This window comes from uncultured Roseobacter sp. (assembly GCF_947499265.1).
Classification (GTDB): Bacteria; Pseudomonadota; Alphaproteobacteria; order Rhodobacterales; family Rhodobacteraceae; genus Roseobacter.
On record NZ_CANMNK010000002.1, the window covers coordinates 1 to 56802 of the forward strand.

Annotated in this window: 56 protein-coding genes (1 of these 56 only partly in view); 31 read left to right on the top strand and 25 right to left on the bottom strand. The window is 59.9% G+C overall.

Going from position 1 to position 56802, the window contains the following annotated elements:
• Positions 1-335: 335 nt before the first annotated feature.
• From Q1A63_RS04655 to Q1A63_RS04695, 9 genes are all read left to right on the top strand, one after another.
• Entirely contained in the window at positions 336-518 is a 183-nt protein-coding gene (locus Q1A63_RS04655) for a hypothetical protein (protein WP_298970448.1), read from the top strand.
• 317 nt (positions 519-835) lie between these two features.
• Positions 836-1756, top strand: a complete 921-nt coding sequence (locus Q1A63_RS04660) for an SMP-30/gluconolactonase/LRE family protein (protein ID WP_298970446.1) — start codon at positions 836-838, stop codon at positions 1754-1756.
• Positions 1757-1778: 22 nt separating this feature from the next.
• Positions 1779-2639 carry a xanthine dehydrogenase family protein subunit M gene (locus tag Q1A63_RS04665; RefSeq protein WP_298970444.1) on the top strand — a complete coding sequence of 287 codons (861 nt, stop codon included), beginning with the start codon at positions 1779-1781 and terminating at the stop codon, positions 2637-2639.
• 32 nt (positions 2640-2671) lie between these two features.
• Complete coding sequence (locus Q1A63_RS04670) at positions 2672-3175, top strand: (2Fe-2S)-binding protein (protein ID WP_298970442.1); 504 nt, start codon at positions 2672-2674, stop codon at positions 3173-3175.
• A gap of 18 nt (positions 3176-3193) precedes the next feature.
• Positions 3194-5674, top strand: coding sequence for a xanthine dehydrogenase family protein molybdopterin-binding subunit (locus tag Q1A63_RS04675; protein WP_298970441.1), 2481 nt, complete (start codon positions 3194-3196; stop codon positions 5672-5674).
• A gap of 8 nt (positions 5675-5682) precedes the next feature.
• Positions 5683-6609, top strand: a complete 927-nt coding sequence (locus tag Q1A63_RS04680) for a 3-keto-5-aminohexanoate cleavage protein (RefSeq protein ID WP_298970439.1) — start codon at positions 5683-5685, stop codon at positions 6607-6609.
• A 2-nt stretch (positions 6610-6611) separates the two neighbouring features.
• A complete protein-coding gene (locus Q1A63_RS04685; protein ID WP_298970437.1) occupies positions 6612-7316 on the top strand; it encodes a TetR/AcrR family transcriptional regulator in 705 nt (234 codons plus the stop codon).
• Between the two features lie 16 nt (positions 7317-7332).
• Complete coding sequence (locus Q1A63_RS04690; protein ID WP_298970435.1) at positions 7333-7734, top strand: hypothetical protein; 402 nt, start codon at positions 7333-7335, stop codon at positions 7732-7734.
• Entirely contained in the window at positions 7731-10124 is a 2394-nt protein-coding gene (locus Q1A63_RS04695) for a transketolase (protein ID WP_299630867.1), read from the top strand. Before Q1A63_RS04690 ends, Q1A63_RS04695 begins: the two co-directional genes overlap by 4 nt.
• A 93-nt stretch (positions 10125-10217) precedes the next feature.
• Here Q1A63_RS04695 and Q1A63_RS04700 read toward each other — a convergent pair whose 3' ends face one another.
• The 4 genes from Q1A63_RS04700 to Q1A63_RS04715 form a co-directional block, all read right to left on the bottom strand.
• Positions 10218-10889, bottom strand: coding sequence for a hypothetical protein (locus Q1A63_RS04700; protein WP_298970431.1), 672 nt, complete (start codon positions 10887-10889; stop codon positions 10218-10220).
• Positions 10890-10908: 19 nt separating this feature from the next.
• A complete protein-coding gene (locus Q1A63_RS04705) occupies positions 10909-12153 on the bottom strand; it encodes a hypothetical protein (RefSeq protein ID WP_298970429.1) in 1245 nt (414 codons plus the stop codon).
• Between the two features lie 11 nt (positions 12154-12164).
• Complete coding sequence (locus tag Q1A63_RS04710; RefSeq protein WP_299630870.1) at positions 12165-14183, bottom strand: hypothetical protein; 2019 nt, start codon at positions 14181-14183, stop codon at positions 12165-12167.
• A 162-nt stretch (positions 14184-14345) separates the two neighbouring features.
• Positions 14346-14678, bottom strand: a complete 333-nt coding sequence (locus tag Q1A63_RS04715; RefSeq protein WP_299630872.1) for a hypothetical protein — start codon at positions 14676-14678, stop codon at positions 14346-14348.
• An 80-nt stretch (positions 14679-14758) separates the two neighbouring features.
• Here Q1A63_RS04715 and Q1A63_RS04720 point away from each other — a divergent pair, with 80 nt between their 5' ends.
• Both Q1A63_RS04720 and Q1A63_RS04725 read left to right on the top strand, forming a co-directional pair.
• Positions 14759-16300, top strand: a complete 1542-nt coding sequence (locus tag Q1A63_RS04720; RefSeq protein ID WP_298970423.1) for an acyl--CoA ligase — start codon at positions 14759-14761, stop codon at positions 16298-16300.
• Entirely contained in the window at positions 16297-17274 is a 978-nt protein-coding gene (locus Q1A63_RS04725; protein WP_299630874.1) for a 2-dehydropantoate 2-reductase, read from the top strand. The genes Q1A63_RS04720 and Q1A63_RS04725 overlap by 4 nt, the downstream gene beginning before the upstream one ends.
• Before the next feature lie 24 nt (positions 17275-17298).
• On the opposite strand, the gene Q1A63_RS04730 is transcribed toward Q1A63_RS04725, so the two are convergent.
• From Q1A63_RS04730 to Q1A63_RS04745, 4 genes are all read right to left on the bottom strand, one after another.
• Positions 17299-18804, bottom strand: a complete 1506-nt coding sequence (locus Q1A63_RS04730) for a tripartite tricarboxylate transporter permease (protein ID WP_299630876.1) — start codon at positions 18802-18804, stop codon at positions 17299-17301.
• Positions 18805-18842: 38 nt separating this feature from the next.
• Positions 18843-19346: a tripartite tricarboxylate transporter TctB family protein gene (locus tag Q1A63_RS04735; RefSeq protein ID WP_299630879.1), complete on the bottom strand. Its 504-nt coding sequence runs from the start codon at positions 19344-19346 to the stop codon at positions 18843-18845.
• A gap of 42 nt (positions 19347-19388) precedes the next feature.
• Positions 19389-20363, bottom strand: a complete 975-nt coding sequence (locus Q1A63_RS04740) for a tripartite tricarboxylate transporter substrate binding protein (protein WP_299403371.1) — start codon at positions 20361-20363, stop codon at positions 19389-19391.
• Positions 20364-20495: 132 nt separating this feature from the next.
• Entirely contained in the window at positions 20496-21350 is an 855-nt protein-coding gene (locus tag Q1A63_RS04745; protein ID WP_299630882.1) for a universal stress protein, read from the bottom strand.
• Positions 21351-21943: 593 nt separating this feature from the next.
• Here Q1A63_RS04745 and Q1A63_RS04750 point away from each other — a divergent pair.
• The 4 genes from Q1A63_RS04750 (at position 21944) to Q1A63_RS04765 (ending at position 27343) form a co-directional block, all read left to right on the top strand.
• Positions 21944-23002 (top strand): CAP domain-containing protein, encoded by a 1059-nt coding sequence (locus Q1A63_RS04750; protein WP_299630884.1) that lies wholly within the window; start codon positions 21944-21946, stop codon positions 23000-23002.
• A 140-nt stretch (positions 23003-23142) separates the two neighbouring features.
• Complete coding sequence (locus tag Q1A63_RS04755) at positions 23143-24810, top strand: type I secretion system permease/ATPase (RefSeq protein ID WP_299630886.1); 1668 nt, start codon at positions 23143-23145, stop codon at positions 24808-24810.
• Positions 24807-26117, top strand: coding sequence for an HlyD family type I secretion periplasmic adaptor subunit (locus tag Q1A63_RS04760; protein ID WP_298970411.1), 1311 nt, complete (start codon positions 24807-24809; stop codon positions 26115-26117). Before Q1A63_RS04755 ends, Q1A63_RS04760 begins: the two co-directional genes overlap by 4 nt.
• A gap of 158 nt (positions 26118-26275) precedes the next feature.
• Entirely contained in the window at positions 26276-27343 is a 1068-nt protein-coding gene (locus Q1A63_RS04765; RefSeq protein ID WP_298970409.1) for a Hint domain-containing protein, read from the top strand.
• A gap of 5 nt (positions 27344-27348) precedes the next feature.
• On the opposite strand, the gene Q1A63_RS04770 is transcribed toward Q1A63_RS04765, so the two are convergent.
• Positions 27349-27918 carry a TlpA disulfide reductase family protein gene (locus Q1A63_RS04770; protein ID WP_298970407.1) on the bottom strand — a complete coding sequence of 190 codons (570 nt, stop codon included), beginning with the start codon at positions 27916-27918 and terminating at the stop codon, positions 27349-27351.
• 24 nt (positions 27919-27942) lie between these two features.
• On the opposite strand from Q1A63_RS04770, the gene argH reads away from it, so the two are divergent.
• The 7 genes from argH to Q1A63_RS04805 all read left to right on the top strand — a co-directional run bounded on the left by argH (position 27943) and on the right by Q1A63_RS04805 (position 34931).
• Positions 27943-29355, top strand: coding sequence for an argininosuccinate lyase (gene argH / locus Q1A63_RS04775; RefSeq protein WP_298970405.1), 1413 nt, complete (start codon positions 27943-27945; stop codon positions 29353-29355).
• Complete coding sequence (locus Q1A63_RS04780) at positions 29352-29525, top strand: hypothetical protein (protein ID WP_298970404.1); 174 nt, start codon at positions 29352-29354, stop codon at positions 29523-29525. Before argH ends, Q1A63_RS04780 begins: the two co-directional genes overlap by 4 nt.
• Positions 29525-29689, top strand: a complete 165-nt coding sequence (locus Q1A63_RS04785; protein WP_298970400.1) for a hypothetical protein — start codon at positions 29525-29527, stop codon at positions 29687-29689. Before Q1A63_RS04780 ends, Q1A63_RS04785 begins: the two co-directional genes overlap by 1 nt.
• Positions 29690-29699: 10 nt before the next feature.
• Positions 29700-30017, top strand: a complete 318-nt coding sequence (locus Q1A63_RS04790) for a DUF2834 domain-containing protein (protein ID WP_299631175.1) — start codon at positions 29700-29702, stop codon at positions 30015-30017.
• A 165-nt stretch (positions 30018-30182) separates the two neighbouring features.
• Positions 30183-30875, top strand: coding sequence for a VPLPA-CTERM sorting domain-containing protein (locus Q1A63_RS04795; protein WP_299630890.1), 693 nt, complete (start codon positions 30183-30185; stop codon positions 30873-30875).
• Between the two features lie 134 nt (positions 30876-31009).
• The gene (gene lysA, locus Q1A63_RS04800) at positions 31010-32275 is read left to right on the top strand and encodes a diaminopimelate decarboxylase (RefSeq protein WP_299630892.1); all 1266 of its coding nucleotides are present in this window, start codon (positions 31010-31012) and stop codon (positions 32273-32275) included.
• 40 nt (positions 32276-32315) lie between these two features.
• A complete protein-coding gene (locus Q1A63_RS04805) occupies positions 32316-34931 on the top strand; it encodes a TIGR02302 family protein (protein WP_299630893.1) in 2616 nt (871 codons plus the stop codon).
• A 5-nt stretch (positions 34932-34936) separates the two neighbouring features.
• Here Q1A63_RS04805 and Q1A63_RS04810 read toward each other — a convergent pair whose 3' ends face one another.
• Positions 34937-35875 (bottom strand): zinc-ribbon domain-containing protein, encoded by a 939-nt coding sequence (locus Q1A63_RS04810; RefSeq protein ID WP_299630895.1) that lies wholly within the window; start codon positions 35873-35875, stop codon positions 34937-34939.
• 166 nt (positions 35876-36041) lie between these two features.
• On the opposite strand from Q1A63_RS04810, the gene Q1A63_RS04815 reads away from it, so the two are divergent.
• Genes Q1A63_RS04815 through Q1A63_RS04830 form a run of 4 tightly spaced genes read left to right on the top strand, consistent with a single transcriptional unit; the run spans position 36042 to position 38953 of the window.
• A complete protein-coding gene (locus Q1A63_RS04815; RefSeq protein ID WP_298970390.1) occupies positions 36042-36719 on the top strand; it encodes an ATP-binding cassette domain-containing protein in 678 nt (225 codons plus the stop codon).
• Positions 36716-37621, top strand: coding sequence for an FtsX-like permease family protein (locus tag Q1A63_RS04820; protein ID WP_298970388.1), 906 nt, complete (start codon positions 36716-36718; stop codon positions 37619-37621). The genes Q1A63_RS04815 and Q1A63_RS04820 overlap by 4 nt, the downstream gene beginning before the upstream one ends.
• Positions 37621-38352: a lysophospholipid acyltransferase family protein gene (locus Q1A63_RS04825; RefSeq protein WP_298970386.1), complete on the top strand. Its 732-nt coding sequence runs from the start codon at positions 37621-37623 to the stop codon at positions 38350-38352. The genes Q1A63_RS04820 and Q1A63_RS04825 overlap by 1 nt, the downstream gene beginning before the upstream one ends.
• Complete coding sequence (locus Q1A63_RS04830) at positions 38345-38953, top strand: pyridoxamine 5'-phosphate oxidase family protein (RefSeq protein WP_298970384.1); 609 nt, start codon at positions 38345-38347, stop codon at positions 38951-38953. The genes Q1A63_RS04825 and Q1A63_RS04830 overlap by 8 nt, the downstream gene beginning before the upstream one ends.
• A gap of 69 nt (positions 38954-39022) precedes the next feature.
• On the opposite strand, the gene lpdA is transcribed toward Q1A63_RS04830, so the two are convergent.
• The 14 genes from lpdA to mdh form a co-directional block, all read right to left on the bottom strand.
• Positions 39023-40411, bottom strand: coding sequence for a dihydrolipoyl dehydrogenase (lpdA, locus tag Q1A63_RS04835; RefSeq protein ID WP_298970382.1), 1389 nt, complete (start codon positions 40409-40411; stop codon positions 39023-39025).
• Positions 40412-40495: 84 nt separating this feature from the next.
• Positions 40496-40906, bottom strand: a complete 411-nt coding sequence (locus Q1A63_RS04840; protein WP_298970381.1) for an MAPEG family protein — start codon at positions 40904-40906, stop codon at positions 40496-40498.
• Complete coding sequence (locus Q1A63_RS04845; protein ID WP_298970378.1) at positions 40903-41286, bottom strand: MAPEG family protein; 384 nt, start codon at positions 41284-41286, stop codon at positions 40903-40905. The genes Q1A63_RS04840 and Q1A63_RS04845 overlap by 4 nt, the downstream gene beginning before the upstream one ends.
• 21 nt (positions 41287-41307) lie before the next feature.
• On the bottom strand, positions 41308-41889 hold the full coding sequence (locus Q1A63_RS04850; protein WP_298970376.1) for a hypothetical protein: 582 nt from the start codon (positions 41887-41889) through the stop codon (positions 41308-41310).
• Entirely contained in the window at positions 41889-43403 is a 1515-nt protein-coding gene (gene odhB, locus Q1A63_RS04855; protein ID WP_298970375.1) for a 2-oxoglutarate dehydrogenase complex dihydrolipoyllysine-residue succinyltransferase, read from the bottom strand. Before odhB ends, Q1A63_RS04850 begins: the two co-directional genes overlap by 1 nt.
• A gap of 33 nt (positions 43404-43436) precedes the next feature.
• Positions 43437-46394, bottom strand: coding sequence for a 2-oxoglutarate dehydrogenase E1 component (locus Q1A63_RS04860; protein ID WP_298970374.1), 2958 nt, complete (start codon positions 46392-46394; stop codon positions 43437-43439).
• On the bottom strand, positions 46391-46858 hold the full coding sequence (locus Q1A63_RS04865; RefSeq protein ID WP_298970372.1) for a DUF805 domain-containing protein: 468 nt from the start codon (positions 46856-46858) through the stop codon (positions 46391-46393). The genes Q1A63_RS04860 and Q1A63_RS04865 overlap by 4 nt, the downstream gene beginning before the upstream one ends.
• Before the next feature lie 196 nt (positions 46859-47054).
• On the bottom strand, positions 47055-47942 hold the full coding sequence (gene sucD / locus Q1A63_RS04870; protein WP_298970370.1) for a succinate--CoA ligase subunit alpha: 888 nt from the start codon (positions 47940-47942) through the stop codon (positions 47055-47057).
• A 54-nt stretch (positions 47943-47996) separates the two neighbouring features.
• Positions 47997-48794 carry a class I SAM-dependent methyltransferase gene (locus tag Q1A63_RS04875; protein ID WP_298970368.1) on the bottom strand — a complete coding sequence of 266 codons (798 nt, stop codon included), beginning with the start codon at positions 48792-48794 and terminating at the stop codon, positions 47997-47999.
• Position 48795: 1 nt separating this feature from the next.
• Entirely contained in the window at positions 48796-49278 is a 483-nt protein-coding gene (locus tag Q1A63_RS04880) for a hypothetical protein (RefSeq protein ID WP_298970366.1), read from the bottom strand.
• Positions 49275-49730: a hypothetical protein gene (locus Q1A63_RS04885; protein ID WP_298970365.1), complete on the bottom strand. Its 456-nt coding sequence runs from the start codon at positions 49728-49730 to the stop codon at positions 49275-49277. Before Q1A63_RS04885 ends, Q1A63_RS04880 begins: the two co-directional genes overlap by 4 nt.
• 73 nt (positions 49731-49803) lie before the next feature.
• Positions 49804-50997 (bottom strand): ADP-forming succinate--CoA ligase subunit beta, encoded by a 1194-nt coding sequence (gene sucC / locus Q1A63_RS04890; RefSeq protein ID WP_298970362.1) that lies wholly within the window; start codon positions 50995-50997, stop codon positions 49804-49806.
• Positions 50998-51196: 199 nt separating this feature from the next.
• Positions 51197-51787 carry a TetR/AcrR family transcriptional regulator gene (locus Q1A63_RS04895; protein ID WP_298970361.1) on the bottom strand — a complete coding sequence of 197 codons (591 nt, stop codon included), beginning with the start codon at positions 51785-51787 and terminating at the stop codon, positions 51197-51199.
• Between the two features lie 102 nt (positions 51788-51889).
• Entirely contained in the window at positions 51890-52852 is a 963-nt protein-coding gene (gene mdh / locus Q1A63_RS04900; RefSeq protein WP_298970359.1) for a malate dehydrogenase, read from the bottom strand.
• Between the two features lie 192 nt (positions 52853-53044).
• Here mdh and Q1A63_RS04905 point away from each other — a divergent pair, with 192 nt between their 5' ends.
• The gene (locus Q1A63_RS04905) at positions 53045-53800 is read left to right on the top strand and encodes a sulfite exporter TauE/SafE family protein (RefSeq protein WP_298970357.1); all 756 of its coding nucleotides are present in this window, start codon (positions 53045-53047) and stop codon (positions 53798-53800) included.
• Between the two features lie 92 nt (positions 53801-53892).
• On the opposite strand, the gene Q1A63_RS04910 is transcribed toward Q1A63_RS04905, so the two are convergent.
• Complete coding sequence (locus tag Q1A63_RS04910; protein ID WP_298970355.1) at positions 53893-54225, bottom strand: hypothetical protein; 333 nt, start codon at positions 54223-54225, stop codon at positions 53893-53895.
• A gap of 328 nt (positions 54226-54553) precedes the next feature.
• Here Q1A63_RS04910 and Q1A63_RS04915 point away from each other — a divergent pair, with 328 nt between their 5' ends.
• The 4 genes in view from Q1A63_RS04915 to Q1A63_RS04930 are tightly spaced (at most 17 nt apart) and all read left to right on the top strand, a layout consistent with a single transcriptional unit that may run on beyond the window.
• Complete coding sequence (locus tag Q1A63_RS04915; RefSeq protein ID WP_298970353.1) at positions 54554-55411, top strand: CoA ester lyase; 858 nt, start codon at positions 54554-54556, stop codon at positions 55409-55411.
• Positions 55412-55415: 4 nt separating this feature from the next.
• Positions 55416-55973 (top strand): NnrU family protein, encoded by a 558-nt coding sequence (locus Q1A63_RS04920; protein ID WP_299630904.1) that lies wholly within the window; start codon positions 55416-55418, stop codon positions 55971-55973.
• 17 nt (positions 55974-55990) lie between these two features.
• Positions 55991-56194 (top strand): DUF1737 domain-containing protein, encoded by a 204-nt coding sequence (locus tag Q1A63_RS04925; protein ID WP_298970351.1) that lies wholly within the window; start codon positions 55991-55993, stop codon positions 56192-56194.
• Positions 56194-56802: the 5' portion of a MaoC family dehydratase gene (locus tag Q1A63_RS04930; RefSeq protein WP_298970350.1), read on the top strand. Its footprint extends 426 nt past the window's final position; only the first 609 of its 1035 coding nucleotides appear in the window; the start codon lies at positions 56194-56196; its stop codon lies off the right edge, out of view. Before Q1A63_RS04925 ends, Q1A63_RS04930 begins: the two co-directional genes overlap by 1 nt.

Consider the following 56802-nt stretch of genomic DNA (forward strand, 5'->3'; position numbering starts at 1 on the left):
AGCTGTGGCAGACCGACTTCACCTATCTGAAGGTCATCGGCTGGGGTTGGTTCTACCTCAGCACCATCCTCGATGATGTAACGGCTGTAGCCTGGGCATTCGTTGAGTACAGTTAGAATAGACTGATCTGGAAGCGATTTCGTGGGAGCAAGCCAAAGGCGTGTGGCAGGCACCAACACAGACGCCTTGGGATTTCCGGAATGATAAGTGGAACCGCGCCCTGGCCGAGCTGCCGGATGGCAAATTTCCGATCAAAGGCAACATCACCCCCGGCCAAGACAAACTGAAGATATACCACACGCCGTGGTCGCCGAATTACACCAGCACCAAAATTGATGTCACGGCCGGCGAGCGTTGGTTTGCTGCCGACCGGCTTTACCAATCTGATGCCCGTGTTCGGCGTTGTTCTGGGTTTGTCGATCCTCGACGAACTAATGGATCGATCCATGCTGATGGGCGGTGGCTTCGTGGTTGTGGGGCTGGTTCTATCAAACATTCAACGTTCGATACGCACATAAGTATCGGACTTAGAAAATACACCCACCGAGAAGCGTAGGTTGAGCGAATATCGTAAAAGCTTGATCGATTCCGGAGACAATCAATTGATCAAGAAGGTCGAGTGCGGCATCAGTGTTCTCTTTTGATGAGGTACCCCCCCAACCGAATTGACTCGAACTTTTATGCTATCTCAACATACTAGCGCGGTCGAAAAGCGGTTTGGTGGGTGAAGCCAAAAGGCCGATCTGACGAATCCAATTAATTAATTGTACGTATGTATAAATTATTGTTAACTTGCCTGACGAGGTGAGTCGCCTCAGACAGCAAGGATTTGGATGTGGTCGCGGAATTCACGATAGAGTGCCTTCTGAAATGCGAAAATCATCTGGGTGAAGGCCCGATTTGGGATGTCGAGTCAGGGCTCCTTTATTGGGTCGACAGCACCGGACCGCGCGTTGGCAAGGATGCGGTCTGGCAGCTGGATCCTCTGACGGGCGCGATGCAATCCTGGCCATTGTCCAGAGATGTCGGCGCCTTGGCGCTGCGAAAGGGTGGCGGTGCGGTGTTGGCGCTGACAGATGGATTTTACACGTTTGACTTCGACACCGGTAAAACGGAGTTGATTGTGTCGGTCGATGATGATCCATCCCGCGCACGCTTGAATGATGGCAAATGCGACCGTCTTGGCCGGTTTTTCGCCGGCGGCATGGACGACAAAGAAGAGTTGGGGATATGCGGGCTATGGCGGCTCGACCCGGACCTGAGCCTGCACAGGATCGAAGACGGGATCATTTGCTCCAATGGCCCCTGTTGGAGCCCGGACGACGCAACATTCTACTTCGCCGACACCTTTAAAAACGAGATTTGGGCCTATGATTACGATCTGGCCACAGGGCTGCCGTCCAATAAGCGTGTATTTGCTTCGACCCATGCTGATGCGGGCTTTGCGGATGGCTCCACCGTGGATGCCGAGGGGTATCTTTGGAATGCTCAGGTCATTTCAGGCGATTTGATCCGTTATGCGCCAGACGGCAGCGTGGAGCGCAAGATCTCTATGCCGGTGCGAAATATCACATCGGTGATGTTTGGCGGGCCCGATCTTGAAGACATCTATGTCACGTCGATGGCACGGGTGTCCCATCCTGCTGCGCATGACGGGTTTGCAAAACAGACCAAACCGCAATTCGCCGCCGGGAGCCTGTTTCGCATTCGCGGGTTGGGCATTCGCGGTGTGCCCGAGCCGCGTTTCGCGGGCTGACGGGAAAGAGGGAGGAAAACACATGAAACCATCTGCATTCAGCTACGAGTGTCCCAACGATTTGCAAGCTGCCCTTGCGCTGCTGGCCTCTGACGGGGACACCCGCATTCTCGCAGGTGGGCAAAGCCTCGTTCCAATGATGAACTACCGATTGGCCCAGCCAGAGCGTTTGATCGACATCAACCGGTTATCAGAGCTGGATTACATTCGCGACGATGGCGGCGTGATCGCAATCGGGGCCCTGGCGCGGCACGCGGCGATCAAGTCTTCGGATCTGATCAAAGAGCATTTTCCCATTGTTGCAGAGGCATACGACTGGATCGCACATGCCGCTGTCCGCAATCGTGGCACGCTGTGCGGCAATCTGTGCCATGCAGATGCCGCGTCTGAAATGCCCGCGATCATGCAAATACTGGAAGCTGAATTAGTGTTGTTAAAGGTTGGAACCAGCCGGGTGATTGCAGCTCAGGACTTTTTCCTCGGAACCTATGAAACTGCCATCGCGGCCGACGAAATATTGACCGAAGTACGCATTCCAAAACCCGCGGCTGGTACTGGATGGGGATTTGAAGAAGTGGCGATGCGTCGTGGTGATTATGCCTGGTGCACGGTCGTTGCGACGCTTCGGATCAGTGACGGCAAAATCGCAGCACCCCGCATCGCCATGGCCGGGGTCAACGACTGCGCTGCACGGCTCCGCGATGCCGAAGCTGCCCTGACCGAACAAACGCCCGGCGCGTCCTTGTTCGATGCGGTGGCAGACACCGTGGCCGACGCAGCGACACCCGCCGAAAGCAGTGCCGGCAGTGCGGCATACAAGCGTGACCTGATCCGTGCTTTGCTGCCGCGAGTGCTCAACGACGCTGTAACCCGCGCCACATGACGGGCAATCAATTCACCGAGGGGGGGACGAACATGACCAAAGTATCATTCAAAGTGACCGTCAACGGACGCGCGCGCGAGGCAACGGTACCGCCGCGCATGTTGTTATCTGACTTCATCCGCCAGGAGTTGTCCCTTCCCGGCACCCACGTCGGCTGCGAACACGGGGTCTGTGGCTCCTGTAACGTGATTGTCGATGGGCAGGCCGTGCGGTCTTGTCTGATGTTTGCCGTGCAGGTCGAAGGCTCCGAGATCACGACCGTTGAGGGGCTGACGCAGGGCGATGCCTTGCATCCGATCCAGCAGGCGTTCTGGGAAGAACATGGGCTGCAATGCGGTTTTTGCACGCCGGGCATGCTGGCCACGGCGCAAGAACTGCTGGCGCAGAATCCCGACCCCACGGACGACGAAATTCGCGAGGCGATCTCCGGCAATCTGTGCCGGTGCACAGGGTATGAATTCATCATCAGCGCCATTCGCTCTGCCGCGGTCAAACTGCGCGAGACAGACACCGAAACCACGCCTCAGCCCGTCTGACGCAGGAGGACCACAGCCATGTCATCGCATCTCAAAAGCAACGTCATTCCCCCAAGCCGTCAACGTGAGGTGCCGCGCACCGGCATGACCTGGATTGGCCAAAGCATGAAGCGCGTCGAAGATCCCCGGATCCTATCGGGAAAGGGCGGCTACATTGACGACGTCGCCGTGCCCGGCATGGCGCACGCGGCGATGGTATCGAGCCCGCATGCGCATGCGCGTATTGTCAGCATCGACACCTCAAAGGCGAAGGCGCTGCCCGGCGTGATTGGGGTCTATACCGGAGAAGACCTGGCAACAGTTGCCGATCCGTGTCCTAGCTTCGCCGCGCCGCCGATTACGCAGCATGCGATTTCCGTGGGCAAGGTGCGCCATGTCGGCGAGGTCGTGGCGGCGGTGGTGGCAGAGGATCGATATATCGCAGAGGATGCCGCCGAATTGGTCGAAGTCGAGTGGGAGATTTTACCCCCTAACGTCGATCTGGAAGTCGCTGCCGCGGCAGCAGGTGATGCGTTGCTGCATCCCGATGACCGTGACAGCAATGTGGCGCTGGATGAGAGTTTCAGCTTTGGCGATGTGGATCAGCACTTTGCCGAAGCCCATACTGTTGTGAAACGGCGGCTGCGTTGGCAGCGATCCTCTGCACAGGCGATTGAGACATGCGGCGTGGTGGCGCAATTTGATCCCTTCAAAGGCGGCTACACGATTCATTCCAATTCGAATTTCTACAATTTCATCCCCTTTGTGATCGGTGGATCGTTGCGCGTGTCTCCGGGCGAGTTGCGGATCATTCCTGTGCTGACGGGCGGCAGTTTTGGCTCGAAAGTATTCAACCACAAAATTATCATCCTGACAGCGGGTCTTGCCCGGCTGGCGGGCGTGCCGGTGAAATATATCGAGGACCGGCTGGAGCATTTCACCAATTCCGACAGCCATGGGTCTGATCGTCTTTACGACGCGGAACTGGCCATGGCTGAGGATGGCACTTTCACCTCGCTGCGGTTCACCGTGATGGACGATTACGGCGCCTATCTGCAATTCGGTGTTGGCACCCATGGCAACGCGATGGCGCAGGTCACCGGCCCCTATCAAATCCAGAGTTTCGGGATGCGGGTCATGGCGGTGCTGACCAACAAGACACAGCAGGGTCCTTATCGCGGTTTCGGCTCTGAGGTGACCAATTGGGTGATGGAGCGGATGGTCGATGCCGCCGCCGAAGAGTTGGGTCGCGATCCGGTGGCGTTGCGTGAGCAGAACATGATCCAGCCGGATCAGTTTCCCTATATGATCCCCACCGGCAATATTTATGACAGCGGCAATTTCCAGAAGGTGCTGGAAGAGGCCAAGACGATGTTTGATTTCGATGGGTGGCGCAGCAAGGCACGCGCGATGCGCGCCAAGGGGCGCTGTGTGGGCGTGGGCCTTGCGACCTGCATGGAACGCAGCGTGTATGGCCCCACAGAATGGTGGTCGCTCAACAACAAGGAGACACCTGGTTTTACGCTGACCTCGACACCCGAGGGCATCACCGTGCGGCTTGATCCGTCGGGCAAGATGTTTGTGACGCTGAATTCGCCGATGGTTGGAAACTCCCCTGAAACGGTGGTGGCGCAAATCCTCGCCGAACGCCTGACCATCGCGCCCGAAGATATCGTGTTCAACTACTCCGACAGCCAGTCGGGTTTTAACGGCGTCGGTCCGCAAGGCAGTCGCTTCACGGCGATGATTGCTGGCGCTTGCGTCAGCGCCTCGATCAAGCTGGAGGAGAAGCTGAAACGGTTCGGCGCGCATATGCTGCAACGCCGTCCCGAGGATGTGGAACTCCGCAACGGGGCGGTCGCAGTGAAGGGCTTGAAAGATCAGGAGAAGGCCTTTGGGGAGATCGCGCTGACCTCCAGCTTCTTCCGGCTCAGCTTTCCCGATGGCGAAGAATTCGACAGTGGGATCGAAACGACGGCAGTCTACGATCACCCCCTGTCGACGGACCCGGCGGAAGACCGCAGCCACCTTGGGATTTTCTATCCGATCGTCGGCCATATCTGCCACATCGTCGCGGTCGAGGTAGATCCCGGCACCGGCAAGGTTGAGATCCTCGACTATACCGCCGTGCATGATAACGGCACCATGGTGAACCCGCGCACCCTGGCCGGTCAGGTCTGGGGGGGAACAGCCAATGGCATCGGCACCACGCTGAGCGAGGTGTTCGAGTATGACGAAGACGGGCAGTTCACCAACCCAAATTTTGCTGAATTCGCCATGCCGACGGCCAATGAAATGCCGCGCAATTTCAAATTGGGTCATGTCGAGACACCGTCGCCCTATACTGAGTACGGTATCAAGGGCGGCGGTGAAGGCGGGCGGCTTGGGGCGCCATCGGCACTGACCAGCGCAATCGAGGATGCATTGTCGGATCGCGGCGTTAAGATAGCATCGCTGCCGGTCACGCCACCAATCCTGCGTGGGTTGATCCGCGATGCGGAGCAGGCAGCGACCGGATAGGAGCCCAGATGTCGAAACGTCGCCCCGTCATTGTCACCTGTGCCATCACCGGTGCGATTCATACGCCCGCCATGTCGCCGCATTTGCCCGCGTCTTCGGATGCAATCGTGGCTTCCGCCGTCGCGGCTGCGGAAGCAGGGGCGGCGATCCTGCACCTGCACGCGCGCAATGACGAGACCGGACAACCGGATCAAAGTGTCGAAGGATTTGGCCGCATTGTGCCGCAAATCGGCGCACAAACCGATGCCGTGCTCAATCTGACCACGGGCGGCAGCCCCTATATGACCGTTGAGGAACGGGTGCGCCCGGCCGCGCAGTTTGCGCCGCAACTGGCGTCCCTCAACATGGGATCAATGAATATGGGGCTGTTCCCGATGCAGCGCCGCTACCCCGACCTTGAGGGTTGGGAAAAGGCGCATCTTGAAGGGTCAAAGGATCTGGTTTTCCGCAACAGCTACAAGGATATCGACTATATCCTTGATGCCTGCCGCGACAATGGCACACGGTTCGAGTTCGAATGCTATGACACCGCGCATCTCTATAACCTTGCGCATTTCGCAGACAAAGGTGCGGTGAAGGCACCGTTTTTCGTGCAAACGGTGTTTGGTTTGCTGGGTGGGATTGGCGCGCATCCCGATGACATCGCGCATATGCGCCGCACCGCGCTGCGGCTGTTTGGTGATGATATGGTCTGGTCGGCGCTTGGGGCGGGTGCACATCAAATGCGGGTTGCCGCCACCGTTGTATCAGGCGGTGGCCACGTCCGTGTCGGGCTGGAGGATTCGCTCTGGTCGGGACCGGGCGAGTTGTCGACCTCCAATGCGGATCAGGTGCGCGCGGCGAAGACCCTGATCGAGACGCTGGGGGGGCGCGTGGCCACGGCGGACGAGGCGCGTCAGATTTTGATGCTGGCACCACAGCGGCAGGCGGCATGACGATGCGCCAGGAGCTTCGCAGTCTGAAACTGGACCAGACGCCTGCAACGGTGCGCAAACCCGGACGTCCCAAGGGCGGTCGGTCGGGTGAAACTCGTGAACGGATTTTGGACGCCGCCGAACAGCTTTTTGCCGACCGTGGGTACGATGGCGCGTCAATCCGGGACGTGGCGTCGGCGGCGGGCCTGCAGATCCACTCCATCGGCTATCATTTCGGTCCGAAAGAGCAGCTGTTTGATGCCGTGGTCGCGCGCCGTGCTGACATTATGACGGGTCAGCGCCGCGAGGCGCTGGCAGAGGCACGGCAGCGCGCGGGCGGGGATGCGATCCCGATTGTGCAATTGGTGCGCGACTATGTCAGCCCGTTCATACAGTCGGCCAGCCATGGCGACGTGGGGTGGCGCAACTATGCGGCATTGATGGGTCGGCTGGCCAACTCGCCTTTGGGAACGGAAATTATCGCGCGCCACTACGATGAAACAGCGCGTGAATACATCGCCGAATTGCAACGCGCACTGGCCGGAGCGAACCCCGAAGATGTCGTTGACGGCTTTTCTGCGATGGTTGCCGCCATGCTGGGTATTTGTGCCGCCACCGGACGTCCCGAACGGTTGTCGGGGCGTAGGGCACAACGCCCACCTGAGGACAGTTTCGAAACGCTTGTGCGCTTTCACACCGCAGGATTTCTCACTTTGACAATCGCTTAGGGAAAAGGACGGCCAAATGGAAACCACGCTTCAGACCGGCGCGACACATCAATTGCATGATAAGGTGGATGAAACGCGCACGGCTTTGGCTTTGGCCGAGGGGGGTGAGGTGCTGCCCGCCGTGTTTGGCACGCCCTTCATGATCGCGGATATGGAGCGGGCCTGCGCGGCACTGCTTGCCCCGCTTCTTGAAGACGGCAAAGTCTCAGTCGGCGCGCGGATCGAAGTGTCGCACATTGCGCCTACAGCTGTTGGCGGCGATGTGAAAACAACGGCGCAGTTCACGCAAAGCGAAGGCCCGCTTTATTGGTTTGATGTCTGGGCGGAGGATGCCGCGGGGCGTATCGGGAAAGGCCGGATGGCACGCGCGATTGTTGATCAAGAGGCGCTGCTGGCCAAAGCGGCTGCACGGGCATGACCGATCTCGAACAGCTGAAGGAAATCGAAAAGAAGGTGCTTTGGCTCGCCTGCTGGACGATCCACAACGCCAATCACCTGCGCGATAGCGACGAGATCAAGGTCGGCGGGCATCAGGCCTCTTCGGCCTCCATGGTGTCGATCATGACGGCGCTCTATTTCGCGGTTCTGCGGCCCGAAGACCGCATCGCCGTGAAGCCGCATGCGGGGCCGGTGTTTCACGCGATCCAGTATCTGATGGGCAATCAATCCCGCGAGAACCTGGAGAATTTCCGTGGTTTTGGTGGCGTGCAAAGCTACCCCAGCCGCACCAAGGACGTGGATGATGTGGATTTCTCGACAGGCTCGGTAGGCCTTGGCGTGGCCATCACTGCATTCGCTTCCATGGTGCAGGATTTCCTGATTGCCAAAGACTGGTCTGGGATCACTGCACCGGGTCGGATGATTTCCCTGATGGGTGACGCCGAACTGGATGAGGGCAATATCTACGAATGCCTGCAAGAAGGCTGGAAGCACGGGTTGCGCAACACCTGGTGGATCATCGACTATAACCGTCAAAGCCTTGATGGGATTGTCCATGAGGGGCTCAAGGACCGGATCGCCGGGATATTTGAGGCTTTCGGCTGGCGGGTCGAGATGTTGAAATATGGCGCGTTGCAGCGCGCTGCCTTTGCGGAGCCCGGCGGCGGCGCCCTGCGCATATGGATCGACAGTTGCCCGAACTCGATTTATTCGGCGCTGACTTATCAGGGCGGGACCGCATGGCGCGCACGGCTGATGGATGAGATCGGCGATCAGGGCGACGTCACAGCCCTGTTGGAGCGTCGTACAGACGCGGCGCTTGCTCGGTTGATGACGAACCTTGGCGGGCATTGCCTTGAAACTTTGAAGGCGGCCTTCGACGGAATTGAGGACGACACACCCACAGCTTTTATCGCCTATACGGTGAAGGGGTGGGGCACACCGCTGGCCGGGCACAAGGACAATCACGCAGGCCTGATGACCAAGGACCAACTGGCCGCGTTCCAAAAGGACATGAGCGTGCGGCAAGGGCACGAGTGGGACCGCTTCGAAGGATTGAACGACGCGGGCGGAGCCTTGAAAGAGGCCCTGGGCCGCGTACCGTTTTTTGCAAAAGGACCGCGCCGTGCCTCCACAACCAACATCGAGGTGCCACAGATCGCACCGCCAGGGGACAAGACAATCTCGACCCAGGCCGCATTCGGCAAGATACTCGATGCGCTGGCGAAGGGGAAAAACGGGCTCGCCGCGCGCATCGTGACGATGTCGCCAGATGTCACGGTATCGACCAATCTTGGCCCTTGGGTAAATCGGCGCGGTTTGTTTGGCCGCGCAGAACTGGCCGACACCTTTCGCGCGGAACAGATCCCCAGCACGCAGAAGTGGCGCTTCTCGCCCGAAGGCCAGCATATCGAGCTTGGCATCGCCGAGATGAACCTGTGTCTGCTGCTCGGCGCTGCCGGGCTCAGCCATTCTATGTTTGGCGAACGGCTTTTGCCGATTGGCACGCTCTACGACCCGTTTGTCAGCCGCGCGCTCGATGCGCTCAATTACGCCTGCTATCAGGATGCGCGGTTTTTGCTGGTGGGCACACCCTCCGGGGTCAGCCTCGCCTCAGAGGGCGGTGCCCACCAATCCATCGCCACGCCGCTGATTGGGATGAGCCAGGACGGGCTGGCGAGTTTTGAACCTGCCTTTGCCGACGAATTGGCGGTGATGATGGCATGGGGCTTTGACTACATGCAACGCGATGGTGACGCGGTGCAGGACGAACGCACCTGGCTGCGCGATGAAACCGGTGGCGCGGTCTATCTGCGCCTGTCCACCCGTCCGCTTGAACAGCCCACTCGCGCGTTGGATGCGACCCTACGGCAGGGTATTGTCGACGGTGCCTATTGGCTGCGCCCGCCCGGACCGAACTGCGATCTGGTGATCGCCTATCAGGGAACCATCGCGACCGAAGCGATTGCCGCTGCAGGCCTGTTGGCCGGCACGCGTCGTGACATCGGGGTGTTGGCCGTAACCTCAGCGGACCGCCTGAATGCCGGATGGCAGGCGGCACAACGCGTCCGGTCCCGCGGAGACGCCGGGGCGCGGGCGCATATCGAACGGCTGCTGCAGGACGTGCCACGTCACGCCATTGTGGTAACCGTCATTGATGGTCATCCTGCGACCTTAAGCTGGCTGGGCGGCGTGGTGGGTCACCGAACGGCGGGTCTCGGCGTTGAGCACTTTGGTCAAACCGGAACCGTGCAGGACCTATATCGACATTTCGGGATCGATGCAGAGGCGATTGCCCTGACGGCAAGTGGCCTATCACCCGGTCGGCCATTTGGATTGCCGGAGCGACGAAAAGGAACTGGTTCGTAAGCGAGCTTACGTCCTGCTGATACTTTCGCCGACAGAGTTCTTTCGCGGTGTTGATCCGCGTGTGGCGCATGTGCCTGCACAGTGTTCCGCACATCAATTTTGCTTGGAGATGACCGTGCGCCCGAGGAAGTAGCTCGTTGCGCCGGCACCGGCGGTCTCTTCCCAAGCGACCCGCAGGCGGTCGAGGTCGCCGAAGCTGGAAGCAAATATCGGGCCGTTCGCCTCAATCGGAGCCTGTATTTGTGGACCGCTTGTGCCCTGCGCCACTTGGGTGATCACGACAAAGCACCGGTTGCCGTCCAGGTCCAGACGCATCACCACATTATGCTGGTCGGCATTGCCGGAATAGGTTCCGATCATGCTGGTGCCCGCGCCGGAAACCAGGCGGAATTCACCCCCGGCGATTTCCAGGCCGCAGGCCAATTGACCACTTGTATCAAGCGCATCAATGGCCAGCACGGGTTCTTCGGTGATCGTCAGTTTCACGCCGCTGAAGGAGATTGTGTAGCTGTCTGTGTTGTGGGGTTTGCCGCCGGTCACGAGGTTCAGCACACCTGAAGACGACCCATCGGCCAGCAGTTGCGTGTTCCCCGAATTATATATCACATTTCCGGAGGACGATGCGCTGTCACCTGCGGGCGGGCCAGCCAGGGGGCCGGGGCCGCTGGGGGCTGCGCCATTTGCCTGACTGTCCAGAACTTCCGTGCAGCCCAGAACCGCGAGTGTGGAGAGGCAGGCGAGTGAAATCTTGAGAGAGTTGTGCATTGTTTTATCCTTGAACTTGTTATGAGGTTGCAGCTTTTTCCTTTGTTGCCTTGATCCGGGACCGGCCAAGCATCAGACACAGCCGCCCTTGGAAAACGTTTTCGGCCTCATCCACGTGGAACAAATGCACAGCCAGATACTCGTCCTCCTTGAGTCTTTGGGTCGGTGCAATTTTCACGTTGAGGGTGCGTTCTTCGAAAGCGCCAAGCGCGATACCTTCAACGACCGTGTGCCGACCGGGGGGCAGGTCACAGGCGCCCGTCGGCGTTGCATTGCGACGGCGCGTGAAATCAGCCGTTGGAAACAGTTTCCGCGCGGTTTCGCCAACGCTGGCCTCAATGGTTACCTGGTCCGCCTGGGGTGTCGATTGCAAGGATGCCTTTGGGGCGCGTTCCGGACGCAGTCCGTTCAAGGTGCGCCGAAATACCTTTCTGTGGCGCAGCTTTAGGTCTGATGCTGTGTCCAGATGTCGGGCGACATCTGCGCGCCCTTCGCCGATTTCCAACAAATCCTGCCCGGCGAAACGGGCTCGGATGGCTGGGGTTGTGGGGGTATCGCCGCGCAGTCTGATCCGGTGGGTCAACACCTCAACGCGTGCCGTGGCGGGGCGGGCCGTCAGGTTGGATAGACCAAGCGAGACATCCGGTGCCTGATCGATAATCGGCCAGGCATTCATCACCGCGACATGCCGATCCTGTACCGGATCGAGCGTATCTGCATGGCGGTCAAACGGCGTGCTGCATCTGACCACGATACCTTGGGCCAAACCGCCGCCAAAGGGGTTGGGAAACGACAGTGGCCGCGTCCGCACAAGCTTGGAGGTATGCGGTGAGATGATCGCATGTTCGGTCGCGACCAACACAGGGGACGGCCCGGGCTGGGTGATGCTGGGCGGCATCAGGAAAAACTCAATCTGAACCGGTGCGGCAGGGCCCAAGCCGATATTAGTGATCCAGCATTGCAAGATGATCGACCCGTCCGGCGTTTGCTCGGGCACAAAGGGGATGTCAGGACTATAGGCAAGGCTGGCGGCGTCTTCGGGCGGTATCGGCCGCACGCCGAGGTCTTCACCCCAGGACCTGATCACCAGATAGGGTGTCGCGGGGGGGGTGCGGCAGGGATCGAACCGCGGACGTCGCCGTTTCGGTTCTTTGGGTTTGGGGTCTTCCGTCGGACCGCCATCAGGGCCGCAATGATCGGTTGGCGGTTTTTTCCGGTCGGGGCGTTTTTTGTCGGGGTTCTGGTGCGTTTTTGAAGCTGTCATCGTTACTCTCCTTAAGACGCGGGGTCGATCTGGAGTGGGAGCTGATAGGTTGCATCGGCAAATTCCCAGGCGTGGAAACCGATGCCGCGGTCGCCTTGCAGGTTGAGGTCCGGCAGGGGAACTTCACCCTCGCGCAGGATCACATCGATCGCGTTATCAACGGCGCTGGCATAGATATTGGGCGCGCCGGGGTCAGGCCAGGACGCCGGGGCCGGAAAACTCCTGTGATCCAGAATGAGGCCGGCGATATCCGGGTCGGACGGTCTGTCGATAAAGAGATCGGGCGTGCCGAACCCCGAAAAGCCCACTGCAGGGGGTGTTTCCATGCCGGTGGAGTGAGTGGCCGCAGGGCAAATCCAGCTTTGCAACAGATTGTCCGCATCCCAGATTTCGTTGGGGAACAAATCCGTGCTGGTCGCGGTAAAGAGGCTTGGGCCTGCGGGAAAACCACAGGGCGGGCTGTCGAGGTTGGGCGCTTCCAGCCGCAGCTCCGCATCGTCGAGCTCCTTGCTGAAAGGATGCGCAAGCCCGCCGAAAACCAGCATTCGGTTCATGCCATCCAGCGCATTGTAGAGATACCATTTCACCACATAAAGGTCGCGCCGCAGCACCGGCCAGTTGATGTCCTTGACCCCTGTGACAATCAAAACGATGCCACCCGCAATGGCGGCCAGAGCAGGCAGCAGCCCCAAAAGGCCCAGTGCAACCACGCCTAAAACAGCCAGGATCGCGCCGCAGACGCTTTTTTTCATGTTCGGCGCGGGTTCGGGTTCAACGTCCAGCGGGTTGGGCGCGTCTTCATCCGCGTCATCGCCTGCATCGTCATCCATCTCGAAGGGATCAGCGGTCGATGGATCGAAAAAGGCGGTGCCGTCTTCGATGCTGAGCGGCGGGGGCGGGTTGCAGCCCAGGGCGTCCGCACTTGTGGTGAACCAAAGCGTCAGCCAGGACCAGACCACCGCATCGTTTACACGGCGTTCCGTGACCAGTGCCAGCGCCCCATCATCACCATAGATGTCACGCACGGCCTCGACGATGAAGCTGCGAAAATCTTCGGGCAGGGCATCGGGCAGGGGCCGGTTGAGCACCGTGGACTGCATGACCTCAATGGGGTTCGCACCTGCGAGATCCCCCAGTTCGATCCGTTTGTGCAGCTCCGCATTACACAGGCTGCGCCAGTTTTGAAAATCCTCGCCGCCGTCTTCCAGCGCATCCGGTTTGCCGGGATCGTAGAAACCCCAGGCCCAGGCATCGACAAAACGTTCGATCCAACGGGTGCGCCACCAATGCAGGCGCGGCACGCTGCCGACGATTGAGCTGATGAACGGGCTGCCGGTGGCCTTGCCGCAATAGGACATCTTGAAGCCATAGGCATATGCGAGGAACCGCCTGTCGCCTGTTGCATCAAAGATTTCCTGGGCGCGGGTGACGAGGCGTTCAGCAAAAGCACCGGTGCGAAAGGCGCTGAGATGATCGCGTACGGCCCAAAGGTCGGGGGCTACAAGGTTTTCTCCCTCGTCTACGGCGGCAAACGGGCGTGAAGCGATGGTGATCAAATCGAAAATCGGTGCAAAGACGGCATCGTTGGTCAGCCGTGGGATGAAATCCTCAATAATCTCCTGATCGTCCTGGAACCGCTCCATGTCATCCTGCAGCGGTACAAACTTCAACAAGTCCTCTTCATCGGCGATGTCGGAAATCTGACGGATCAGCGCGCGCACCCGGCGCAGCACCGACAGGATATTGCGTTCCGGGTCGTCTTGCGCATCGGGATCACTCAGGATCGTAAAGAGTTCGCGCCAGATGGCAGCATGGGCATCATAGCGTCGGCCACTGTCGGTGGGGTCGATCAGACCGGGCGGCGTTGCGGGCACAAAGTCGAAAAGATTGACACCCAAGGCGCCGAGATAGCTGTAGGCGGGTTCGGCGTTGATGTGTTGTAGGGCTGTTTGCAGCTTGTCTTGCGGCTGCTCGCTCAGTCGTTCGGTAACAAGGTCTCTGACGAGAAATAGAGAAGGTGTTCCAACCATAATAGCACCCCTTTCGAGACGGCTTTTAAAAGCGCATGCACATTGGTGAACATGTATCTCTGGGTATGGTCGGCGGTGAAAAATTCCGCAAAAGAGTGGACCGAAATACGAGCCCTGATGTGATGCAATAATTTGTAAAAATAATCGAAATGTGCCGAAGAATTAGCATAATTGTGGGGTTTTTTCAACTCGCGGTCGTGAAACGGGGAGCCGCCGTAAGCGGAATTTGGCCACCGCTACCTGTCGGAAGATGTCCTTTGGCGGTGCAATTGGCGGGACATGAACAGCATTGTTTCTGCGGGTTTTGAACGGGTTAAGTTCCTGCCGACGGTCGGCCTTATGAACGCTTTGGACGATGATCTGGATCGCAAGCGGCCGCGCAAAAATCGCCGATTTTGTGACCGGGGAAAAGGCCCCGCCAAAAGATGTTTGTGCATTGAGCGGGGAATTTCCAAGGCCCATTTCCAGATCAGAAAACCTGACAAGGAAGGGCATATGAGTTTCCTTGGCGGGGCCATTGCGCTTGGTGCAGTTCGGGCTAGATTACAGAGCGCTGACATTAAGGGAGAATTGACGTGGTGGAAACTGTCCAGGGTCTTATTGCAGGCCATCCTGAAGACGCGCCCGCGCTTGGCGCACCGGGACGAGATTGGTTGACATACGGCGGTTTGCGCGCTCTGTCGGACCGCGTCAGCACCACTTTGCATGCCGCGGGTGTGGGCAAGGGGGACCGCGTGGCCATCGTACTGCCGAACGGGCCGGAAATGGCGGCGGCGTTTTTTACCATCGCACAATCGGCCGTCACGGCGCCTTTGAACCCGGCCTACCGGGAGGAAGAGTTCGCCTTTTACCTCGAAGATTTGAAGGCCAAAGCGGTGGTGTTGATGGCGGGGGAGGAGGGCCCTGCCTGTGCTGCCGCGCAAAAGCTCGGGATCGCCATCCTGCGCCTGACGCGCGACGATGCCGCACCGGCAGGCAGCTTTGCGCTGCAAGCCGAAACCTCCGCGGGAACGGTTGATACGGCGCACCCCGGTGCGGATGATGTCGCCTTGATCCTGCATACCTCCGGCACAACATCACGCCCCAAGATCGTGCCGCTGCTGCATTCGAATGTCGCGGCCTCCGCGCAGAACATTTCCGCCTCGCTGGCATTGACGCCTGAGGATCGCTGCCTGAACGTCATGCCGCTCTTTCACATTCACGGGCTTGTCGCGGCAGTTTCCGCAACCTTCGCGGCAGGCGGGCAGGTCTGGTGCGCGCCGGGCTTTGATGCGCTGAAGTTCTTTGGCTGGCTGCGCGATGCGGACCCGACGTGGTATACCGCTGTGCCGACCATGCACCAGACGATCCTGTCGCGTGCGGGGCGCAATGGTGAGATCATCGAGAAGGCGCGCCTGCGCTTCTTGCGCTCCTCCTCGGCGTCACTGCCGGGGCCGGTGATGACAGAATTGGCCAAGACCTTCGGCGCCCCGGTGATCGAGGGCTACGGCATGACCGAAGCCGCCCACCAGATGTGCTCCAACCCCTTGCCGCCCCGCGCGCAGAAGCCCGGTGCCGTTGGCGTTCCCGCGGGCCCAGAGGTTCGCGTTGCGGATGAGGCCGCGCCAAAGCTGCTGGATGGTGGCGTTGGCGAGGTGGTGATTTCCGGCCCGAACGTGACGCCAGGCTATGAAAACAACCCCTCCGCCAACGCCGGTGCCTTTTTCGAGGTGGAGGGCAAGCGCTGGTTCCGCACCGGGGATCAGGGGGCCTTTGATGCGGACGGGTATCTGGCGCTGACCGGGCGGCTCAAGGAGATCATCAACCGGGGCGGCGAAAAGGTCAGTCCGCTGGAGGTGGATGATGTGCTCTCTGCCCACCCCGACGTGGCGCAGGCGCTGACCTTTGCTGTGCCGCATGACAAGCTTGGCGAGGAGGTCGCGGCGGCAATTGTGCTGCGCGACGGCAAGGAGATCAGCGAGCGCGATATCCGCAATTTCGTGGCGGAACGGCTCGCCGATTTCAAGGTGCCGCGCAAGGTGGTGATCCTGGATGAAATCCCCAAAGGAGCCACCGGTAAGCTGCAACGCATTGGATTGGCTGAAAAACTGGGGCTGGTGAAAGAGGCCGCCTCATGAAGATCTGTATCTTCGGCGCCGGTGCCATCGGCGGTTACATGGGCGCGAAACTGGCCCAAGCCGGGGCCGAGGTCAGCCTGGTGGCGCGCGGTCCGCACCTTGCCGCCATGCAGGCAAACGGGCTGACCCTGATCGAGGAAAGCGGGCAGAGCAACGTGCCGGTCACCGTGTCGGAAGATCCTGCCGCCCTTGGCCCGCAGGACTATGTGATCGTCACGCTCAAGGCGCATTCGGTGCCACCCGTCGTGGACAAGATGCAGCCTTTGATCGGGCCGGACACCACCATCGTTTCCGGCGTGAACGGGGTGCCGTGGTGGTATTTTCACAAGATTGGTGGGCCCCTTGAGGGCACCCGTCTGGCCACAGTTGATCCCGGGAATGCGCAATGGGATGGCTTTGGGCCCGACCGGGTGCTGGGCTGCGTGGTCTACCCCGCCGCGGAGGTCAGCGAGCCGGGCGTGGTGCGCCACATCGAAGGCAACCGGTTTTCGCTGGGCGAGCCGGATGGGTCAAAATCAGACCGGGCGCTGGCGCTGTCGAAAGCGCTGAGTGCGGCGGGCCTGAAAGCGCCGGTGCGTCCGAAACTGCGCGATGAGATATGGGTCAAGCTCTGGGGCAACCTGTCGTTCAACCCGATCTCGGCGCTCACCCATGCGACGCTGGATGTGCTCTGCACCGATCCCGGCACACGCGAGGTGGCCCGCAACATGATGCTTGAGGCGCAGGCCGTCGCCGAAAAGCTCGGCGTCAAATTCCCGATCGACGTGGATCGCCGGATCAAGGGCGGCGCGGAAGTTGGCGCGCACCGGACCTCGATGTTGCAGGATCTTGACGCCGGGCGTCCGATGGAAATCGATGCGCTGGTGGGATCTGTTCAGGAACTGGGGCGGGTGACGGAGACGCCGACACCGACCATCGACACGGTACTGGCGCTGATACAGCTGCGCGGTCGCACGGCGGGGCTATACAGCTAGATCGGCTGTCCGAATGCCTCAGCCTCAGGCCGTCGCGCGCTTTCTGCGTATGAGCTTCAGGGCGGGCAGGAAGATCAGGATCAGCGCAATGATCGTGATCGGCCCGGCAATGGGGCGGGTAAAGAAGATCGACGGATCACCGGAGGACAAGAGCAGTGACTGGCGCAACGTCGGCTCGGCAATGGGGCCCAGCACGATGGCCAGCACGGCAGGCGCCAGCGGGTAGTCGAACTTGCGCAGGAAAAACGCGCCGATCCCGAAAATCACCATCAGCCAGATGTCGAACATGTCGCGCGTGGCGGCATAGCCGCCGACGATGGAGAGGACAAAAATCATCGGCGCAAGGATCGTGAAGGGCATGCGCAACATCCAGATGAAAAGCGGGATGAAGGCAAGGTTGATCAGCACAGCGGCCATGTTGGAGACATAGAAGGAGCCGATCAGGCCCCAGACGAACTCTGTCTCATCCACGAAAAGCCGCGGTCCGGGCACCAGACCCCAGATCACCATGCCGCCCAACAGGATGGCCGTGGTAGGCGAGCCCGGAATGCCAAGCGTCAGCATTGGCAGCATCGATCCGGTGGAGGCGGAATTGTTGGCCGCTTCGGGCGCCGCAACACCGTCTGGGTTCCCCTTGCCGAAGGTTTCGGGCTTGCGCGATACCATCTTGGCCACGCCGTAGGACATCAACGATCCGGGCGTGGCCCCTGCGGCGGGCAGCACCCCGACAAAGAACCCCAGGAAGGATCCGATCATCGTGCCCTTCCAGCCGCGTTTGGTGGCTTCTTTGGTGTCGGCGGCCATCCCCTTCATGGTCATCTTGGGGGTTGTGGTTGTCACTTCACCGCGGGTCTGCTCGATCGTCCAGAGCATTTCTCCGATGCCGTAGACGCCAATGGCGAGGATCAGAAACCCGATGCCCTGCAAAAAGCCATTCATCTCGAAGAGGATAAGTCGCGGCGCGCCGGAAATCTGGTCGAACCCGACGGAGCCCAACACAAGCCCAAAGCAGATGGAAAAGACCGTCTTTGGAATATCGTCGCCGCCCAGCCCGACGAAAGTGGCAAAGGCCAGCAGCATCAGGGCAAAAACCTCGGGCGGGCCAAAGGACAGGGCGACGGAGGCAAGGGCAGGCGCAAAGAGCGTAAAGAGCACATTGGCAACCGTGCCGCCGACGAAGGAGGCGAGGGCGGCGGTGACCAGCGCCAGGCTTGCCTTGCCTTGGCGCGCCAACGGACGTCCATCAAATGTTGTCGCAACCGCCGTGGACGCGCCGGGTATGCCCAGCGTGACAGATGAAATGGCTCCGCCATACATCGCCCCATAGTAGATCGCCGCCAGAAAGATGATCGCCGAGCCGGGCGGCACAAGGAAAGTGACCGGCAAGAGGATCGCGACGCCATTGACGGAGCCCAGACCGGGCATGGCCCCGATCAACAGGCCAACGCTGACCCCGATGACGATCATCGTCAGGTTCAGCGGCTGCAGGGCGAGCAGCATGCCGTCAGTGAGAAGAGCGAGAACTTCCATCGTCAGCCGGTTTCCTTAGTGGGTCTGCATCAGCGAGATCAGTAGATGATTTCGTAGAGGATATTGAACACCGGGTCCGTGAACGGCATGCCGGTGGGCATGGTGATCCGCATCGCCCCTTCGAAGAAAAAGAAGAACGCCACCGGGGTGATCAGCGCCAGCGCCAGGCTCACCCCCCACCCGTGGCGTCCAAGGAATTTGGTGTAGTAGAGCAGGAAGACGGCAATCGCGCCGTACATGGAAATCACATTTACCAAAGCGACAAAAACGATGATGCCGCCGCCAACAAGGGCCAGCATGCGCCAGCCGTAGGAATCGAGCAGCGGGGCGTCGGATTGCGATTGCGGGCTGGTCCCGCGCCACCATTTGATGGCCGTCACTGCGCAACAGATCAACATCATGGCGGATAGCCAGAAGGGCCAGGCGCCGCCGCCCGGTCCCTGACCCGCGATATAGCCGATGGGCAGCTCCATGCTCTTCCACATCAGGTACATGGAAAAAAGGGCCAGCACGCCCGCCGTTACAATCTCACCGGTGCGCATCTGGCCCTCGTATCTGGTGCGTCTAAAGAGCTCTCGCCGGGCTTACTCGCCGAGCGATGCAAGCAGTTTCTTGTGGTTCTCGACCTGCAGACCCCAGTAGTCCTGCTGTTCGGAGGCATTCATCCAGAGCGGCGACAGGCTCTCGGATGTCAGATAGCCCTGCCATTCTTCGCTCTCAAAAATCTGGGTGAAAACGTCCTGGTAGTAGGCTGCAGCTTCATCCGACATGCCCGGCGCGCCGACCACGGCACGTTGATTATAGTAGGAGAAATCATGCCCTTTTTCCTTGATGGTGGGCACATCGGGATAGGCCGGCATGCGCTCGTCTGAAAAGGCCAGAAGGGGTACAAAATCACCGGCCTCGTAAAAACCCTTGGCTTCGGCAGGATTGTTGACCGTCGCCATGATCTGCTTGCCCGCGAGGTCCTTTGCGACCGCGCCACCGCCACTATAAGGGATATACTTGATGTCGAGGTCGAAGGCGTCCGACATATAGGCGATGACGATGGAGTCTTCCTGACCCTGACCGGTGCCGCCCATCACGAAGTCACCGTTCATCGATTTCACGTTTTCCACGTAATCTTCAAACGTCGTGATGCCGGAATCCTTGTGCACCCAGAGCACAAAGGGGTCGACACCCATCATCGCAATGGGGGTGAAGGTCTGGATGTCAATCCCAAGGTTCGCCTGCCGCAGCGGTGTGGTAAAGAAGGAATTCAGCGTCACAAGAATTGTATGATCCGGATCGCTTGTCCCGCTCACGTGGATCAGCGCCTCGGCACCTGAGCCACCGCCTTTATTATTCGGAACAAGGGGTCGATTGGTCAGGTCTTTTTTCTCCGCCACGGATTGAATGAAGCGCGCGATTTGGTCGGCGCCGCCGCCCGGTCCGGCCATGATTGTGAAATCAATCGGCTTGCGTGGTTTCCATCCATCTGCCAGAGCCGCCATCGGTGTTGCCGCCACAAGACTGGCAACCGCCATCCCCAACACTCCACGTTTCGTAATCCGCATCATAGTCCTCCTCCATCAGTGCATTAGCCGCGTTTTTTGAAGCCGAAAAACTTCCGTCATCCAACTTGTGATCGAGTAACTAAATTGCGTAAAGTCTTTTTCAAGAATTACTTTATTGCGGGCACGTTTTTTTAGTCAATGGGCCAGCACCACCGGAATCTCCGCATTGTCGACAACCGCCTGGGTGTTTCCACCAAAAAGCGTCTCGCGCTCATGGCTGATGCTATAGGCCCCCATCACTAGCAATCCGGCGCCTAGTTCTGCGGTTTTTTCCAGCAGCGCGACGCCGGGGTTGCGAGCCTCGAAACGGTGGATTTCAGAGGTGATCCCGCGCAGACGATAGTACTCCACAAGCTCTTCCGCCGTGGCACCATGTGGCGCGTCTTTCCCGCCAGACAGGATGATCACCGACTCTGCGGTGGCAGCAAGGTCGAGGGTGAGCGCAACAGCCCGCGACGCCTCCAGCGATCCATTCCACGCAACTGCAATCCTGGCACAAAAGGCATCCGGTGTCGCGCCATGGGCAGGGCACATCAGAACCGGGCGCCCCGTGCGAAAGAGGCCAGATTTCAGTGAATTCGTGCCGACGTTGCTGTCCCGGTTTGGCTTGGCCACAACGATCAGATCCGCAAGACGACCGTGATGTTTGATCACGTCCGCCATGCGCCCGGTTTCCTCGACAAAGGTCACGGTTGTTGAATTGCCGTGCGGATCATCGGATTCCTTCAAATCAAGCTTGCTGGCAAGGCCGTGCAACTCCTCGCGCAGATCCTGCTCTTGCTGGTTGGCCAACTCATGCGCCTGTTTCAGCATGGTTTTGCGCGCGAAGCTGGGCAGGGGCGTCCCGTAGGGCATCAGGTCCTCGGCCTGCGCGCGACAGTGCGCCACGACAATATGGGCGTGGTGCCGTTTGCCGAGCGCCGCGGCATGCCCAAGGACCGTTTCCACCATACCGTCCCCTCGGACGGGCACCAATATCTTGCTCAGCATGGGCATTATTCCTTCCATTTCAGCGCGCAGCGGGTGTGGGCATCGTTTCGGACACGCAGCCCCCATTTTCGACGTTTGTACTCAGGCATGCAAAAACACGTTCCCTCGAGTATAGCGCGCTTCGATCAAAATACCCGCTACGCGTGATGAACAATTCGGAAGCGGCTGCATCCAAATGCACTTTTCGCCAGCGGAAACTGACCAGAAATAACGTCGCCACATGGCATAATCCCGCTGCAACCTGACATCGACCGCAGGAAGATGCCGACAGGTGATGTTTCTGGCAAATTGAAGCTGGAATCCGGGCCTCACGGGGCGTCGGGTTGACCCGTCAAGACAGCCCCGACTAGCGTTCGCCCACCCACGCACCTGACGTCGACGCTGTGGGTGTGACGTTGTAGTGAACTGAAATATCAGCACAATACCGCGGTCTCCTCCCTGAGAGCGGTGCAATTACCCTGACTTCATCACGTGGTCAGGCCCGGTTGATTTGCGGCACGTCAACGGTGTGTCGATCAACCGGGCACGTCAGGACGCGCAGGCTCCCACGCTACGGTGGGCGTCAGATTACCAATGCAAAAAGGAAGAGAAACATGTCCCAAGCGAACGCGCTCGAGCAACTCATGCTGGACCTGATCAATGCGGAACGTGCCGCTGCCGGGGTCGATCCACTGACCTTTGACAGCGACCTGAATACCTCGGCCGAGGATCACAGCACGTGGATGTTGGAAGAGGATCAGTTCTCCCACCAGGGCGCCGGAGGATCGAGCCCGACCGCACGCATGCAGGATGCGGGCTTTGAATTCGAAGGCGCTTGGCGGTCTGGTGAAAACATCGGCTGGCAAAGCGAGAGAGGCGCGCCGGGCCTGGAGGATGACGTCGAACAAATCCACGAAAGTCTGATGAACAGCCCCGGCCACCGCGCGAACATTCTCAACCCCGATTTTGAGGAAATCGGGATCGGCATTGAGCGGGGCGATTTCACCTCCGGGTCCACATTCGATTCTGTCATGGTGACGCAGAATTTCGCAACCACCGATGCCGTGGATGACGACGACACCGTCGGCCCTGTTGCCCAAACTGACACAGATACGGACGATACGCCGGTCGATGACGATAGCGCAGAGCCTGTCGCCGAAGATACACCTCAGGATCCGGCCTCGGACGGTCCGGCTGATGCAGCTGACCCCGACGACGAAAACGAAGTGCCTGTTGATATAGCCGAAACCGACGCGCCGACGGGTGATGTCGAAGAGGAGCCGGTTGACACCACCGATATGGACCCGGATAGGGTTGAGACACCGGCGGAAGATCCCACCGATGATCCGGTGGACACAGCAGAAACCGAGGTACCCGGGACGGATGACGTGCCGGCGGAGCCTGTTGAAGAGGTCGTGGCCTGCGAGTTTGGCAACGGTGGTTTTCTCTTCATTGATTTCGGAGAGCTTCCGCTGAATTTCAACGCGCCGGATACTGAAGCGGATGATCCAGTTGAGGTGGTCATGGCGCCGTCAGGTTCGGAGGTCAGCGATATGGATGGCGAGGCCGCAACTGGCGAATTCGACGTGGCCGCCTTCCTCACGGAGATCAGTGACATGCTGACGCAGATCGATCTGGATGCGGATGCCTGCGGATACTCGGAAATGGTCTGACAAATCGACCCGGGGTCGCATCATGCGGCCTCGGGGCACCCCCACCCTTTTAACGCTCCCAATTTAAGAGATTGCTTGTGACCCCTCCCGCATATGGCCTTCCCGAATTAAAGCGTGCGCGTCATGCCAGCAGATGGTTGTTGATATCGGCGTTCCTGTTCAGCATTTTTGTGAACCTGCTGATGCTGACCGGCCCGCTTTTCATGCTGCAGGTCTATGACCGCGTTCTTGCGTCGGGGTCAGAAGAAACGCTTGTCGCGCTCTTTTCTCTGGTTGCAGCCCTCTATCTGTTCCTGGGCTTTCTGGATTTTGCACGCGCCCGGCTTTTGACACGTTTCAGCGCCCGGTTTCAGGCGCTGTTGGACCGGCGCGTCTTTGATGCGGCGCTGAAGCAATCGCAATCTTCGCCAAACGGATTGCCCGCCAATGCCGGTCTGCGCGATCTGGCAATGGTGCAAAACGCGCTTGGCTCCCCCGTCGTCCTGGCCGTTCTGGATGCGCCCTGGTCGCCCCTTTTTGTCGCTGTGATTTTCGTTTTTCACCCGCTTTTGGGATGGATTGCCCTGGCGGGTGTTGCCGTTCTTGTGGCGCTGACCGTGATCAACAGTTTCTGGACCGGGACGCGCGCGTCGCAGGCGCAAAAATCGCTGCACAAGGCACAACGCTATGCTGACAAATCCTGCGAGCAAAGCGGGTTGATCCAGGCCCTGGGGATGCATGATGCCTCTGCGGCGCAGTGGCACAAGTTGCGGGATACCGCGTTGGAGCAAAGCATCAGGTCCACGGATCGGGTCGGGCTCATCACCGCGTTCACCAAGGCATTTCGTCTCTTTCTGCAATCGGCCATTCTCGCAGCCGGGGCCTATTTGGTGCTGCGCGGGGATCTGACGGGGGGCGCGATGATCGCCGGCTCGATCTTGCTGGGCCGGACCTTGATGCCAATCGAAAAAATGCTGGGGCAGTGGCCGTTTCTGCAGCGCGCGCGGGCGGCCTGGACATCGCTGGCGCTGTTGTTGTCAAAGACGCCTCCGGAGCCGCAAAAGACACGGTTGCCTAGACCCTGTGCCGAGGTTTCGCTCTCCAATGTCACGGTCTTTGCACCCGGGGTTCAGCAGCCAATCCTGCAAGGCGTCAGTTTCACCGTTGGCCCGGGGCAGGTTCTGGGGGTGGTCGGGCGCAGTGGTGCGGGCAAGTCCACGTTGGCGCACACCCTTCTGGGGTTGCGTCACCCAAGCGCGGGCGAGGTGCGCGTCGGCGGTGCAAAGATCGACCAATACGGTGCCGATCAGTTTGGCAGCTATGTCGGGTATCTGCCGCAGGATGTGACCCTTTTTGACGGAACCATCGCCCAAAACATCGCAAGAATGGCACAGGACCCCAGCGATGAGATGATCGTGGAGGCCGCCAAACGCGCCAATGCGCATGACTTCATCCTGTCTCTGCCGAACGGATATGACACGGTGGTCGCGGAGCAGGGCACACAGCTCTCGGGCGGGCAAAAACAGCGGGTGGCACTGGCGCGCGCGCTTTATGGTGATCCGCTGCTTTTGGTGTTGGACGAGCCGAACTCCGCCCTTGATGCGGAGGGGGCTCTGGCCTTGAATCAGGCCATCCGGGGGTTCCGGGAAAGTGACAAGGCGGTGATCATTATGACCCACCGGGCCGCGGCGCTGACGGAATGTGAGAGGTTGATCATACTCGATCAGGGACGCGTTGCGGCGACAGGCCCAAGGGATAAGGTCATCAAAGGCATGCTCAACCGGACGAAAGACACACCACAGGTTGTCACCATGGCGGCCTCGCAATGAACGAGGGCGATGTGGTCAGGAAATGGCAGGCCAGCATGCCACTTATTGTCGGTTTCACCACGCTGGCGGTGCTGGTGGGTGTTGTCGGTGGCTGGAGCGTCAACACGAAAATCGCCGCAGCGGTGGTGGCCGACGGCATGATACAGGTGGAATCGAACAGGCAGGTGATCCAGCATCCCGAAGGCGGCGTGGTCGGCGAAATTCTGGTGCAGGACGGGGATCACGTTGCAGCTGGTGATGTGCTCATCCGGCTGGATGGTCGGTTGCTGCGATCGGAACTGGTTGTGGTCGAGGCGCAGCTGCACGAGATCTTTGTCCGCAAAGCACGTCTTCAGTCCGAGCGCGATGGTGCCGAGGCGATGGTACTCCCCGCGACGGTCACCGCCCTTGCAAAGGGCAGTCCCGCGGTGGCCGCCTTGGTCAAGGGGCAGAAAAACCTCTTTGAAGCCCGTATTTTGTCCTTGGCCAAAGAACGCGATCAACTCGACGAACAGATCGCGCAAATCGGCAATGAAATAACCGGAACCGAAGCGCAGCTTGAAGCGCTCTATGAGCAGCAGGAGCTGGTTGGGAACGAACAGCAGGACGCCGAAGATCTCTTTGACAAAGGGCTGATACAGGCGTCCCGGGTGACCACCTTGCAGCGCGATACGGCCAATATCACCGGTGAGATCGGTCGTCTAATTGCCCGCGAGGCGGAGCTGAACGGGCAGATCGCGGCGCTGAACATACAAAAGCTGAGGTTGCAAACCACACGGCGTGAGGAGGCGATTGAGACGCTGCGGGATCTGCAGCCGCAGGAGGTGGAACTGATCGAGCGCGCCCAGACCCTGCGCGAGACCCTCGCGCGGCTTGATTTGCGCGCGCCCGTGAGCGGTATTGTCTATGGCTCCACGGTTTTTGCCCTGCAGTCGGTTATTCAGCCTGCGGCGCCAATCATGTATGTGGTGCCGCAGGACCAGCCTCTGGTTGTTTCCGCGCGCATCCCGTCAACCCATATTGATCAGGTACATATCGGGCAGCAGGCGTCTTTGAGGTTCACCTCCTTCAGCCAGCGCACCACGCCAGCCATCAATGGGAATGTGAGCAAGCTGTCGGCGGACGTGTACACAGATGAGGTGACGGGTAGCAGTTATTATCAGGCGGGGGTGGTACCGGACACGCAGGAACTGTCGAAGTTGCAGGGGCAGGAGCTGTTGCCGGGCATGCCGGTTCAGCTGTTTATCAAGGCAGAAGAACGCACGCCGCTCAGCTACCTCGTCAAGCCGGTAACCGACTACCTGAGCAAGGCTTTTCGGGAGAGTTGATCTCGTAGCGCATCGTGACCTTTACCTAGGGGAACCGCCTCTGACATGAGGGTTGTTTGGCAACACTCTGGAATCCCGAAAAAATATGGGGTTCACAGACTCTGCCCAAATTGTTAACAAATCCCTAATAAAAAAAGATGAAGGCAGGTACGAGGGTAATGAAAACGGGCTTTCGAGGCACGTTCGTAATTTCCTGGTCGCAAACAGAAGTAGATGGCCTTGAGGCCGCGCCGGTACAGGCACTCAGCGTGGGTGCGGCATGGTCCTGGCGGGGGGATGCCGTGCAGGTGGACGGATCCGCTGGTGTGTTGCGACTGGATCGGGCGGAAGGATCGGAGACACTGCGCAAACGCGCGGCCAAGATGGTGCATCGGTTGGTCGGGGCGGCATTGGATCCCGGGCAGTTGGGCACGGCGCGCGAGGAGGCGATCAACGCGGGCCTTGCGGACAGCAGTTTTGTGGTGACGGATGGCGCGCAGAGCTACACTGTCACGCTCATCAACATCGGGTGTGGGGCGCAGCCGCTCTTGATGTTCCTTGATGAGTTGCCGCCGCGCGGGACCGATCTGTGGATCGTGCATCACACCCTGGGGTCAAAACCCGCTGGCACGGGGCATTCTGAAAGCGGCGGCGTCATTTGCTTCACACCCGGAACGCGGATCGACACGGCCAATGGGGCGATACCTGTTCAGGACCTTGCCGTGGGTGATCTGGTTCAAACCAAGGACAACGGGCTACAGCCGATTGAATGGGTGGGCAGCCGCCGCATGACGGGCGCGCGCCTTTTTGCCATGCCACGATTGCGCCCGGTGCGCATTCGCGCCGGCGCCCTGGGTTTGGAGCGCCCGGATCAGGAACTGCTGGTATCGCCGGAGCATCGGATGCTGGTCAAAGGGCCGGTGGCGCAGGATTTGTTCAACACCCCTGAGGTGCTGGTTGCGGCCAAAGACCTGATCAACGGTCAGACAATCACCGTTGACGTGCAGATGCGGGAAGTGACCTATGTTCACCTGCTGCTGCCGGGGCATAACGTGCTCTGGGCCAATGGCGTCGAAACGGAGAGCTTTCATCCCGCAAGCGCGGATTTGTCGACGCTCGAAGCATCGGACAGAGCGCGGCTATTGGCGCAGTATCCCGATCTGGCTTTCGACCCGCATACCTATGGCGGCTACGCCCGGCGCAATCTGTCAGCCTCCGAAGCGGCCATTCTCAAGCACGCGGCCTGAACCGGTCAGTCGCCGATCACCGTCTTGATGATCGCCTTGGCGTTGTCGCTTGCCCAATCCGCGTCGCCGCGCAGCCGCGCGATTTCGCGGCCCTCAGGGTCGATCAGGACCGTAATCGGCAAGCCGAAGATGCCCATCTGGCTGGCCAGCGCCTGTTTTGGATCCTGATGGCGGGGCAGGTTGTCCACGCCGATTTCCTTGAAGAATTTCTTGATCCCCTCGGGCGAGTTGCGACCGGTCGCGATGGTCACGACCTCGAAATCGTCGCCCCCCAGTTCCGATTGCAACTCCGACAGCTGCGGCATTTCCTTGCGGCAGGGCGCGCACCAGGTGGCCCAGAAGTTCAACAGCACGTATTTGCCCTGATAGGCTTCCAGCGTCTGCTCCCCCGCATCATCCGCAAGCTGGTAGGCAGCGGTCGATATAGCTTCCGGCACCTCGTGAAACACCAGCTTTTTCATGTCACCGGTGCGCAAAAGCGCCGCCTGCGTCAGATCCGCCTGCGCGCCTGACGGAGCCGAGATTGCGCCTGCGCCAAGGGCCGTATAAACGAGCGCAGCAAATATTCTTTTCATATCCCCTCCGAAGGGTTCGCGACGATGACTGATACGCCCGGCTCCAAATCCTCCAATGCCTCCAACCAGATGTGGGGCGGTCGCTTTGCTGCCGGTCCGGATGCGATCATGGAGGCCATCAATGCCTCGATTGGCTTCGACAAACGGATGGCGGCACAAGACATTGCAGGATCACGCGCGCATGCCGCGATGCTGGGGGCAACGGGCATTTTGGAACCTAGCGATGTCGACGCCATTCGGGAAGGTCTCCTCACAGTCTTGTCAGAAATTGAGGACGGCAGCTTCCAGTTTTCCACCGCGCTTGAAGATATCCACATGAATGTGGAGGCGCGGCTGAAAGAGATCATCGGCGAACCCGCGGGCCGTTTGCACACGGGCCGCAGCCGCAACGACCAGGTGGCGACAGATTTCAAACTCTGGGTCCGTGACCAGTTGGATGCCGCCGAGAGCGGCCTTGTTGCGTTGATCCGGGCGCTGCTGGATCAGGCAGAGGCGGGGGCGGATTGGGTGATGCCCGGTTTCACGCATCTGCAAACCGCGCAACCGGTGACCTGGGGCCATCATATGATGGCCTATGTGGAGATGTTTGGCCGTGATCTCAGCCGGGTGCGCGATGCGCGGGCACGGATGAATACCTCTCCGTTGGGGGCCGCGGCGCTGGCCGGCACGTCGTTCCCCATTGACCGGGATATGACCGCAAAAGCGCTGGGATTTGATGCGCCTGCTGCGAACTCCCTCGATGCGGTCAGTGATCGCGATTTTGCGCTGGAGTTTCTGAGCGCGGCAAGCATTTGTGCGATGCATCTGAGCCGGTTTGCCGAAGAACTGGTGATCTGGTCCTCCGCGCAGTTCCGGTTTGTGACGCTGAGTGATCGGTTCTCCACCGGCTCGTCGATCATGCCGCAAAAGAAAAACCCGGACGCGGCCGAACTGATCCGCGCGAAAGTGGGGCGCATTTTCGGGGCCAATACGGCGCTGATGATGGTGATGAAGGGCTTACCGCTGACCTATTCCAAGGACATGCAGGAGGACAAGGAGCAGGTCTTTGACGCCGCCGATAACCTGATGCTGGCGCTGGCGGCGATGACCGGCATGGTGGCGGATATGAGTGCCAACCGCGACAGTCTGGCGGCGGCGGCGGGCTCCGGTTTCTCCACGGCCACCGATCTGGCGGATTGGCTGGTACGTGTCCTCGGGCTGCCGTTCCGCGACGCACACCACATTACCGGGACCCTCGTGGCACTTGCGGAAAGCAAGGGATGTGACCTGCCAGACCTGACGCTGGACGAGATGAAATCCGCGCATTCGGGCATCACAGCCGAAGTATTTGATGTGCTCGGGGTGGAAAATTCGGTAAACAGCCGTACGTCTTATGGGGGAACGGCACCTGCTCAGGTCCGCTCCCAGATCGCGCGCTGGAAGGAACTTGTGGCATGAGATTGCTGGCATCTTTGATGATTTGCGGCCTGCTGGCCGCTTGCGGCGCGGATGGTGAACCGGTGACGCCCAGCGTCAATGGTGGCGTGACGATCAACCAAAATGGCATCTACCCGCGCGCCTCGGTTGGGGTGGGCAAGGGGCCGTTGTCGATCTGGTTGGGCCTGTGATGCGTGCAACCATCCTTCTGGGGTGCGTTCTGATCATCGCCGCCTGCACCGGGCCCACCGCGCAGAACCAGCCGACACCCGGGCGCACATCGCTGGATCCTGAACCCGCAAGTGGCGTCACGCTGTCGGGCTATGCAAGGTTCGGCTATTCGAAAGGCGGCTGATATGGCTCCGCTGCGTCTGATCTGGCTCGCGCTGGCGATTTGGGGGGCCATCCACCCGATGAGCTACTTTTTGCAGTGGTTCAATGAAAACAGCTATGACCTGATGGCTATGGTCGACGCCTGGCATGCCAATGCGGCGACCAGCGGGCTGGTCTGGGATCTGACGATTGCCGCGGTGGCCCTGACGATCTGGATTCTGGTTGAGACAATCTCGACCAAACGCTGGCTGAACCTGATCGCCATATTGGCGACCTTTGGAATCGGGGTGAGCTGCGGGCTGCCGCTCTATCTCTACCTCAGGTCGAAACCGACGAAACAATCGGTTTGAAATCCGAAAATTAGCAACAAATTTTCGTTTAAATGCGGCTTTTTCTCCGTGGTGTTCACGTAATGTCTTGATCTTGGTGCCAGCGGGCGATTAGACAGACGCGGGGTAAACCAGCCATGAGGCTGGATCACGATTGGGTAATACCCACGTTTGGGAGATACGAATATGAATTTTTTGACTAAAGCGGTTGCCGCAGCCGCACTTTCGCTTGCGCCGTTCAGTGCCTTTGCTGCTGTCCTGGATTTTGACAGTTTGACGTCGTCGGCGACACCGATCACAACCTATTCCGAAGATGGCTTCGAGTTCGACGTGAGCTTCACCACCGCAGGCGGCGCGGTGGGCGCGGCAATCTTCGATTCGACATGTGTCGGCAATGCAGCCTGTGGCGGCGATCTTGATCTTAAGCCATTGGCGCAGGGTGACAACGGTGTCGAAGGCAATCTGCTGATCCTGCAGGAAGCCAACCGGAAAGTAGCTGATGACGACGTAAGTGCTGGCACGATCAGGCTGACCCTGACAGCAGGACCGGCATTCCGTTTCATCGGTGCCTCGGTGATCGATGACACGACGTTCACCTTCTTTGACCAGCTTGCAGGTGAACTTTCTGCAAGTCTGCTGGGCTCAATCTCCATCGGTCCTGAAGGCAATCTCGCCGGTGGCACCGGGCAAATCACCTTCGCTCAGCCGTCCCGCATCATCGGCATCGGCGACTCCATTGTGCTGGGCTACGGTGGCTCGGGCGGTATCGACTCGCTGCAGCTTGCGGCGGTGCCTGTTCCCGCAGCGCTGCCACTGATGCTTGCCGGTCTGGGCGGTTTGGGTCTGGTGGCCCGCCGTCGCAAGACGCGCGCCAGCTGAAGTCAGAAACAGATTTGACGGGGAAGGGCGGTTTTTGCCGCCCTTTTTCATGTCCGCAGATCATGCGCTTATGGGAGATTGCGTAAAGCTCAGCGTCTGATATGAGGCGTGAGCGTTCGAACAGGGGCACAGATATGGACCACTTCCTTTACCGCGACGGCGCCCTTTATGCCGAAGATGTGCCCGTAGCGGCGATCGCCGAAGCCGTTGGTACGCCCTGTTATATCTACTCCACGGCCACGCTGTTGCGCCATTTCCGTCTCTTCGATGAAGCGCTGGAGGGGATGGACCATCTGGTGTGCTACGCGATGAAAGCGGCCAGCAACCAGGCCATCCTGAAAACGCTGGCGCAGGCCGGGGCCGGGATGGATGTGGTCTCAGGCGGCGAATACCAGCGGGCCAGGGCCGCCGGTGTGTCCGGTGACAAAATCGTCTTTTCCGGGGTTGGTAAAACGGCGGCCGAGATCCGGATGGCGCTGGAAGGGGGCATTCGTCAATTCAACGTTGAATCCGAGCCCGAGATGGAGGTGCTGAACGCAACGGCGCTGGCCATGGGAAAGATTGCGCCCATCACCATCCGGGTCAACCCGGATGTGGACGCCAAAACCCATGCAAAAATTGCCACCGGCAAGTCGGAAAACAAGTTCGGCATCCCAATTTCGCGGGCCCGTGATGTCTACGCCCTTGCGGCGTCGTTGCCGGGCTTGGAGGTGATCGGCATCGATGTACACATCGGCAGCCAGCTGACCGACCTTGCGCCTTATGAGCTGGCCTACAAGAAGGTGGCGGAGCTGACAGAGACATTGCGCGCGGACGGACATACCATCCGCCGGCTGGATTTGGGGGGCGGTCTGGGCATTCCTTATGCGCGCGACAATCAGGCGCCGCCGCTGCCGTTGGACTATGGCGCCCTGGTCAAGCGCACCTTGGGCCATCTGGGCTGCGAGATCGAGATCGAGCCGGGCAGGCTGATCGCGGGCAACGCCGGCATCATGGTGTCCGAAGTGATCTACGTGAAATCCGGCGAGGATCGCGATTTTCTGATCATCGACGGGGCGATGAACGATCTGATCCGCCCGGCGATGTATGAGGCCTATCACGACATCATACCAGTGCAGGAACCGCAGGCAGGCGTGGAGCAGGTGACATTTGACATCGTCGGGCCGGTTTGCGAATCTGGTGATACCTTTGCCAAACAGCGAGTGATGCCGCCGGTTGCCGCGGGCGAGCTTGTCGCGTTCCGTTCAGCGGGTGCATATGGCGCGGTAATGAGCAGTGAATACAACTCGCGGCCCCTGATTCCGGAAGTTTTGGTGAATAAGGATCAATTTGCGGTTATTCGCCGACGTCCGACCTTTGACGAAATGATAAATCGCGATACCATTCCAGAATGGCTTTGACCGCGTATCCCCGCGGGAAAAGGCAAGCGGAGAAAAAACGATGGCGTCATTTTCCCGGCATGATGTGAAACGCACCCTGCATGCGGTGCGCTGGCCCTTGCGGCTGACCTATGTCGGAATGCTGGCCGAAGCACTGGTGCAAAGCCTCTGGCCGCTGCTGACAGTGTGCCTCTTCGTTCTTGCCGCGCTGATGCTGGGCGTGCAGGACATGATCGCGGTTGAGGTGGTCTGGGCCATCGCGGTGATTGCCGGTCTCAGCATGATCGGCGCATTGGGCTATGCGTTTCTACGGTTCCGCCTGCCAACCCGCGCGCAGGCTCTGACGCGTCTGGACGCGAGCTTGCCGGGTCGACCGCTGCAGGCGCTTATTGATACACAGACCATCGGTGCCACAGATGCCGCCTCAACGGCTGTCTGGCGCGCGCACCAGGCGCGCATGGCGCGCCGCGCTGCAGATGCGGAACCGGTCAGCGCGGATTTACGGGTGTCCTCACGGGACCCTTATGCGCTGCGGTATCTGGCCGTGTTGGTCTTTGGCATCGCACTGCTCTTTGGCTCCATCTGGCGTGTCGGATCGGTGACCGATATGTCCCCCGGTGGCACCGGTCTCGCTTCCGGTCCCGTGTGGGAAGGTTGGGCCGAAAGCCCGCGCTACACCGGTCGGCCCACGATCTATCTGAACGATATTCCCGAAGGTGCGCTGCGCGTGCCCGTTGGCAGTCTGATCACATTGCGCCTTTACGGCGAAGTGGGGGCTTTGACCCTGTCCGAAACAGTTTCCGGTCGGACCGACGTGCCGCCCGCCTCTGACCCGGCGCAGGATTTTACCGTGGTGCAGGATGGCACCGTGGAAATCAACGGCCCTGGCGGACGCAGCTGGCAGGTCGAGGTCATTCCGGACCTGCCGCCACAGGTTGCGGTTCTTGAAGATCCAACCGCCTCAGCCATGGGCGAAATGACATTGCCGTTCGAGGCAAGCGATGACTATGGCGTGGAAGCGGGGGAGGCCCGTTTCACGCTGGATCTGGCCTCGGTTGATCGGCGCCACGGGTTGACCATCGATCCCGAAAACCGCCCCGAGCTGGTGGTGCCCTTGCCGACCCCGATTGCGGGCAACCGTCAGGCATTTGAAGAAAATCTGATCGAGGACTTTTCCGAGCACGCCTGGGCGAATTTGCCAGTATTGGTACGCCTTTCCGCGCTGGATGGTGCAGAACAGCAGTTTGAAACCGAACCGCGCGCGATCACACTGCCCGGACGACGGTTTTTCGATCCGGTTGCGGCGGCGGTGATCGAACAGCGCCGCGATCTGCTGTGGTCGCGGGCCAACAACCAACGGATCAGCCAGATTTTGCGGGCGACCTCCTACCTGCCGGAAGACCTCTTCCGCAGCCAGACGGATGCGATGCGCCTGCGCAAGGTGATTCGCCAGCTGGAGACCTTTGCAAAATACGGCCTCAGCGATGAAATGCAGGAAGATCTGGGCCAGGAGATGTGGGATCTGGCGATCATCCTGGAAGAAGGCGACCTTGCCGATGCCGCCGAGCGGATGCGCCGGGCTCAGGAGCGTCTGAACGAAGCCATCAAGAACGGGGCTTCGGACGAGGAGATCGCCGAATTGATGCGCGAATTGCGCCGGGCGACCGAAGACTACCTGCAGCAACTCTCGCGTCAGGCGCAACGCCAACAGCAGGAAAACGAAGAAAACCAGTCCGGCAACAACGAAAACGCCATGCAGATGACGCAGGATGATCTGCAACGGATGATGGACCGCATTCAGGAATTGATGGAGCAGGGCCGCATGGCCGAGGCGCAGCAGGCGCTGCAAGAGCTTCAGGAAATGATGGAGAACATGCGCGTCACCCAGGGCCAGCAGGGTCAGGGCGGGCAAAGCCCGGGCGAACAGGCGATGGAAGGCCTGTCAGAGACATTGCGCGAGCAACAGGGGCTTTCCGATCAGGCGTTCCGTGATTTGCAGGAACAATTCAATCCCAATGCGCAGGCTGGCGAAAACCAGGGCAATGAAGGTCGCAGTGGTGGCCAGGGACGCGGTCAGAGCCACGAGGGGCAAGGCGGTCAGGGACAGGAGTCTGATGACGATGACACCGCCCAGAATGACCCCCAGTCCGGCGAGGGCGGTGAGCAGGGCCAGGGCGCTGACAGGGGCGATCTCGCCCAGCGTCAACAGGCGCTGCGCGATGAGCTACGGCGGCAACAGGGCAGCCTGCCCGGCGCCGGGACACCAGAGGGTGATGCTGCGCGGGATGCATTGGATCGTGCCGGTCGCGCCATGGACGGGGCTGAGCAAGCGCTGCGCGAAGACGATCTCGCAGAGGCAATCGACAACCAAGGTCAGGCCATGGAAGCCTTGCGTGAAGGGATGCGCGCACTGGGTGAAATGATGGCGGAGCAACAGCGCAATCAGCAGCCGGGGCAGGGTAATCAGCCCTCTGACCGCCGTGCCGAAAATCGTGATCCATTGGGCCGCGAGCAGGGGAATTCAGGTGCGGATGGCGACACCGGACCGCTGGCGCTCAACGACGATGCCTATGGCCGTGCGCGTGAATTGCTGGATGAGATACGACGTCGCTCCGGCGAAGTTGCACGCCCCGAGGAAGAGCGTGACTACCTCAAACGGCTTCTCGATCGTTTCTGATCAGATCACTGGCCGCTGGAAACAGCGGCGGCGTCCAGCCAGCTGAGCAGCCCCTCAACCTGGGTATCCAGCCACATGCGCCACTGATCCACCATGCCGACATAGGCGCTGATCCAGGGATCCGCCTGTGGCACGGCCTCTGCGAGTTGCGGGGCATATACATATAGCAGTGCCAAGATCGCGGCGAGCACCACCATCAGGATGAAACCGCGCCCAAAGCGTTTGCGCTCGCGCGCTTCGACCTGCGCGGTTTGCCCCGGATCATCATTGGGTGAACGATCGCTGTTGGAACGCAGCGTCGAATTGATCTCTTCGATATCAGGCAACAGGGTGCGGCGTGAGCCTGCCGCTGCCGCTGTGACCGTCGCCTCATCTGCAAAGCTAGCAGGATCCTCGCCGCGCATGCGCGCCATGCGGTCCCGGGCCTCGCGCGCCCGTTTACGCGCTTCGTCGCTGCCTTCGGTATCGGTCAGACCCAGATCGGGTTGCGTTTCGACAGATCCAACCGCCTCGCTCTGCCGTGCCTGGGTTTCAATCTCGGCCTCTTCTTGCAACACGGCCGCCACTTCGGGATCCAAAGACCGGCGGCGTGGTGTTGGCGGAACAAACTCTTCAAGGTTTGGGTCTGCTTGAGTATCTGCCTCAGCCTCAGCCTCAGCCTCAGCCTCAGCCTCAGCCTCAGGCATATGTTCTGGTTCAGGTGTTGGGTCCGATACCGGATCCGGCGCGGGTGGATCCAGATCCTCTTCCTCGGTTGCTCGAATGACTTCTTCATCCTCAACCAGATCCGCTTCCGCAGAACCCGCGTCGTCGGTCACCGCATCGGGATGGCGCTGAAACCAGGTTTGTCCACAGTTCGAGCACTGCACGTCGCGCCCCTCGGGCGGCATTACGTCATCCGGCACGTCGTATTGCGCGTCGCAATTCGGACAAATCAAACGCATTGTACATCCTGCTCCATGGTTAGCCCATTTCCGTTTTTATTTTTGTGCACCATATTGGCTTCAAGGTCGTGCGAAAAGTGTTAACTGTGCACAAAGCTTGCAAGTGATGCATTGAAACCAGACAGACGCTGGGGCACAACAGCGCAACAAAAAACCGGGGGCCTTTGTGATCGAGCTGGAAAATGTCGCCTACAGCTACGGGGGCGGCGCGCTGTTATCTGATATTTCGTTGAAATTAGCGCCGGGATCTTTCCATTTCCTGACCGGGCCTTCCGGTGCGGGCAAGACGACATTGCTGAAGCTTTGCTATGGCGCGTTGTTGCCGACCTCGGGAGAGGTCACTCTCTTTGGCGACGATGTGCGGGGTCTGGAGCGTGATGACATTGCGATGCTGCGACGCCGGATGGGGGTCGTGCATCAGGACTGTCGGTTTCTCGATCACCTCCCTGTGTCTGAAAACATTGCCTTGCCACTCAGCGTCTCCGGGCGCCATGCCGAAGCTGCGGGCGATGATCTGACGGAATTGATGGCCTGGGTCGGGCTGACGCATCGCGCCGATGCCTTGCCGCCGGAGCTTTCGGGCGGAGAACGCCAGCGCGCGGCCCTTGCGCGGGCAGTGATCATGTCGCCCGATGTGGTGCTTGCAGACGAGCCAACAGGCAATGTGGATTGGGAGATGTCCCAGCGCCTGCTGCGGTTGCTGGTGGAACTCAACAAGATGGGCAAAACCGTGTTGATCGCGACCCATGACCTCAGCCTCATTCGCGCGGCAAAGAGCCAGATCCAGGCGCGTGTCCTGCGGATCGCGAACCGTCGCGTGCAATTGGCGGGGGCCGATCTATGAGCTCGGTGGTTGGCAATATCCGCAGGTTCGCCCTGGGTGATCCGCAGTCCAACCGTGTGGTGCCACCCTCCGGCTTCACCGCACAGCTGACCTTCTTTGCCGCTGGCACGATGGCCTTTCTGGCCGTTTTCGCCATGGCATTGTCCCTGGCATCCGGTCGGTTGGCGGCGCGCTGGGGGGACGAACTCGCCCGCTCCTCAACCATTCGGATCGTTGCCCCGATGGATCAACGCGCCGCCCAAACCGATGCCGCATTGCGGATTTTGGAAACCACGGCTGGCGTGGCCTTTGCCCGCGCGCTGGACACCGAAGAACAACAGGACTTGCTGGCCCCCTGGTTCGGGCCGGAGCTTGATCTGGCCACGCTGCCCGTGCCGCAGCTGATCGAAGTCATCGAAGAGGAAACCGGATTTGATGCCGCAGGGCTGCGGTTGCGCCTGGCCGCCGAAGTTCCGGGCGCGGTGCTGGACGACCACACGCGCTGGCGCGAGCCACTGGTGCAGGCGGCCTCGCGGTTGCGTCTCCTGGGATGGGTGTCCGCAATCCTGCTGGGCGTGACGACAGCCGTCATGGTGACCTTGGCGGCCAACGCGGCCCTGGCAGCAAACGCTCAGGTGATTGCGGTGCTCCGCCTTGTGGGCGCGACGGACCGCTACATCGCTCAAGCCTTCATTCGTCGGTTCACATTACGCGCCTTCGGCGGCGCGTTTGTCGGGAGCCTGCTGGGGCTGGGGGCCGTTTTGCTGCTGCCCGCCGCCTCTGACACCGGTGGATTTCTCACCGGTTTGGGGTTCCAGGGATGGCACTGGGGCTTGCCGCTGATCATTCCGGTGCTCGCAGCCGCCGTAGCATTTATCGCAACGGGTGCCGCTGCAAACCGCGCATTGAAAAGGTTGGCCTGATGCTGCAATACACCCGTTCCGTGATCTTTATCCTTCAGATGTACATCGCGATGCCGATCATCGGTCTGGGGTTTGCGCCTTGGGCGATGTTCAGCCGCAAGGGGGCCTATGCCGCCTGCAAGACTTACTCGCGCTATGTCTTCTGGACGGCGCGCTGGATGGTGGGCATCCGCTGTGAAGTGCGCGGAACACCACCCGAGGGCGAAGCGCTGATCGCGGCAAAACACCAGTCGTTTCTGGATATCATGATGATCTTCACCGCCTTGCCCGCGGCGAAATTCATCATGAAAAAAGAAATTCTGATGACGCCCATCATCGGTCAATACGCCAAACGCCTGAACTGTGTTGCGGTGGATCGTGGCAAGCGGGGGGCGGCGATTGAAAAGATGGTTGCTGACGTCAATGCAGGGCGCACGGAACCCGGGCAGCTGATCATCTATTCACAAGGCACCCGCGTGGCGCCGGGAGCGAAAATGCCCTATAAGGTCGGGACCGGAGTGCTCTATGAGCAGCTGGGTCAGCCTTGCGTGCCCGTGGCGACCAATGTCGGTGTGCTTTGGCCCAAGCGCGGTATGCTGCGCAAACCTGGTGTCGCGGTGGTGGAATTCCTGCCCGCGATTGAGCCGGGGATGGAGCGCGCCGAGTTTATGGATATTCTGGAGAGTTCGGTCGAAGAGACCTCGGATGCCCTGATGGCTGAGGCCGGTTTCAAACAGGTTACAGATGGCTGACCCTATCGAGACACTGGAAGAGTTGCTGGCGCTTTATGGCACGCCCGGCGCCCCCGCGCTGCGCAAAGTGGCGCGACGCCTCACCCCGCTTTATCGCAAATGGATCATGGCATCGCAGCTTTGCGTTCTCAGCACCGTTGGGGCCGAGGGGACCGACGGCAGCCCGCGTGGGGACGATGGCCCGGTGGTTCATGAGCTTGACCCAGGCACGCTGCTGATGCCGGATTGGCGCGGCAACAACCGATTGGATTCTCTGCGGAATATCGTGGAGGACGGTCGGGTGTCGCTGATGTTCATGGTGCCGGGCTCGAACAACGTGGTGCGTGTGAACGGGACGGCGTGGCTCACCGCTGATGGGGATCTACGGCAGCGTTTTGCCAAAGGACAAAGACTGCCAGCGACGGTCATTGTGATCGAGATCGGCGAGATTTACACGCAATGTGCGCGGGCGTTGATGCGGGCTGGGACCTGGTTCACCCCGGATGCGCCGGAGGGATTGCCGACCGTCGGCGAGATCTTGGCGGAAGTGAGCGACGGCGAAGAGGGCGGCGCACCCTATGACGCGGCCTGGGGTGCACGGGCGAAAAAGACCATGTGGTAGAAGATCTGTGACGCTCATCAGGTCGCCACAGATCCACCCTCAGACGTCTCGGGGCCTTTGGCGCCAACGCTACATGTGAATGGGGCCGTCGCCACAGGCGAGCGCGGCCTCACGCACGGCTTCGGAATAGGTTGGATGCGCATGGCAGGTCATCGCCAGATCTTCGGCTGAGGCGCCAAACTCCATCGCCACGCAAATCTCGTGGATCAGATCACCCGCCGCCGGGCCGATAATATGGGCGCCCAGAATGCGGTCGCTGGTCTTATCCGCCAGGATTTTCACAAAGCCATCGCCTGCGAAATTCGCCTTGGCGCGCCCGTTGCCCATGAAGCTGAACTTGCCGACCTTATAGGCCCGCCCTTCCTCTTTCAGCATTTCCTCGGTGGCGCCGACATTTGCCACTTCCGGATGCGTGTAAATCACGCCCGGAATGACCCCATAGTTGACGTGTCCGTGTTTGCCCGCGACCTGTTCGGCGGCGGCCATGCCCTCGTCTTCGGCCTTATGCGCGAGCATCGGCCCTTCGATTACATCGCCAATGGCGTAGATGCCGGGCACGTTGGTCTCCCATTTCGCGTTCACCGCGATCTGCCCGCGTTTGGTCATTGTCACGCCCAGACCTTCGAGGCCCAGCCCGTCGGTGTAGGGTTTCCGACCTGTTGCAACCAGGACCACATCCGCGTCAATGACATGCTCGCTCTCATCCTTGCGCAGCTTATAGGTGACTTTTGCCTTGGTCTTGGTGGCTTCTGTTTTCTGCACGGCGGCGCCCATGACGAAGCTGAGGCCCTGTTTCTTCAACGTGCGCTGGAAAACCTTCTGGATTTCGGCGTCCATACCCGGTGTAACCGCGTCGAGGAATTCCACGACGGTAACCTCCGAGCCCAAGCGCGCGTAAACGGAGCCCAGTTCCAACCCGATCACACCGGCGCCAATGACGATCATTTTCTTGGGCACCTTGCCCAATTCCAGCGCACCGGTGGAGGTCACCACAACCTTTTCGTCAATCTCCACCCCGGGAAGCGATGACGGCTCGGACCCGGATGCGATGATGATGTTCTTGGCCTCATGCAGCTCGTCGCCAACCTGAACCTTGCCCGCCTCGGGGATCGATCCCCAGCCTTTCAGCCAGTCCACTTTGTTCTTTTTGAACAGAAATTCGATGCCACTGGTGTTCTGGCCGATGGTCTTTTCCTTATAGGACAGCATCTGTTTCCAATCGACCGACGGGCTTTTGCCTTTCAGCCCCATGGCAGCAAAATTATGCTCGGCCTCATGCAGCATATGGCTCGCGTGCAGCAGCGCCTTGGAGGGGATGCAGCCCACGTTCAGGCAGGTGCCGCCCAATGTCTCACGCCCCTCGACGCAGGCCACTTTCAGGCCCAGCTGCGCGCAGCGGATGGCGCAGACATAGCCGCCGGGGCCAGAGCCGATGATGATTACGTCGTAGTTTGCCATGGGTGAGATCCTTCAATTTGGAACGTCTGTTTCTTGTTGTTTCAGTATCGGTTGCGACAAATCGGTCGCGCCATAGTTGCCCGCCTAGAGCAAGGCTGCAAGCAGCATTACAACCGTCGCGCCAAAGCCGATGAACCAGATGAGTGAGCGCCACGGTACCCAGCCGAAGGCATAGGCAGGAATATAGGCGATCCGGGCGGCCAGGTAGATCCAGGCGCAGGTTTGGGTGACAGGTGATGATTGCGCGCCCAAGGTCACGACCAGCACCGCGATGGTGAAGAGGATCAGTGCTTCGAAGTGATTGTTCAGTGCGCGGTAAAGCCGGGCCGTGCGCGGCGATAGCTTGTCGACCAGATCACCGCCCAGTTTGTCCCGGTCACGGGGGCTCAGGGTCTCGCCCGGTGCCAGTTCGATGTTTGCGGGCACGGCCATCAGCACGAACTGCACCGCTTGCAACAGCGCCGCGAGCGCCAGAACTGTAAGCTCAGGCGTCATAGCGCCAGCAGATAGAGCGTGATCGTGGCCACGATGCCGACCGTCCAGGCGAGGCTGCGGATGCCAGTGATGCCAAAGGCGTAGGAGGGCAGGTAGATGATACGGGCGATCAGAAAGGCCTGCGCGGCGAGCAGGCTCTGGTTCGATGTACTGTCGGTGACGACAAGCAGCAGAATGGCCGGCGCAAAGAGCACCATGGCGGTGACGGAATTGCTGAGCGCGCGTTCCAGCCGTCCGGCAATGCCGGAGACGGTGCGCCCCTCATCGCGGCTGCCCAAGAGGTAGCCCATGCCAAGCTGCGTGAGCCCGCCGGTGGCCTGCAGGATCAGGGTGAGGATGACCAGAAGGCCGTAGAGGGCGAGGATTTGGATTTCGGTCACTGGCGGCTCCTTTGAGAGGCGTCACGGATTTGTCGTTTCGGGATGTTCCAGCTGTTTTTTCAGGCCAATCAGCAGGCGGATGTCACGCACGGCCATTTCCCTGGAATAGTGGAAAAAAACCAGGCTCAGTGCAATACCGGGCAGTTGATAGAGCGCGGCGCCGTATTCACCCAGCCAGGTCAGCACAATCATCTTGGCGATCCACGACAGCATGGTGATCATGAAAAGCCCGCAAAAGAACTCCACTTTATTGTCCGTTTTACGCAGCACCTCACGGACAAACCCGGTGGTGTCATCGCGTGCCGCGATCAGCATTTTCAGGCGCCGTGCCTTCTGTTTCTGGGTCACGTAGACGGGTGCAGTGGTCGTGATGAGCTCTCCGACCGCGTAGGCCGCGAAAACCGAAAGAAATAGGACGATACCAGCCGCAACATTCGGAAGCGGATCAACAATATCCTGCGCCCAATCGGTGACGGAAAAGCTCTCGCGGTTGCTCAGATCGCCGGACACCTCGATGGCGGCGTAGATCCCGATAAACCCGATGGAGACCACGGAAAAGACCCGTGGCCACTCCTTCGGGATGGAATCGAGCAACTGCGACATCAGAGGTCCATTAGCAACCGCCGTGGATCCTCCAGCGCTTCTTTCACGCGCACGAGGAAGGTCACAGCACCCTTGCCGTCGACAATCCGGTGATCATACGAAAGTGCCAGATACATCATCGGGCGGATCACCACCTGACCCTTGATGGCCATCGGCCGGTCCTGGATCTTGTGCATGCCCAGAATGCCCGATTGCGGCGGGTTCAGGATCGGCGAGGACATCAGCGAGCCATAGACGCCGCCATTGGAGATCGTGAAGGTGCCGCCCTGCATCTCGGCCATGCTGAGTTTACCGTCGCGCGCGCGTGCGCCCTTCTCGGCAATCGCCTTCTCGATGGCGGCAAAGCTCATCGCATCAGCATCCCGGATCACCGGCACCACCAGGCCCGTGGGCGTGCCTGCCGCAATGCCCATATGTACGAAGTTCTTGTAGACAATGTCGGTCCCGTCGATCTCGGCATTGACCTCCGGCACCTCGCGCAGCGCATGCACGCAGGCCTTGGTGAAGAAGGACATGAAGCCCAGCTTGACCCCGTGTTTCTTCAGGAACAGATCCTTGTATTCATTGCGCAGCGCCATGACTTCGGTCATGTCCACCTCGTTGTAGGTGGTGAGCATGGCCGCCGTGTTCTGGCTGTCTTTCAGACGCTTGGCAATGGTCTGGCGCAGGCGTGTCATCTTCACCCGCTCTTCGCGCGCCGCATCATCGGCAGCAACTGGCGCACGCGCTGCGGCGGCGGCTGGGGCCGGTGCCGGGGTGGCGCTGGCAGCGGCAATCGCGGCACTCACGTCCTCTTTCATCACCCGCCCGTCCCGGCCAGACCCCGTGACCTGATCGCGGCTGATCCCGGCCTCGGCCATGGCCTTCTTGGCGGCGGGCGCGTCCTCGACATCCTTGCCACCACCTGTTGGCGCGGCAGCAGGTGCAGCGGCTGCCGTCGGTGCAGCAGGCGCTGCGGCACCTTCGCCTTGCGTCATCACCGCCAGTTTCGCGGTGGCATCCACGGTGGTGCCTTCGGGCGCCAGGATTTCCGTAAGCGTGCCCGCGGCAGGTGCTGGAACCTCAACGCTGACCTTATCGGTCTCCAGTTCGCAGAGCATTTCATCAGCGGCCACGGTATCCCCGACCTGCTTAAACCAGGTGCTGACGGTCGCCTCCGTGACGCTCTCACCCAGGGTGGGGACCATCACGTCCACGGTGCCGCCCGGGGTTGCGGGCGCGTCAGCGGCCGCAACCGGCGCAGCGGCGGGAGCTGTGCTCCCGGCACCTGCGCCTTCCCCCTCGGCGATGGAGGCGAGCAACGCATCGACACCCACGGTTTCCCCTTCAGCGGCGACAATCTCCGCCAATGTACCGGCAGCGGGTGAGGGTACTTCGACGGTCACCTTGTCGGTTTCGAGCTCGCAGAGCATTTCATCGACGGCGACGGTGTCGCCCGGTTTCTTGAACCATGTGGCCACGGTGGCCTCGGTGACGGATTCGCCCAGCGTGGGGACGCGAACTTCGATGGTCATGATGGTTTCCCTTCGGCGCTTATTTCTTGCCAATTATTTCTTGATCGTCAGCGCGTCATCGACGAGCGCTGCTTGTTGTGCTTTGTGCTGGCTGGCCAGACCCGTGGCTGGGCTGGCCGATGTGGCGCGACCCGCATAGATCGGGCGCGGATGTTTGGCCTTGATGCGGCCCAGAACCCATTCGATGTTGGGTTCGATGAACGTCCAGGCGCCCTGGTTCTTGGGCTCTTCCTGACACCAGACCACTTCGGCCTGCTTGAAGCGTTCCAGCTCCTTCACGGCGGATTGCGCGGGGAAGGGATAGAATTGTTCGACCCGCAGCAGGTAGACGTCGTCGATGCCACGCGCGTCGCGTTCCTCGAGCAAATCGTAATAGACCTTGCCCGCGCACATGACCACGCGCTTGATCTTGTTGTCCGCCACCAGCTTGGTCTCCGAATTGCCCTGTTGCGCATCGTCCCACATCAGCCGGTGGAAACTGGAACCGGTGGTGAATTCTTCGGCCTTGCTGACGGCCAGCTTGTGGCGCAGCAGGGATTTCGGCGTCATCAGGATCAGTGGCTTGCGGAAGGAGCGGTGAATCTGCCGCCGCAGGATGTGGAAATAGTTCGCCGGTGTCGTGCAATTGGCCACAATCCAGTTGTCCTGCCCGCACATCTGCAAGAACCGTTCCAGCCGGGCGGAGGAGTGTTCCGGCCCTTGCCCTTCGAATCCATGGGGCAGCAGACAAACAAGGCCCGACATGCGCAGCCATTTGCTCTCACCGGAGGAAATGAACTGGTCAAACATGATCTGCGCGCCATTGGCGAAATCGCCGAATTGCGCTTCCCAGAGGGTCAATGCGTTGGGCTCGGCCAGCGAATAGCCGTATTCAAACCCCAACACGGCGTACTCCGAAAGCATCGAGTCGATGACCTCGTAATGTGCCTGCCCCGCCTTGATGTTGTTCAACGGGTAATAGCGTTCTTCCGTTTCTTGGCTGACAAGCCCGGAATGGCGCTGGGAAAAGGTGCCCCGCGTGCTGTCCTGTCCGGCCAGCCGCACCGGGAAGCCTTCGGTCAGCAGCGAGCCAAAGGCCAGCGCCTCGGCTGTCGCCCAGTCGATCCCGTCGCCAGCGTCAAACATCGCCTTCTTGGTTTCAAGCAAGCGTCCGACCGTCTTGTGCAGCGGAAAGCCATCGGGCGCTTTGGTCAACGCTGCGCCAACCTCCTTGAAGGTGGCCTTGGCGATGGCGGTTTTGCCGCGCTGATATTGGGTTTTCTGCTTGTCCAGGTGTGACCACTTGCCATCCAGCCAATCCGCCTTGTTGGGGCGATATTCCTTTCCGGCTTCGAATTCTTCGCTCAGATAGGCCTGAAACGCGGCCTTCATGTCTTCGATTTCGCCTTCGGGGATCAACCCGTCGCGCACCAGCCGTTCAGTATAAAGGCTCAGCGTGGTCTTCTGACCTTTGATTTTCTTGTACATCACCGGGTTGGTGAACATCGGCTCATCGCCTTCGTTATGGCCAAACCGCCGGTAGCAAAAGATGTCGATCACCACGTCCTTGCGGAATTTCTGGCGGAATTCCGTGGCCACCTTGGCGGCATGCACCACCGCTTCCGGGTCATCGCCGTTCACGTGGAAGATCGGCGCCTCGACCACCAGGGCGTTGTCGGTGGGGTAGGGGGAGGAGCGCGAGAAATGCGGCGCCGTGGTGAAACCGATCTGGTTGTTGACCACAATATGCATGGTGCCGCCCGCTTTATGCCCGCGCAGGCCCGACAGGGCAAAACACTCCGCCACAACGCCCTGGCCCGCAAAGGCCGCGTCGCCGTGCAGCAGGATGGGCATGCAGGTGGTGCGGTCGGTGTCGTTGTTCTGATCCTGTTTGGCGCGCGCCTTGCCGAGCACAACGGGGTTCACCGCCTCCAGGTGAGAGGGGTTGGCCGTTAGGCTGAGGTGCACGGTATTGCCGTCAAATTCGCGGTCCGAGGATGCGCCAAGGTGGTATTTCACATCGCCCGAGCCATCCACGTCCTCAGGCTTGAAGCTGCCGCCCTGAAACTCGTTGAAGATCGCCTTGTAGGGTTTGGCCATCACGTTTGCCAATACGCTCAGCCGTCCGCGGTGCGGCATGCCGATCACGATGTCACGCACGCCCAAAGCGCCACCGCGCTTGATGATCTGCTCCATTGCCGGCACCAGGCTTTCGCCACCATCAAGACCAAAGCGTTTGGTGCCCATGTATTTCACATGCAGGAATTTCTCGAAGCCCTCGGCCTCGACCAGTTTGGCCAGGATCGCCTTGCGTCCTTCCCGGGTGAACGACACTTCCTTGCCAAAGCCCTCGATGCGCTCTTTCAGCCAGCCCGCTTCTTCGGGGTTGGAGATGTGCATGTATTGCAGCGCGAAGGTGCCGCAGTAGGTGCGTTTCACGATGCTGAGGATTTCGCGCATCGAGGCGGTTTCCAGCCCGAGCACCTTGTCGATGAAAATCGGCCGGTCCATGTCGGCCTCGGTGAAGCCATAGGATTTCGGGTCAAGCTCCGGGTGTGGTGTCATCTCGCGCATGCCCAGCGGGTCGAGATCCGCGACCAGATGGCCCCGGATGCGGTAGGCGCGGATGATCATCAGCGCGCGGATGCTGTCGAGCACGGCGCGTTTGATCTGATCGTCGGTGACTTCCACGCCGGTGGCCGCAGCCTTCGCCTTGATCTTGTCGCCAGCCCCTTTGAGTTCGGCTTCAGGCGCCCATTCGCCGGTGAGCGCCTGTGTCATCTCATCGCCGGGCTGCGGCGGCCAGTCACTGCGCGCCCAGCTCGGGCCATCGGCCTCGCGCTTGACCGAGACCTCATCATCCCCCATCGCCTTGAAGAAGGCCCGCCAGGCGTCATCGACCGCGTTCGGATCATTGGCGTATCGCGCGTACATCTGTTCGAGATATTCCGCGTTGTGCCCCTGCATGAAGGAGGAGGCATGGAACTGATCGTTGGGTGTATGTTCGGTCATGGGGTTACCTCATGTGGGTTGGGACCGTATTGGTTGGAGCCGGATCGGGATTTTTTGCAGAGAGAGTAGACACCAAAAGCCATCAGAAACACGATGAAAATGAAGCTGATTTGCCATGGCAAAACCCATAGCGATCCAACTGCTGTAGCTAAAATCGCCAAATATATGAGTGCCCGCCAACCTGACGTTCCTGTGTCATGCAGGCGCCTTGTCAATGCCGCTATGAAAGGCACGAAAGTTGCTGCTGTGAAAAGGTTTTCAAGGAGGTGAGCATGTGTTCCGATGTTGAAGTGTAGCCCGAACTTGAATGACAGGTTTTGACTATCACTGGAAACGTAGCTCTGAATTCCGGTACTGATGATCGACAGGAAGAGAGCAAACCACCAAAACTCTGATCGCGAGGCGCGCCCGGAGAAGGTGAAGTATTTTCTGAAACAAGTTTTGACGGACTCTGTAAGGGTCATCGCTGAGAACCTCCCGCCCGACGGCACCGTCGGGCAGCGCCTGACCTTCCCCCCGGGAAGGCGCTTTGCACCTCCCCAAGGTCAGGCGCTCCCCTCAGTATATGGGACTGCGATGTAGTGACCGTCCGGGGCTCCGCCCGTTCGGACCTCAAACGCTCCACTGGAGCGTTTGCCTCGCGTATGCTCGGATCGGTCCTCACCCCTTTTCAATCGCCTCTTTCACCGCTTCGCCGAGCGTCGCGGGGCTGTCGGCGACGACGATGCCGGCGGCGCGCATGGCTTCGATTTTGTCTTCGGCACCGCCCTTGCCACCAGCGACAATGGCACCGGCGTGGCCCATGCGGCGCCCGGGAGGGGCGGTGCGGCCCGCGATGAAGCCTGCCGTGGGCTTCCAGCGGCCTTTCTTCTTTTCATCTGCCAAGAACTGTGCCGCGTCTTCCTCGGCGCTGCCGCCGATTTCACCAATCATGATAATGCTTTGGGTCTCGTCATCGGCCAGAAACATTTCCAAAACGTCAATGTGCTCGGTCCCCTTGATCGGGTCGCCGCCGATGCCCACGGCTGTCGATTGACCATAGCCCAGATCGGTTGTCTGCTTGACCGCTTCGTAGGTCAGCGTACCGGAGCGTGAGACCACGCCGCAGGAGCCGCGCTTGTGGATGTGTCCGGGCATGATGCCGATCTTGCACGCGTCTGGCGTGATCACGCCAGGACAGTTTGGTCCCACCAGACGCGACGCGGATCCTTCCAGCGCGCGCTGCACCTTCATCATGTCCAAGACGGGGATGCCTTCGGTGATGCATACGATCAGTTCCATCTCGGCATCGATGGCCTCCAGAATGGAATCCGCAGCGAAGGGCGGCGGCACATAGATCACGCTGGCATTAGCCTGCGTCACATGTTTGGCCTCATGCACGGAATTGAAAACCGGCAGGTCCAGATGGGTCTGCCCGCCTTTGCCCGGTGTCACGCCACCGACCATTTTAGTGCCGTAAGCAATGGCCTGTTCAGTGTGGAATGTGCCCTGAGAGCCGGTGAGGCCCTGGCAGATCACCTTGGTATTTTCGTCAATAAGTACGGCCATTTTGGTTCCCTTTTTGGTATTTCAAGGTCCGGATGAGAAGAGGATTGCGGCGGGTCATGCGCGACCTGCCTTGTGCAGCAGCACGGTGATGTTGTCGTCAACAGGCAGGGCCAGTTTGTTCACCAGCTCCGTGTCAAAACCCGCCTTGCGGGCGGTTTCGGTCAGCGTCTTGAGGGTAAAATAGTTCACGTGATCGGGATAGCGGAAGCCACACCATTTCGCGCCCACCAGGCGACGGTTGATGGAGCCGAAATTGGGCACGCGAATGTAGATGGCACCGCTCTCTTTCAGGGCACGATGCGATCCCTTGAGCACCTGCATCACATCGGTTTCATGCTCTAGATAGGAGTGCATGATGATCCCGTCGAACTGGCCTTGATCGAAGGTCCAGATGGCCTCGGCACCTGCGCCATGCGCGCAATAGCCGCCCTGTTCCCGCATATAGGTGTCGGCCTGCGCATGCAGGCCCTTGGACAATTCAATGCCATAGGGCGTCATCGGGGGCGCGATGCGGCCGCCGTGCCCGCAGCCGATGTCCAGCACATGGCCATCGTTGAACCATACCCGGTATTTGTCGTGTTTGTTGCGGTGCGTCAGCCCGAGTTTCTTGCGCAGCGCACGGATGCCGGGGCTGAGCGAGGTGGAGCCTTTCGAGGCCTCTTTCTTGACCTCATAGGTCTTTTCCCAGGCAAAATCTTCTTCCAGCGCTTCATAAGCCACCGGATTGCGCAGATAGGTCATGTCGCAGGCGGTGCAGCGCACGATCTGCCAGTCTTGGGGCGAATACTGGGGCCAGGGTACGATGTCGGTTGCGTCGCAACAGGGGCAGGATCGTGGCGCTGTGTCGAGCATCTCAGAACGCCTCCCATCCAACGGGCAAACGGTCAACCGCCATATAGGTCCGGTTGTCCCGCGTCCCTACATGCACCACGGCGACGCGCCCACGCAGAAGCTCTCTGCCGTCGAGGAGCGCGGTTCCCGGCTCGGGCGCATGTGTATGCGGCAGGTCAATTTTGAAGCCAAAGACCGGCGGGGTCGCCATCTGGGTGCGCAGGGCCGCGATCGCTTTGGTGGTGTGCTCCCCGTCAAAAGCAACTTCGCACCGCCGTTCGATTACAGCGACGGTATCGGGCGCCGGCTCCAAGGTCTTGTCCCAAAATGTCAGCGCGTAAGGCAGCGGAGTGCCATCGCGCGCCGCCATCCGGGCGCGGGCCTCGCTGGCGGTCTGACCGGCCTTGAAACAAACCGCATTGAAGCTCGCAATCGCCGGGTCAGCCAAAGCGGTCGCAGGGGCTGCCGCGCCGAGCCAAAAGGATATGAGGGCGAGCCGGATCATGTCTCACCCGGTCGGAAGTAAATCAGCGCATAGCGGTACCAGCCGACGCTGACAGTGCGTTCAGTGGCAATCAGCGCCGGCGGATTGGTCGGCAAAGCCCACGCCTGTTCTATGTTTTGCCCCAAGGGGGCTGGATCGACCGCACGGGCACCGGGGTAGGTGGCGGCCACGTAGTTCTGGAACCGCGTGGTCTGGCCGGTGCGCGATTCCGCTTGTACGACACACATCTTGTCAGACACCGCCACTGCCGGACGACGATCATCGATCACATAGGCACGGGCACCCGGCGTTTTTTCCGGAAGCGGGACATATCCGGCCGCGCGGAGCGCTGCATCATCACGCGGCCCTTCCACGCAGAAGCGGTCAAACGCGCTGACCATCAGCGCGGGGCTGCTTTTCGGCACCAGATTGAACCGCCACATGTTGCGCAGCTCCGCCGTGTCAGATGACACGCCCTGAGCGGAGCAGGCGCTGAGAGCCAACGCACCGCAAAGCAATGCAAGTGGAAAAACGCCCCGCACGTGCTTAGCCTTTTACAGCCTTCACGATCTTCTGCGCGCCGTCTTTCAGATCATCGGCGGCGATCACATCCACGTCGGAATTGTTGATGATGTCTTTGCCTTCCTGAACGTTGGTGCCTTCCAGACGCACCACCAGCGGCACCTTCAGACCCACTTCCTTGACCGCAGCCACCACGCCTTCGGCGATCACATCGCAGCGCATGATGCCGCCGAAGATATTCACCAGAATGCCTTTAACGTTGTCGTCGGAGGTGATGATCTTGAAGGCTTCGGTCACCTTTTCCTTGGTGGCGCCACCGCCCACGTCGAGGAAGTTGGCAGGCTCCGCGCCATAAAGCTTGATGATATCCATCGTCGCCATGGCCAGACCCGCGCCATTGACCATGCAGCCGATCTCGCCATCGAGCGCGATGTAGTTGAGGTCGTATTTCGAGGCCTCCAGCTCTTTGCTGTCTTCCTCGGTGGTGTCACGCAGCTCGGCGATGTCGGGGTGGCGATAGATCGCGTTGCCGTCAAAGCTGACCTTCGCGTCCAGCACTTTCAGATCACCACTGTCGGTCACGATCAGCGGGTTGATCTCCAGCATCTCCATGTCTTTTTCCATGAACGCTTTGTAGAGCAGCCCCATCAGGCCCACGCATTGTTTGACCTGCTTGCCCTCCAGCCCCAGCGCAAAGGCAATGCGGCGCCCATGAAACGCCTGATAGCCGGAGGCCGGATCGACGGAGAAGCTGAGGATTTTTTCGGGCGTCGCCGCGGCCACTTCTTCGATGTCCATGCCGCCCTCGGTGGAGCAGACGAAGCTGACCCGGCTGGTCTGCCGGTCCACCAGCAAGGCAAGGTACATTTCGGTCTCGATGCCGGAGCCGTCCTCGATGTAGATGCGGTTGACCTGTTTGCCCACCGGACCGGTCTGGTGGGTGACCAGGGTGCGCCCGAGCATCTTCTTGGCTTCTTCCGAGGCTTCTTCAACAGATTTGGTCAGCCGGACGCCGCCCTTATCGCCTGCATCCGCTTCCTTGAATTTGCCCTTGCCGCGCCCCCCGGCGTGGATCTGTGCCTTGACCACCCACATCGGGCCATCGAGCGCGCCAGCTGCTGTCTTGGCTTCTTCAGCCCGCAACACCACACGCCCGTCGGAGACCGGCGCGCCGTAGCTGCGCAGCAATGCTTTTGCCTGATATTCATGGATGTTCATGGATTTGGTCCCGTGCTTTTGTGGATCGGTTCAGCTCCCGATATAAAACGCGAATTTTCTGCGATGAAACCGGTTTATCCCCAGAGACCGGGTTCACAGCGCGAAAATTGCATTTTGTGATCACAGCATTTCAGGCTGTGATCACAAATAATCAGGCAAGATCAATTTTCATATAATGCAGGGGATTCGCAGGGGTATTTTATGAATCAAAGGTAAACAGACGTCGGGCAGTTTCCACCATTTGATCCTGATACTGTTCCTGCGGCCATTCCCGGATCAGAACCAGGTTTTCCCAATTGCTCACCGATAAAATCGACCAGAGCAAATCTGTGGCCGTTTCCGTATCAAGGCGTGGTGTAAGATGGCCATCTTCTGCCAAAGCCAGGATGGCGGCTTCGCAGCCTTCGCGCATATCCGACATGCGCTTTGCCCAGGCAGCGGATGCTTCCGCATCTTTCGGGGCCATATCCAGCAGCGGTCGTGCGACGCAATAGATTTGTGGCAGATACGTACACCATGCCAAAACAAAGGCATCAAGACGCGCGCGACCGGTTCGGGCCGTACGGCTGGCTCTTAGCATACCGTCTAAGTCGAGCTTTTTATCCAGCGCTTTCGTGGCGGCAATCAACAGATCGGCACGCGAATTGAAATGCAGGTAAATCGCCTGGCGGCTGACACCGGCTTTCTTGGCCACGTCGGAGAGGCGTACCGCCCCGCCTGCGCCCGAACTCAGCAGGTGCAAGGCCGCGGTGACAATGCGGTCGTATGTGGGAAGGGCGTTTCTTGACATGGCGTAAAGAACCATGCACCTAAGGCACAGTCAACGCCATTTCATCACGTCGCATGAAAAAAGCGCCCCGGTGTGGGCGCTTTTCCGTGTTGATTGTGCAAGTCAGGAAAGACTGTTGTCGATGCCTTTGCACGCTTCGACCAGGCCTTTGACTGCGTTGACAGAGTTGTCGAACATGGATTGCTCATCTTTGTTCATCGAAATCTCGACAACACGCTCAATGCCACCTGCACCGATCACCGTTGGCACGCCGACGTAAAATCCTTTCAACCCATAGGCGCCATCGACATAGGCGGCGCAGGGCAGAACGCGTTTTTGATCTTTCAAATAGCTTTCGGCCATCTCAATGGCGGAGGTCGCAGGCGCATAAAATGCGGAGCCGGTCTTGAGCAGACCGACGATTTCGGCACCGCCGTCACGGGTGCGCTGCACGATCGCATCGAGTTTTTCCTGCGTGGTCCAGCCCATTTTCACCAGATCGGGCAGGGGGATACCTGCGACAGTGGAATAGCGCACGAGGGGCACCATGGTGTCGCCATGACCGCCAAGCACAAAGGCGGTGACGTCTTTCATGGAGACGTCAAATTCGCTTGCCAGGAAATGGCGGAAGCGCGCGGAATCCAAAACGCCGGCCATGCCGCAGACTTTTTCATGGGGCAGGCCGGAGAACTCGCGGAGCGCCCAGACCATGGCATCAAGCGGGTTGGTGATGCAGATAACGAAGGCGTTTGGCGCATGCGCGGCGATGCCCTCGCCGACGGATTTCATAACCTTGAGGTTGATGCCCAGCAGATCATCGCGGCTCATGCCGGGCTTGCGGGCAACGCCAGCCGTGACGATGCAAACATCCGCCCCAGCGATGTCCTCGTAGGATTGTGTGCCGGACAGTGCCGCGTCGAATTTGGCCGACGGGCCGCTTTCCGCGATGTCGAGCGCCTTGCCTTCTGGAATGCCTTCCGCAATGTCGAAAAGGACGACGTCGCCCAGTTCTTTCAGCGCTGCCAGATGGGCAAGGGTGCCGCCGATCTGACCTGCGCCGATCAGCGCGATTTTGGGTCTGGCCATGGATTTTGCTCCGCGTTCGGTTGAAATTGCGCCTGTGCTATCCAATAGCGCGTGGTTGCGCAAGTTTGCTTGCGCGGTTGTCTTTGGCGAGACGGTATCGTGATGTGGGCGGACCGAATCGTGTGCAGATTTACCACCTGCGCGGCGCTCGGCGGGCAACGCGGGCGGAATTTACGGGTGAAGGGGTTGTGAGTGCTGACACTGGACTGGATGTTTTTTGCCATCGCAGGGCCCGCGGTGGTGTTTGCGGGGGTATCGAAAGGTGGATTCGGCTCCGGCGCTGCCTTCGCATCGGCAAGTGTTTTGGCACTGGTGTTGGAACCCGGGCTGGCGCTGGGGGTGATGTTGCCGCTGCTGATGCTGATCGATGCGGCAACCTTGCGACCCTATTGGCGCAAATGGGACAATAAAGATGCGCTGCTACTGATCCTCGGCGGACTGCCCGGGGTGGCGCTGGGTGCGGTCTTGTACAAGGTTGCGGAGCCGGATGTCTTTCGTGTGTTGATCGGGGCAATTTCGGTCGGGTTTGTGGTGTGGCAACTGGCAAATGCCAACGGCCTGGTACGCCGCGCCCAGCAGATACTTCCCGTTTGGGCGGGCGTGTTGGCTGGTGCTGTTGCGGGGTTTACAAGCTTTGTCAGCCATGCAGGCGGACCACCGGCAGCTGTCTATCTGTTGTCAAAAGCGCGTACGAAGACCGATTATCAGGCGACGACTGTCCTGGTCTTTTGGGTGATTAACATCGCCAAATTCATCCCCTACGCTTTTTTGGGCATGTTCACCCTGCAGACCGGTATGGCAAATCTGGCCTTGGCCCCCTTTGCTCTGGCCGGGGCGTGGCTCGGTGTGCGCGCGCATCATATCATGCCTGAGCGCCTGTTTTTTGCACTGACTTATGTTCTTTTGAGCATCACCGGAGCCAAGCTGATCTGGGATGGCCTGACCTGAGGAGTGATGGCCTGCAGCCCTGAGTGATGGGCGATCAGGCAAGCGGATCAAAGATCGGATCCCTTATGGTGGGCACGCGGCCCACCCGTCATTTATGCGTCGTTGCCCTTGGCAGGCAGGGCCTCTGCCAATGTCTCAAAAGACTGGCCGGAAGCCACCAGGCATGTCAGCCCGTTGGGCGTCGTGACAGTAATTGTCCACGTGCCGGTTTCATCCGATGCAAATACTTCGATGACGGCATTGTTGGCGCCAAGGCCCATGGATTGGCGGGTTTCGCCATAGCCGTCAGCAAGCCGGTCAACAACGGCATCACGGGGTGCACAATTACGTGCATTTTGTGCAGCAGCGTCAGTGGTGGTAGCGATATAGAGTGCGGCTGCAGCGCTGAGCGCGCCCAAATGCAGCATTTTGGATGTGCGTGTCATAGTGTGTCTGCCTTCATGTCAAAGGCGGCACCCGCTGTCATCTGGCCCGACCGGTTTCCCGGCGATGACCGGGCGGCCCCGGTTCAATAAATATGCCTGCAATATTAAGGATTATTCCACTCGCAGCGGCCTAGCTGAAGCAACCTTTGCCCAAATATTCGACGGGATCAGCATCCCGCTTAGGATTGAAATATTGGTTAATCAGCCGCGCGATATAGATTGCATTTGATATTTGCTGCATTGCGGCATAATTGCGCTTGAACTTTCTTTCAAAAAATGCCCCATTCCGCGCAACTTTGTAACGCGTTTAAGCTTTTGGAACCTGAAGATGAAAAACCTGTCCCGCCCGCTCCGATCTGTTCTGTACATTCCCGGGTCCAAGCCCCGCGCTTTGGACAAAGCCCGCGGGCTACCCACAGATGCGATTATTTTCGATCTCGAAGATGCGGTGGCACCGGATGAGAAACCCGGCGCGCGCGATCTGTTGTCGCAAGCGCTGTCGGCGGGCGGATATGGCGAGCGCCTGAAGATTGTGCGCATCAATGACCTGTCGACGCAATGGGGTGCTGAGGATGCAAAAGCAGTCTGCGCGATGGCGGCAGATGCAGTTTTGTTGCCAAAGGTGAGCAGCCCCGAAGATCTGGAGGCGCTGGCAGAGATCACCGAGGATCTCCCGCTTTGGGCGATGATGGAAACACCGGTGGGCATGCTGAACGCAGCTGCGATCGCAGCGCATCCGCTGTGCCAGGGCATGGTCATGGGCACCAACGATCTGGCCAAGGACATGGGCACGCTATTTCGCGGTGACCGAATGCCTTTGATCACTGGCCTCGGTTTGTGCCTGTTGGCGGCCAAAGCGCATGGGGTTGCGGCGATCGACGGTGTCTATAATGCTTTTCGAGATGAAGACGGGCTGGCGATGGAGTGCGCGCAAGGCCGTGACATGGGATTTGACGGCAAGACGCTAATCCATCCGGCACAGCTTGAAATCGCCAATGCCGCCTTTTCGCCGACCGCGGATGAAATCGATCTCGCGCGCCGTCAAATCGCGGCCTACGATGATGCGATTGCGAAAGGAGAGGCCGTTGCCGTTGTGGATGGGCGGATCGTGGAAAATCTGCATGTTGCAACCGCCCGGGAAACACTGGCAAAGATGGACGCGATAGCAACTCTTAGCGCGGAGTAGGCCAATGACCCTTCTTATTCTCGGAGTGATCCTCTGGATTCTCGCTCACTACTTTAAACGGCTTGCACCGGATCAGCGCGCCGCACTTGGCATGCCCGGCAAGGGCCTCGTCGCAGTGGGTATTCTGGCGGGGCTGGCGCTGATGATCATGGGCTACCGCGCCGCAGATTTCATCCCGGTCTGGCAGCCGCCAAGCTTCATGGTGCATGTGAACAACTCGCTGATGCTGCTGGCGTTCTGGGTCTATGGTTCCAGCGCCGCGAAGGGGGCCAAGGCGTGGCCGGCCAGCAAGATCCGGCACCCGCAGCTGACCGGATTCAAGGTCTGGGCCTTTGCGCACCTGCTGGTCAACGGCGATCTGCCCTCGATCCTACTCTTTGGCGCTCTGCTGGCCTGGGCCGTGGGCGAGGTGATCCTGATCAACCGCGCCGAGCCAGATTGGACGCCGCCGGAGCCTGCGGGCACCGCCACCTATGTGCGCCTCGCGGTGATCAGCCTTTTGCTGTTCAGCATCGTTGCGGGCATTCACATCTGGCTGGGCGTCTGGCCCTTCCCCGTCTGAATCCACCGGAGCTTGCCATGAAACTCTATCGTTTTCTGTCCGAAGAGGACACCTCGGCCTTTTGTCACAAGGTGACCGAGGCCTTGAACAAGGGGTGGGAGCTTTACGGCTCGCCGACGCAGACCTTTGATCAGGCCAGTGGCGTGATGCGCTGCGGGCAGGCCGTGGTGAAAGAGGTGGATGGTACCTACACGCCCGACACCAAACTGGGGGCGCAGTGATGGGCTCGAAAACCAACGCGGGCCGCTTTTTTGAAGACTACGCCCTGGGGCAGATGATCCACCACGCGGTGCCGCGCACGGTGAAGATGGGCGAGCGCGCGCTTTACCACATGCTCTACCCCGCGCGTCATGCGCTCTATTCCTCGGACCAGTTCGCGCAAGGCTGTGGTCTGCCGTTCAGCCCGCTTGATGATATGGTGGCCTTTCACGTGGTCTTTGGCAAAACCGTGCCGGATGTGTCGCTGAACGCAGTGGCCAATCTGGGCTATGCACAGGGCCGCTGGATCACGCCGGTCTGGCCCGGGGATACGCTGCGCTCGGTCTCCGAAGTGATCGGGGTAAAGCAGAACTCAAATGGTAAGACAGGTGTTGTCTGGGTCCGCACCACGGGGCTGAACCAACATGATGAAACGGTGCTGGAATATGTCCGCTGGGTGATGGTGCGCAAACGCGATCCGCAGGCGCCAGCACCCGAAGCGGTGGTGCCGGATCTGCCTGAAGCAGTCGCCGCAGAGGATCTGGTGATCCCGAAGGGGCTGGATTTCAGCAACTACGATTTCACCCTGGCCGGGGAACCGCACCGGTGGGGAGACTATCAGATCGGGGAG

Coding starts and splice junctions, on each gene's coding strand:
- Q1A63_RS04680 (WP_298970439.1), top strand. CDS start 5,683: ATGTCGAAACGTCGCCCCGTCATTGTCACCTGTGCCATCACCGGTGCG.
- Q1A63_RS04860 (WP_298970374.1), bottom strand. CDS start 46,394: ATGACCGAACATACACCCAACGATCAGTTCCATGCCTCCTCCTTCATG.
- Q1A63_RS04735 (WP_299630879.1), bottom strand. CDS start 19,346: ATGCGCACCGGTGAGATTGTAACGGCGGGCGTGCTGGCCCTTTTTTCC.
- Q1A63_RS04925 (WP_298970351.1), top strand. CDS start 55,991: ATGAAACTCTATCGTTTTCTGTCCGAAGAGGACACCTCGGCCTTTTGT.
- sucC (WP_298970362.1), bottom strand. CDS start 50,997: ATGAACATCCATGAATATCAGGCAAAAGCATTGCTGCGCAGCTACGGC.
- Q1A63_RS04770 (WP_298970407.1), bottom strand. CDS start 27,918: ATGAAAAGAATATTTGCTGCGCTCGTTTATACGGCCCTTGGCGCAGGC.
- Q1A63_RS04760 (WP_298970411.1), top strand. CDS start 24,807: ATGAACGAGGGCGATGTGGTCAGGAAATGGCAGGCCAGCATGCCACTT.
- Q1A63_RS04685 (WP_298970437.1), top strand. CDS start 6,612: ATGCGCCAGGAGCTTCGCAGTCTGAAACTGGACCAGACGCCTGCAACG.
- Q1A63_RS04740 (WP_299403371.1), bottom strand. CDS start 20,363: ATGATGCGGATTACGAAACGTGGAGTGTTGGGGATGGCGGTTGCCAGT.
- mdh (WP_298970359.1), bottom strand. CDS start 52,852: ATGGCCAGACCCAAAATCGCGCTGATCGGCGCAGGTCAGATCGGCGGC.
- Q1A63_RS04670 (WP_298970442.1), top strand. CDS start 2,672: ATGACCAAAGTATCATTCAAAGTGACCGTCAACGGACGCGCGCGCGAG.
- Q1A63_RS04725 (WP_299630874.1), top strand. CDS start 16,297: ATGAAGATCTGTATCTTCGGCGCCGGTGCCATCGGCGGTTACATGGGC.
- Q1A63_RS04700 (WP_298970431.1), bottom strand. CDS start 10,889: ATGCACAACTCTCTCAAGATTTCACTCGCCTGCCTCTCCACACTCGCG.
- Q1A63_RS04840 (WP_298970381.1), bottom strand. CDS start 40,906: ATGACGCCTGAGCTTACAGTTCTGGCGCTCGCGGCGCTGTTGCAAGCG.
- Q1A63_RS04915 (WP_298970353.1), top strand. CDS start 54,554: ATGAAAAACCTGTCCCGCCCGCTCCGATCTGTTCTGTACATTCCCGGG.
- Q1A63_RS04690 (WP_298970435.1), top strand. CDS start 7,333: ATGGAAACCACGCTTCAGACCGGCGCGACACATCAATTGCATGATAAG.
- sucD (WP_298970370.1), bottom strand. CDS start 47,942: ATGGCCGTACTTATTGACGAAAATACCAAGGTGATCTGCCAGGGCCTC.
- Q1A63_RS04920 (WP_299630904.1), top strand. CDS start 55,416: ATGACCCTTCTTATTCTCGGAGTGATCCTCTGGATTCTCGCTCACTAC.
- Q1A63_RS04780 (WP_298970404.1), top strand. CDS start 29,352: ATGAGATTGCTGGCATCTTTGATGATTTGCGGCCTGCTGGCCGCTTGC.
- lysA (WP_299630892.1), top strand. CDS start 31,010: ATGGACCACTTCCTTTACCGCGACGGCGCCCTTTATGCCGAAGATGTG.
- Q1A63_RS04655 (WP_298970448.1), top strand. CDS start 336: ATGTCACGGCCGGCGAGCGTTGGTTTGCTGCCGACCGGCTTTACCAAT.
- Q1A63_RS04810 (WP_299630895.1), bottom strand. CDS start 35,875: ATGCGTTTGATTTGTCCGAATTGCGACGCGCAATACGACGTGCCGGAT.
- Q1A63_RS04805 (WP_299630893.1), top strand. CDS start 32,316: ATGGCGTCATTTTCCCGGCATGATGTGAAACGCACCCTGCATGCGGTG.
- Q1A63_RS04765 (WP_298970409.1), top strand. CDS start 26,276: ATGAAAACGGGCTTTCGAGGCACGTTCGTAATTTCCTGGTCGCAAACA.
- Q1A63_RS04850 (WP_298970376.1), bottom strand. CDS start 41,889: ATGTCGCAGTTGCTCGATTCCATCCCGAAGGAGTGGCCACGGGTCTTT.
- Q1A63_RS04795 (WP_299630890.1), top strand. CDS start 30,183: ATGAATTTTTTGACTAAAGCGGTTGCCGCAGCCGCACTTTCGCTTGCG.
- lpdA (WP_298970382.1), bottom strand. CDS start 40,411: ATGGCAAACTACGACGTAATCATCATCGGCTCTGGCCCCGGCGGCTAT.
- Q1A63_RS04910 (WP_298970355.1), bottom strand. CDS start 54,225: ATGACACGCACATCCAAAATGCTGCATTTGGGCGCGCTCAGCGCTGCA.
- Q1A63_RS04665 (WP_298970444.1), top strand. CDS start 1,779: ATGAAACCATCTGCATTCAGCTACGAGTGTCCCAACGATTTGCAAGCT.
- Q1A63_RS04695 (WP_299630867.1), top strand. CDS start 7,731: ATGACCGATCTCGAACAGCTGAAGGAAATCGAAAAGAAGGTGCTTTGG.
- Q1A63_RS04750 (WP_299630884.1), top strand. CDS start 21,944: ATGTCCCAAGCGAACGCGCTCGAGCAACTCATGCTGGACCTGATCAAT.
- Q1A63_RS04880 (WP_298970366.1), bottom strand. CDS start 49,278: ATGATCCGGCTCGCCCTCATATCCTTTTGGCTCGGCGCGGCAGCCCCT.
- Q1A63_RS04745 (WP_299630882.1), bottom strand. CDS start 21,350: ATGCTGAGCAAGATATTGGTGCCCGTCCGAGGGGACGGTATGGTGGAA.
- argH (WP_298970405.1), top strand. CDS start 27,943: ATGACTGATACGCCCGGCTCCAAATCCTCCAATGCCTCCAACCAGATG.
- Q1A63_RS04895 (WP_298970361.1), bottom strand. CDS start 51,787: ATGTCAAGAAACGCCCTTCCCACATACGACCGCATTGTCACCGCGGCC.
- Q1A63_RS04785 (WP_298970400.1), top strand. CDS start 29,525: ATGCGTGCAACCATCCTTCTGGGGTGCGTTCTGATCATCGCCGCCTGC.
- Q1A63_RS04820 (WP_298970388.1), top strand. CDS start 36,716: ATGAGCTCGGTGGTTGGCAATATCCGCAGGTTCGCCCTGGGTGATCCG.
- Q1A63_RS04715 (WP_299630872.1), bottom strand. CDS start 14,678: ATGCCCTTCCTTGTCAGGTTTTCTGATCTGGAAATGGGCCTTGGAAAT.
- Q1A63_RS04865 (WP_298970372.1), bottom strand. CDS start 46,858: ATGACCCTTACAGAGTCCGTCAAAACTTGTTTCAGAAAATACTTCACC.
- Q1A63_RS04710 (WP_299630870.1), bottom strand. CDS start 14,183: ATGGTTGGAACACCTTCTCTATTTCTCGTCAGAGACCTTGTTACCGAA.
- Q1A63_RS04875 (WP_298970368.1), bottom strand. CDS start 48,794: ATGCTCGACACAGCGCCACGATCCTGCCCCTGTTGCGACGCAACCGAC.
- Q1A63_RS04830 (WP_298970384.1), top strand. CDS start 38,345: ATGGCTGACCCTATCGAGACACTGGAAGAGTTGCTGGCGCTTTATGGC.
- Q1A63_RS04675 (WP_298970441.1), top strand. CDS start 3,194: ATGTCATCGCATCTCAAAAGCAACGTCATTCCCCCAAGCCGTCAACGT.
- Q1A63_RS04825 (WP_298970386.1), top strand. CDS start 37,621: ATGCTGCAATACACCCGTTCCGTGATCTTTATCCTTCAGATGTACATC.
- Q1A63_RS04705 (WP_298970429.1), bottom strand. CDS start 12,153: ATGACAGCTTCAAAAACGCACCAGAACCCCGACAAAAAACGCCCCGAC.
- Q1A63_RS04730 (WP_299630876.1), bottom strand. CDS start 18,804: ATGGAAGTTCTCGCTCTTCTCACTGACGGCATGCTGCTCGCCCTGCAG.
- odhB (WP_298970375.1), bottom strand. CDS start 43,403: ATGACCATCGAAGTTCGCGTCCCCACGCTGGGCGAATCCGTCACCGAG.